The organism is Nocardioides caldifontis, from assembly GCF_008087345.1.
GTDB classification, from domain to species: domain Bacteria; phylum Actinomycetota; class Actinomycetes; order Propionibacteriales; family Nocardioidaceae; genus Marmoricola_A; species Marmoricola_A caldifontis.
The window spans coordinates 1-57,465 of record NZ_VHIB01000013.1 but is presented as its reverse complement, the minus strand read 5'-3'; the positions used below and the strand labels follow the sequence as shown (position 1 = coordinate 57,465).

Annotated in this window: 49 protein-coding genes and 1 pseudogene (1 of these 50 only partly in view); 34 read left to right on the top strand and 16 right to left on the bottom strand. The window is 70.0% G+C overall.

Annotation, left to right across the window (positions count from 1 at the left end; genetic code table 11):
* The 7 genes from FIP57_RS19355 to FIP57_RS19325 all read left to right on the top strand — a co-directional run.
* Positions 1 to 119 carry the final stretch of an ABC transporter substrate-binding protein gene (locus FIP57_RS19355; protein ID WP_203231350.1) on the top strand. Its footprint begins 1,471 nt before the window's first position, so only the last 119 of its 1,590 coding nucleotides appear in the window; its start codon lies beyond the left edge, outside the window; it ends in the stop codon at positions 117 to 119.
* A gap of 82 nt (positions 120 to 201) precedes the next feature.
* Complete coding sequence (locus FIP57_RS19350) at positions 202 to 1,155, top strand: ABC transporter permease (RefSeq protein ID WP_148575202.1); 954 nt, start codon at positions 202 to 204, stop codon at positions 1,153 to 1,155.
* A complete protein-coding gene (locus FIP57_RS19345; RefSeq protein ID WP_148575201.1) occupies positions 1,152 to 1,997 on the top strand; it encodes an ABC transporter permease in 846 nt (281 codons plus the stop codon). Before FIP57_RS19350 ends, FIP57_RS19345 begins: the two co-directional genes overlap by 4 nt.
* Entirely contained in the window at positions 1,997 to 3,802 is a 1,806-nt protein-coding gene (locus tag FIP57_RS19340) for an ABC transporter ATP-binding protein (RefSeq protein WP_148575200.1), read from the top strand. The genes FIP57_RS19345 and FIP57_RS19340 overlap by 1 nt, the downstream gene beginning before the upstream one ends.
* Positions 3,803 to 3,807: 5 nt before the next feature.
* Positions 3,808 to 4,911 carry a serine hydrolase domain-containing protein gene (locus FIP57_RS19335; protein WP_162529879.1) on the top strand — a complete coding sequence of 368 codons (1,104 nt, stop codon included), beginning with the start codon at positions 3,808 to 3,810 and terminating at the stop codon, positions 4,909 to 4,911.
* A 38-nt stretch (positions 4,912 to 4,949) separates the two neighbouring features.
* The gene (locus tag FIP57_RS19330) at positions 4,950 to 5,741 is read left to right on the top strand and encodes a helix-turn-helix domain-containing protein (RefSeq protein ID WP_148575198.1); all 792 of its coding nucleotides are present in this window, start codon (positions 4,950 to 4,952) and stop codon (positions 5,739 to 5,741) included.
* 4 nt (positions 5,742 to 5,745) lie between these two features.
* Entirely contained in the window at positions 5,746 to 6,129 is a 384-nt protein-coding gene (locus FIP57_RS19325) for a VOC family protein (RefSeq protein WP_148575197.1), read from the top strand.
* A 7-nt stretch (positions 6,130 to 6,136) separates the two neighbouring features.
* Here the strand turns inward: FIP57_RS19325 and FIP57_RS19320 are convergent, their stop codons facing one another.
* Positions 6,137 to 6,649 (bottom strand): hypothetical protein, encoded by a 513-nt coding sequence (locus FIP57_RS19320; protein ID WP_148575196.1) that lies wholly within the window; start codon positions 6,647 to 6,649, stop codon positions 6,137 to 6,139.
* Between the two features lie 136 nt (positions 6,650 to 6,785).
* Between FIP57_RS19320 and FIP57_RS19315 the strand changes: the two genes are divergently transcribed.
* Both FIP57_RS19315 and FIP57_RS19310 read left to right on the top strand, forming a co-directional pair.
* Entirely contained in the window at positions 6,786 to 7,949 is a 1,164-nt protein-coding gene (locus tag FIP57_RS19315; protein ID WP_148575195.1) for a sensor histidine kinase, read from the top strand.
* On the top strand, positions 7,946 to 8,596 hold the full coding sequence (locus tag FIP57_RS19310) for a response regulator (RefSeq protein WP_338039940.1): 651 nt from the start codon (positions 7,946 to 7,948) through the stop codon (positions 8,594 to 8,596). Before FIP57_RS19315 ends, FIP57_RS19310 begins: the two co-directional genes overlap by 4 nt.
* An 18-nt stretch (positions 8,597 to 8,614) precedes the next feature.
* Here FIP57_RS19310 and FIP57_RS19305 read toward each other — a convergent pair whose 3' ends face one another.
* Positions 8,615 to 8,899 carry a YiaA/YiaB family inner membrane protein gene (locus tag FIP57_RS19305; RefSeq protein ID WP_148575194.1) on the bottom strand — a complete coding sequence of 95 codons (285 nt, stop codon included), beginning with the start codon at positions 8,897 to 8,899 and terminating at the stop codon, positions 8,615 to 8,617.
* A 170-nt stretch (positions 8,900 to 9,069) separates the two neighbouring features.
* Here FIP57_RS19305 and FIP57_RS19300 point away from each other — a divergent pair, with 170 nt between their 5' ends.
* The 4 genes from FIP57_RS19300 (at position 9,070) to FIP57_RS19285 (ending at position 16,240) form a co-directional block, all read left to right on the top strand.
* Positions 9,070 to 9,456: a YtxH domain-containing protein gene (locus FIP57_RS19300; RefSeq protein ID WP_148575193.1), complete on the top strand. Its 387-nt coding sequence runs from the start codon at positions 9,070 to 9,072 to the stop codon at positions 9,454 to 9,456.
* Between the two features lie 105 nt (positions 9,457 to 9,561).
* A complete protein-coding gene (locus FIP57_RS19295) occupies positions 9,562 to 13,467 on the top strand; it encodes a UPF0182 family protein (RefSeq protein WP_162529878.1) in 3,906 nt (1,301 codons plus the stop codon).
* Entirely contained in the window at positions 13,464 to 14,669 is a 1,206-nt protein-coding gene (locus FIP57_RS19290; protein ID WP_148575191.1) for a hypothetical protein, read from the top strand. Before FIP57_RS19295 ends, FIP57_RS19290 begins: the two co-directional genes overlap by 4 nt.
* A complete protein-coding gene (locus FIP57_RS19285; RefSeq protein ID WP_148575190.1) occupies positions 14,669 to 16,240 on the top strand; it encodes a sensor histidine kinase in 1,572 nt (523 codons plus the stop codon). The genes FIP57_RS19290 and FIP57_RS19285 overlap by 1 nt, the downstream gene beginning before the upstream one ends.
* Here FIP57_RS19285 and FIP57_RS19280 read toward each other — a convergent pair.
* The 4 genes from FIP57_RS19280 to FIP57_RS19265 form a co-directional block, all read right to left on the bottom strand.
* Complete coding sequence (locus tag FIP57_RS19280; RefSeq protein WP_148575189.1) at positions 16,199 to 17,008, bottom strand: response regulator; 810 nt, start codon at positions 17,006 to 17,008, stop codon at positions 16,199 to 16,201. The genes FIP57_RS19285 and FIP57_RS19280 overlap by 42 nt on opposite strands.
* Positions 17,009 to 17,171: 163 nt before the next feature.
* Positions 17,172 to 17,873, bottom strand: coding sequence for a response regulator transcription factor (locus tag FIP57_RS19275; protein WP_148575188.1), 702 nt, complete (start codon positions 17,871 to 17,873; stop codon positions 17,172 to 17,174).
* A gap of 89 nt (positions 17,874 to 17,962) precedes the next feature.
* On the bottom strand, positions 17,963 to 18,655 hold the full coding sequence (locus tag FIP57_RS19270; RefSeq protein WP_148575187.1) for a hypothetical protein: 693 nt from the start codon (positions 18,653 to 18,655) through the stop codon (positions 17,963 to 17,965).
* A gap of 156 nt (positions 18,656 to 18,811) precedes the next feature.
* Positions 18,812 to 19,858: an aminoglycoside phosphotransferase gene (locus tag FIP57_RS19265; RefSeq protein ID WP_148575186.1), complete on the bottom strand. Its 1,047-nt coding sequence runs from the start codon at positions 19,856 to 19,858 to the stop codon at positions 18,812 to 18,814.
* Between the two features lie 257 nt (positions 19,859 to 20,115).
* Between FIP57_RS19265 and FIP57_RS19260 the strand changes: the two genes are divergently transcribed.
* From FIP57_RS19260 to FIP57_RS19220, 9 genes are all read left to right on the top strand, one after another.
* The gene (locus tag FIP57_RS19260; RefSeq protein WP_148575185.1) at positions 20,116 to 21,201 is read left to right on the top strand and encodes an extracellular solute-binding protein; all 1,086 of its coding nucleotides are present in this window, start codon (positions 20,116 to 20,118) and stop codon (positions 21,199 to 21,201) included.
* Positions 21,202 to 21,315: 114 nt separating this feature from the next.
* On the top strand, positions 21,316 to 22,128 hold the full coding sequence (locus FIP57_RS19255; RefSeq protein WP_148575184.1) for an ABC transporter permease: 813 nt from the start codon (positions 21,316 to 21,318) through the stop codon (positions 22,126 to 22,128).
* Entirely contained in the window at positions 22,125 to 22,940 is an 816-nt protein-coding gene (locus FIP57_RS19250) for an ABC transporter permease (RefSeq protein ID WP_148575183.1), read from the top strand. The genes FIP57_RS19255 and FIP57_RS19250 overlap by 4 nt, the downstream gene beginning before the upstream one ends.
* An 8-nt stretch (positions 22,941 to 22,948) precedes the next feature.
* Positions 22,949 to 24,028, top strand: coding sequence for an ABC transporter ATP-binding protein (locus tag FIP57_RS19245; protein ID WP_162529877.1), 1,080 nt, complete (start codon positions 22,949 to 22,951; stop codon positions 24,026 to 24,028).
* 27 nt (positions 24,029 to 24,055) lie between these two features.
* Positions 24,056 to 25,225: an FAD-dependent monooxygenase gene (locus tag FIP57_RS19240; RefSeq protein ID WP_148575181.1), complete on the top strand. Its 1,170-nt coding sequence runs from the start codon at positions 24,056 to 24,058 to the stop codon at positions 25,223 to 25,225.
* Positions 25,222 to 26,886: an amidohydrolase gene (locus tag FIP57_RS19235; RefSeq protein ID WP_148575180.1), complete on the top strand. Its 1,665-nt coding sequence runs from the start codon at positions 25,222 to 25,224 to the stop codon at positions 26,884 to 26,886. The genes FIP57_RS19240 and FIP57_RS19235 overlap by 4 nt, the downstream gene beginning before the upstream one ends.
* A complete protein-coding gene (locus FIP57_RS19230) occupies positions 26,879 to 27,481 on the top strand; it encodes a helix-turn-helix domain-containing protein (protein ID WP_148575179.1) in 603 nt (200 codons plus the stop codon). Before FIP57_RS19235 ends, FIP57_RS19230 begins: the two co-directional genes overlap by 8 nt.
* 38 nt (positions 27,482 to 27,519) lie before the next feature.
* Entirely contained in the window at positions 27,520 to 29,115 is a 1,596-nt protein-coding gene (locus tag FIP57_RS19225; protein ID WP_162529876.1) for a thiamine pyrophosphate-binding protein, read from the top strand.
* Between the two features lie 70 nt (positions 29,116 to 29,185).
* Positions 29,186 to 29,989, top strand: coding sequence for a helix-hairpin-helix domain-containing protein (locus FIP57_RS19220; protein WP_148575177.1), 804 nt, complete (start codon positions 29,186 to 29,188; stop codon positions 29,987 to 29,989).
* A 4-nt stretch (positions 29,990 to 29,993) separates the two neighbouring features.
* Here FIP57_RS19220 and FIP57_RS19215 read toward each other — a convergent pair whose 3' ends face one another.
* The 6 genes from FIP57_RS19215 to FIP57_RS19190 form a co-directional block, all read right to left on the bottom strand.
* Positions 29,994 to 33,404: an error-prone DNA polymerase gene (locus FIP57_RS19215; protein ID WP_148575176.1), complete on the bottom strand. Its 3,411-nt coding sequence runs from the start codon at positions 33,402 to 33,404 to the stop codon at positions 29,994 to 29,996.
* A 27-nt stretch (positions 33,405 to 33,431) separates the two neighbouring features.
* On the bottom strand, positions 33,432 to 35,003 hold the full coding sequence (locus FIP57_RS19210; protein ID WP_148575278.1) for a Y-family DNA polymerase: 1,572 nt from the start codon (positions 35,001 to 35,003) through the stop codon (positions 33,432 to 33,434).
* 16 nt (positions 35,004 to 35,019) lie between these two features.
* Positions 35,020 to 35,682, bottom strand: coding sequence for a hypothetical protein (locus tag FIP57_RS19205; protein WP_148575175.1), 663 nt, complete (start codon positions 35,680 to 35,682; stop codon positions 35,020 to 35,022).
* An 86-nt stretch (positions 35,683 to 35,768) separates the two neighbouring features.
* Positions 35,769 to 36,533, bottom strand: a complete 765-nt coding sequence (locus FIP57_RS19200; protein WP_148575174.1) for a MerR family transcriptional regulator — start codon at positions 36,531 to 36,533, stop codon at positions 35,769 to 35,771.
* Positions 36,534 to 36,579: 46 nt separating this feature from the next.
* Complete coding sequence (locus FIP57_RS19195; protein WP_148575173.1) at positions 36,580 to 37,344, bottom strand: ABC transporter permease; 765 nt, start codon at positions 37,342 to 37,344, stop codon at positions 36,580 to 36,582.
* A gap of 9 nt (positions 37,345 to 37,353) precedes the next feature.
* The gene (locus FIP57_RS19190; protein WP_148575172.1) at positions 37,354 to 38,133 is read right to left on the bottom strand and encodes an ABC transporter ATP-binding protein; all 780 of its coding nucleotides are present in this window, start codon (positions 38,131 to 38,133) and stop codon (positions 37,354 to 37,356) included.
* Between the two features lie 615 nt (positions 38,134 to 38,748).
* On the opposite strand from FIP57_RS19190, the gene FIP57_RS19185 reads away from it, so the two are divergent.
* From FIP57_RS19185 to FIP57_RS19170, 4 genes are read left to right on the top strand one after another with little or no spacing between them, the layout of a single operon-like run.
* Entirely contained in the window at positions 38,749 to 40,206 is a 1,458-nt protein-coding gene (locus tag FIP57_RS19185; RefSeq protein WP_148575171.1) for a type I restriction-modification system subunit M, read from the top strand.
* On the top strand, positions 40,203 to 41,339 hold the full coding sequence (locus FIP57_RS19180) for a restriction endonuclease subunit S (RefSeq protein WP_148575170.1): 1,137 nt from the start codon (positions 40,203 to 40,205) through the stop codon (positions 41,337 to 41,339). The genes FIP57_RS19185 and FIP57_RS19180 overlap by 4 nt, the downstream gene beginning before the upstream one ends.
* 21 nt (positions 41,340 to 41,360) lie before the next feature.
* On the top strand, positions 41,361 to 42,422 hold the full coding sequence (locus FIP57_RS19175; RefSeq protein WP_238993600.1) for a PDDEXK family nuclease: 1,062 nt from the start codon (positions 41,361 to 41,363) through the stop codon (positions 42,420 to 42,422).
* 10 nt (positions 42,423 to 42,432) lie between these two features.
* Positions 42,433 to 45,798 (top strand): DEAD/DEAH box helicase family protein, encoded by a 3,366-nt coding sequence (locus FIP57_RS19170; protein ID WP_148575168.1) that lies wholly within the window; start codon positions 42,433 to 42,435, stop codon positions 45,796 to 45,798.
* A gap of 155 nt (positions 45,799 to 45,953) precedes the next feature.
* Here the strand turns inward: FIP57_RS19170 and FIP57_RS19165 are convergent, their stop codons facing one another.
* Positions 45,954 to 46,373: a hypothetical protein gene (locus FIP57_RS19165; RefSeq protein WP_148575167.1), complete on the bottom strand. Its 420-nt coding sequence runs from the start codon at positions 46,371 to 46,373 to the stop codon at positions 45,954 to 45,956.
* 414 nt (positions 46,374 to 46,787) lie between these two features.
* Between FIP57_RS19165 and FIP57_RS19160 the strand changes: the two genes are divergently transcribed.
* Entirely contained in the window at positions 46,788 to 47,051 is a 264-nt protein-coding gene (locus tag FIP57_RS19160; RefSeq protein WP_148575166.1) for a hypothetical protein, read from the top strand.
* A 196-nt stretch (positions 47,052 to 47,247) separates the two neighbouring features.
* Here the strand turns inward: FIP57_RS19160 and FIP57_RS19155 are convergent, their stop codons facing one another.
* Positions 47,248 to 47,532 (bottom strand): tyrosine-type recombinase/integrase, encoded by a 285-nt coding sequence (locus tag FIP57_RS19155; RefSeq protein WP_148575165.1) that lies wholly within the window; start codon positions 47,530 to 47,532, stop codon positions 47,248 to 47,250.
* A 63-nt stretch (positions 47,533 to 47,595) separates the two neighbouring features.
* On the opposite strand from FIP57_RS19155, the gene FIP57_RS24555 reads away from it, so the two are divergent.
* The 4 genes and pseudogenes from FIP57_RS24555 to FIP57_RS19135 form a co-directional block, all read left to right on the top strand.
* A complete protein-coding gene (locus tag FIP57_RS24555) occupies positions 47,596 to 47,928 on the top strand; it encodes a transposase (RefSeq protein ID WP_148575164.1) in 333 nt (110 codons plus the stop codon).
* Positions 47,925 to 48,605 (top strand): IS3 family transposase, encoded by a 681-nt coding sequence (locus tag FIP57_RS24550; RefSeq protein WP_162529875.1) that lies wholly within the window; start codon positions 47,925 to 47,927, stop codon positions 48,603 to 48,605. The genes FIP57_RS24555 and FIP57_RS24550 overlap by 4 nt, the downstream gene beginning before the upstream one ends.
* Before the next feature lie 36 nt (positions 48,606 to 48,641).
* A complete protein-coding gene (locus tag FIP57_RS19140) occupies positions 48,642 to 50,054 on the top strand; it encodes an IS30 family transposase (protein ID WP_420846714.1) in 1,413 nt (470 codons plus the stop codon).
* A gap of 4 nt (positions 50,055 to 50,058) precedes the next feature.
* Positions 50,059 to 50,340, top strand: a pseudogene (locus FIP57_RS19135) (integrase core domain-containing protein); the annotation flags it as partial.
* On the opposite strand, the gene FIP57_RS24545 reads toward FIP57_RS19135, so the two are convergent.
* Together FIP57_RS24545 and FIP57_RS19125 are read right to left on the bottom strand one after the other, a co-directional pair.
* On the bottom strand, positions 50,261 to 50,812 hold the full coding sequence (locus FIP57_RS24545) for a tyrosine-type recombinase/integrase (RefSeq protein WP_420846713.1): 552 nt from the start codon (positions 50,810 to 50,812) through the stop codon (positions 50,261 to 50,263). The pseudogene FIP57_RS19135 and the gene FIP57_RS24545 sit on opposite strands and share 80 nt — an antisense overlap.
* Positions 50,813 to 51,129: 317 nt before the next feature.
* The gene (locus FIP57_RS19125) at positions 51,130 to 52,413 is read right to left on the bottom strand and encodes a tyrosine-type recombinase/integrase (RefSeq protein WP_162529874.1); all 1,284 of its coding nucleotides are present in this window, start codon (positions 52,411 to 52,413) and stop codon (positions 51,130 to 51,132) included.
* Positions 52,414 to 54,064: 1,651 nt separating this feature from the next.
* Between FIP57_RS19125 and FIP57_RS19120 the strand changes: the two genes are divergently transcribed.
* From FIP57_RS19120 to FIP57_RS19110, 3 genes are all read left to right on the top strand, one after another.
* Positions 54,065 to 54,553: a hypothetical protein gene (locus tag FIP57_RS19120; RefSeq protein WP_148575160.1), complete on the top strand. Its 489-nt coding sequence runs from the start codon at positions 54,065 to 54,067 to the stop codon at positions 54,551 to 54,553.
* A gap of 64 nt (positions 54,554 to 54,617) precedes the next feature.
* Positions 54,618 to 55,322, top strand: coding sequence for a hypothetical protein (locus FIP57_RS19115; RefSeq protein ID WP_148575159.1), 705 nt, complete (start codon positions 54,618 to 54,620; stop codon positions 55,320 to 55,322).
* Positions 55,323 to 55,717: 395 nt separating this feature from the next.
* A complete protein-coding gene (locus FIP57_RS19110) occupies positions 55,718 to 57,247 on the top strand; it encodes a reverse transcriptase domain-containing protein (RefSeq protein ID WP_162529873.1) in 1,530 nt (509 codons plus the stop codon).
* The last annotated feature ends 218 nt before the right edge of the window (positions 57,248 to 57,465 follow it).

The window sequence follows — 57,465 nt, the reverse complement described above, 5'->3', positions numbered from 1 at the left end:
GGCTCATCATCTGGGGCTTCCGGCAGCAGGTCGACGCCTACGCCTCGAACGTGCAGGGGCTCGAGCCGAGCAAGTACCTCCCGCTCGGGCAGTACAAGTTCCACAAGGTCTCGGTCTGACATGACCGAGGTGGCGACCCTCCATGATCCGCTCGAGGAGGTCGCACCTCCTCGGGGCCGTGGTGGCGCAACAGCCTGGGCCATGTGGCTGCTGCGTCGCCTCGGCCTCGCCGTCCTGACGCTCTGGCTCGTCTCGGTCCTCGTCTTCCTCGCCACCGCGGCGCTCGGAGACCCGGTCCGGGCCATCCTCGGCCGGGACTACGACACCAACGTCGGCCGCCGCGAGCAGCTCGAGGCCCAGCTCGGTGTCGGCGACTCGATCGTGACGCGGTACTTCGACTGGCTCGGCGGGCTGCTCACCGGTGACCTCGGCACCTCGCTGGCGAACCAGCAGCCGGTGTGGGGGCAGATCTCCGACACGGTGGTCAACACGCTGGTGCTGGTGCTGCTCGCGGCGCTGGTGATGATCCCGTTGGCGTTCGGCATCGCGATGATCTCCGCGCACTTCCGCCGCCGCCGTCCGGACACGGTGATCCAGACGATCCTGCTGGCGCTCGCCGGCGTGCCGGAGTTCGTGACCGGCATCCTCCTCGTCGCGCTCTTCTCGACGTCGGTGTTCAACATCTTCCCGGCGGTCACCCTGGTGTCGCCGGGCACGAGGCCCTGGGACAGCCCCGAGGGGATGGTCCTCCCGGTCGCCACCCTGGTCGTGGCGGTGACGCCGTACGTCTCCCGCATCGTCCGCGCGACGCTGCTCGAGGTGCTCGACAGCGACTACGTCGAGCTGGCCCGGCTCAAGGGGATCCCCGAGCCCGTGGTGATGCGCAAGCACGCGCTGCTCAACGCGATCGTCCCCGGCATCCAGGTGGTCGCGCTGCAGCTCGCCTGGCTCGCCGGTGGCGTCGTGCTCGTGGAGACGCTGTTCTCCTACCCGGGCGTCGGCCGGCAGCTGGTCGACTCGGTCCGCAACCACGACGTGCCGATGGTGCAGGCGCTGAGCATGATCATCGCGGGGGTCTACATCGTGGTGAACCTCGTCGCCGACGTCCTTTCGATCCTGCTGACCCCCCGAGCGAGGACGGCGATCAGCTCATGAGTGCCACTGCCAGCGCCCCGGCCGCCCCGTCGTTCCTCCGGCGGGCGATGAACCAGAAGCGGTTCGCGTTCGGCTTCGTCGTCACGCTGCTGGTGGTCGCGTTCGCGATCTTCGCCCCGTTCTTCTCTCCGTACGGCGAGCAGGAGACCGCTGGGTCGCCGTACTCCAAGGCGGGGCTCTTCGGGACCGACTACCTCGGGCAGGACGTCCTCAGCCGCCTGATGCACGGCGGCCAGGGCGTGCTGGTCATCTCGGTCCTCGCCACCCTGCTCGGCATGGTCCTCGGCATCCTCATCGGGGTCGTCGCGGCCTACGCCGGCGGCTGGTGGGACGAGGTGCTGATGCGGTTCAACGACGTGCTGCTCGCCTTCCCGCAGATCCTGCTGGCGCTCGTGGTGCTGACCGCCCTGCAGAACCCGTCCGCCTGGGTGATCGTGGTGCTCGTCGGCGCCTCGCACGCGCCACGCGTGGCCCGCGTGGCCCGCGGTGTCGCCCTCGGCATCGTCTCCCGCGACTTCGTGGTCGCAGCCGAGGCGCTGGGTGAGAAGCGGTCGCGGGTGATCCTCGCCGAGGTGCTGCCGAACATGGTCGGTCCGCTCCTCGCCGAGGCCGGGCTCCGGCTGACCTACTCGATCGGGCTCGTGGCCGCGCTGGGGTTCCTCGGCTTCGCCGCCGATCCCGGCGCCGCCAACTGGGGGCAGATGATGAACGAGAACCGGCTCGGCCTCGCCACCCAGCCGTGGGCGGTGCTGGCGCCGGTGCTGATGATCGCGATCTTCACCATCGCCACCAACCTGATGGCCGACGGCCTCGCGCAGATCAGCCAGAGGGGTGAGGACTGATGACCGCCACACGACCCGACGCCAAGCAGCAGGAGACCCCGCGCGGGGGGCTCGTCGTCGAGGACCTCGGCGTGATGCTCACCGGGCGCCCCGTCGACGTCGTCGACGACATCGACCTGGTGCTCCACCCCGGCGAGGTCGTCGGTCTGGTGGGGGAGTCGGGGTCGGGCAAGACCACGGTCGGCACCTCGCTGCTCGGCTACGCGAGGGCGGGCGCGCTGATCTCGGCTGGGAAGGTGCTCCTCGAGGGGCGCGACGTCCTGAAGATGCCGTGGAAGGAGGTCCGCCAGATCCGCGGCGAGGAGATCGCCTACGTCCCGCAGGATCCCGCCTCCGCGCTCAACCCGAGCATCCGCATCGGCAAGCAGCTCGTCGAGCTCCAGGAGCTGCGCGGTGTCGGCACGGCGGAGTCGCGGCTCCAGGCGGCCCGCGAGGGGCTCGCCGAGGTGGGGCTCCCCAACGACGACGAGTTCCTCAGGCGGTACGCCCACCAGCTCTCCGGCGGCCAGGTGCAGCGGGTGGCGCTGGCGATGGCGTTCCTGCCGAAGCCCAAGGTGCTCGTCCTCGACGAGCCCACGACGGGGCTCGACGTGACGACGCAGAAGATGGTGCTCGACACGATGGCGGCGCTCTGCCGCAGCCACGGCGTCAGCGCCCTCTACGTCACCCACGACCTCGCGGTGGTCGCCAACATCGCCGACCGCGTCGCCGTGATGTACGCCGGCCAGGTCGTCGAGCTCGGCCCGAAGGACACGATCTTCGCGAACCCCTCGCACCCCTACACGCGCGCGCTGCTCGACTCGATCCCGCACCTCAGCCACGCTCGCGCCCTCCGCGGGATCCCCGGCCGCACGCCCGCGCCGGGCGCGCGGCCGGAGGGGTGCCGGTTCAACGACCGGTGCGCCTACGCCCAGGACAAGTGCCGCCAGCAGGTGCCGCCCCTGCTCACCGTCGCGCCCGACCACGAGGTGCGCTGCGTCCGCGTCGACGAGATCGGAGCCTGGGACATCAACCTCGGGACCGTCCCTGACGCCGACCCCGACAAGGCGCGCGACGTCATCCTGTCGGTCGAGGGGCTCGACGTCTTCTACGGCCGCAAGCACATCGTCCACGACGTCACGTTCGACGTGGCGAAGGGCGAGGTCGTCGCCCTCGTGGGCGAGTCCGGCAGCGGCAAGACGACGATCTCCCGATCGGTGGGCGGGCTGCACAAGGAGTGGACCGGCACGATCGCGTTCGAGGGCCGGTCGCTCGCGACGAGCGCCCGCAAGCGCAGCGCCGAGGACCGCCGCCGCGTGCAGTACATCTTCCAGAACCCCTACCTGTCGCTGAACCCGCGGCTGACGATCGAGCAGATCATCAAGCGGCCGATGGAGCTCTTCGGGCTCGCGAAGGGCAAGGACGCGACCGACCGCGTCGTCGAGCTCATGGAGCAGGTGGCGCTCGGCTCCGGGATGCTGCACTACCAGGCCAGCCGGCTCTCCGGTGGCGAGCGGCAGCGCGTCGCCATCGCGCGCGCGCTGGCCGCCGAGCCCGACGTGATGATCTGCGACGAGATCACCTCGGCGCTCGACGTCTCCGTGCAGGGCTCGATCGTCTCGCTGCTCGAGGGGCTCCGACAGCAGCGCGGGATCAGCATGCTGTTCGTGACCCACAACCTCGCCCTGGTCCGCTCGATCGCGGCCCGGGTGCAGATCCTCCAGGCCGGACGGGTCGTCGAGTCCGGCTCGGTCGTCGAGGTGATGGACGACCCCCGCGAGGAGTACACCCGCAAGCTGCTCTCCAACAGCCCGAGGATCGACTGACACCCGTGCCCGAGCGCCCCCTGCTCGCCACGCTCGGCTTCACCGACCCCCAGCACGAGCCGGGGTGGCGCCACGTGGTGGTCCCTGCCGAGGACCCGCGCCCCCTGGCGTCGGAGCCCCGCGCGCTGACGGTCGAGGTGGCCGGTGCGGGGCGCTCCCGAGGCCTCGCCGAGTGGTCGCAGGAGACCTGGACGACGTCGTTGCTCGTCCTCGGGGGCGGCCGGGTCGTCCAGGAGTGGTACGCCGACGGGCTCGGCCCCGACACGCTCTTCCTCGGCGCGTCGATGACCAAGTCGGTGCTCGCGCACGTCGTCGGCCGGGCGGTCCGCGACGGCGCGCTGGGGCTGGCGGACGCGGTCGTCGCCCACGTCCCGGAGCTGGCCAGCACGGGGTACGACGGCACGACGCTCCTCGACCTGCTGACGATGACCACGGGCGTCGACTGGGTGGAGGACCACCGCGACCCCGACAGCCTCGCTTCCCGGTTGCTGGGCTGCTTCTTCGCGGGGGGCGACTCGCGGGCGCTCCTCGCCGCGGTCCGACCGGGGGTGGCGCCCGGGACCCGGTTCTCCTACTGCACCGCGGACTCGCAGGTGCTCGACTGGGTCCGGGAGCGCGCGACCGGCCTGTCGTACGCCGACGACGTCGCCCGGCTCTGGGCCTCGCTCGGCTGCACCGGGGACGCCGCAGTCGCCGTCGACGGCAGGGGAGCGGCCCTGGCCGGCGGTGCCCTGGCCGCATCCGCCCGGGACTGGGCCAAGGTCGCGGCGCTCGCCGTGGACGGCACCACCGCCCGCGGCGAGCGGCTGCTGTCCGCCGACTGGGTCGCCGCCGCTGCTCGCCCCGCCTACCCGTTCCTCGCGGTCGGCCGGCTGCCCAGCACGATCACCACGCACGCCGGGTTCGGCTACCACTGGTGGCCGATGGACGACGCCGGCCACCGGGTCACCGCGGACGGCAGCCGCGGGCAGCTCGCGGCGGCGGACCGCCGTACGGGCGCGGTGGTGGTGAAGACGTCGCTGTGGCCCTACGAGGACGCCTGGGTCGACCGCCAGGCACGCGACCTCAGCTACCTCGGGCTGCACGCCCTCCTCGACGCCGTCGGCTGAGCCTCGCCGCGACCACCTCGAGGTCATACGGTGGTGGCGTGCACGTGGCTCCGGTGCTGTCGCCGTACGTCTCCTCGCTGGTGGTGTACGACGTCGACCTGGGCGGCCCGGGCATCCACCGCGGGCTGCCCGGCACGGCCCTGACACTCGTGCTGCCGGTGGGCGAGCCCCTGACGGTCGGCTGGGCCGGCGAGGCGGGCTCGGTGACGACGGCGTGGTCCTCGGTGTCGGGGCTGCACGCCGCACCTGCCGAGATCCACCACGACGGCGTCCAGCGCGGCGTGCAGCTCGGGCTCACGGTGCGGGGCGCGCGTGCGCTGCTCGGGGTGCCGGCCGCCGCGGTGAGCGGCGAGCTGCTCACGGTCGACGACGTGGTGCCGGCACTGCGCGACCTGCCGGAACGGCTGCAGTCCACTCCGCTGCCGTCGGCCGGTCGGGTCGTCGAGGCCGCACTGGTGGCGGCCGTGGCCCGCCACGGGGAGCCACGGCTGCGCGCCGAGGTGGGGCGGGCCCTCGCGGGGCTCATCCGCGGCGAGGCGGTCGAAGAGGTCGCGGCCGAGGTCGGGTTCAGCCGCCGCCGGTTGCGCGACCTCGTGACGGCGGAGTGCGGCCTGGCGCCGAAGGTCTACCAGCGCGTGGCGCGGTTCGAGCGGTCGCGCCGGTGGCTCGGCCGGCGCCCGCTCGCGGAGGTCGCCGCCCGGTGCGGGTACGCCGACCAGGCGCACCTCACCCGCGAGTGGACGAGCCTTGCCGGGTGCACCCCGACGACGTGGCTGCGGGAGGAGTTCCCATTCCTTCAAGACCGCACGGAGCCCGACGAGCCACGCTGACGGCATGACGAGTGCAAGCGATGTGAAGCTCTGGCCGGCGATGTCGTTCCGCGACTGCGACGCGATGATGTCCTGGCTCTCCGCGATCGGGTTCACCGAGCACGCCACCTACCGCGACGAGCGGGGGGAGGTCGTGCACGCCGAGTGGCTCTGGCCGTACGGCGGTGGGATCATGTTCGGCGCCGACACGAACGGGATCGTCCACAACGCCGGCGGCTCCGCTGCGTACCTGATCTGCGACGACCCCGACGCCCACTTCGACAAGGCGGTGGCCGCCGGAGCCGCGGTCGTCCGGGAGATGGCGGACCAGGACTACGGCGGCCGCGGCGGGAGCGTCACGGACCCCGAGGGGAACCAGTGGTCGTTCGGCAGCTACCAGCCGTCCTGAGGACGGCTCACGGCAGCAGGGTGATGGTCAGGGTCTGGCCGTCGTCGCCGACGGTGACCTCTCCGGACGCACCGGCATGCTCGCCCGTGCCGCCGGTCACGGCGAGGACGTCCCCGGTCGGCGCGACGGGGCCGACCGGCTTGTGGGTGCCGCCGCCGACGAGCGTGATCGTGCCGCCTTCGACGACGACCACCATCGAGCAGAGGTGCCCCTCGTACTCGTTGTCGAGGGTGACGCAGTCGCCCTGGAGCCGGCCGGCGACCTCGCCGTCGGCCAGGAGCGTGGTCGCGGCCAGGTTCCGGTCCCCGGTCGAGTCGCCCTTCTTGCCGACGTCGACCATCTCCTGCTCGGACCGGGCCGGGTCCATCGTCAGCTCGAGGACCGTGGCCTCGGCGGTCGGTGAGGGGGAGTTGCTGGTGACGGGGGCCGCGGCCTCGCCCTCCTGGGTGGAGCACGCGGAGACAGCGACGGCGAGACCGAAGGCGGTGGCACCGACTGCGGTGCGGGAGAGAGTGTTCATGGGACCAACGCTCGCTGTGGCGCCGGGGTTCGCACATCCGGCGCAGGAGCGGCTCACCGCCGCCCTCGCGGGCGACCGCCCGTGTCGTCCTCAGGAATGACGGCACGGGGCCCGGCACAGGGCTAGCGTGCCGGATGTGCGCGCGCTCGCTCTTCTCCGCCGGCACTCGGACGCCGCCCTCGGTGCGGGTGTAGCCGCGGTGTACGTCGCGGAGGTCTTCGTCCGCGGCGAGCGCATGGTCCCGCTGCTGACCCTCACGCCGCTGGTGGTCTTCATCCTCTGGGTCCGTCGTCGGGTGGCGCTCCTGGCCCTCGCAGCGTGCGTGGCCACCTGGGTCGTCAGCGAGGAGATCGACCCGACGTTCAACGAGGAGGGCGGGCTCGCCTGGTTGGCCACGTGGTTGGTCGCGCACTACGCGCTGGGGCGGTGGAGCGACGGTCTCGTCGCCTGGTCTGCTCCGGCCGTCGCCGTGGCCGCGGGGGTCACGCTCGGGTGGGACGACGTCGTCGTGTCGGGCACGGCCGACCTCGCGTACTTCGTCAGCATCTCGCTGCTGCCCTGGGCCGTCGGGCTCTTCGTCCGGCTCCGGCAGCACCACGTCACGGCCCTGCAGGAGGAGAATGCCCGGCTCGAGCGGGAGCAGGTCGAGGCGGCCCGGCGGGCCGTCGCCGAGGAGCGATCCCGCATCGCCCGGGAGCTCCACGACGTGGTCTCGCACGCCATCGCGGTCACGGTGCTCCAGTCACGGGGAGCGCGGCGCAAGCTCGGGCAGGACGACGCGGCCGTCCGGGCCGCGCTCGACGCGATCGAGCAGACGAACGCCGCGGCACTGGGGGACATGCGGCGGTTGCTGGCGGTGCTCCGCGACACCGAGGGGCTCGACGGTGCGGCGGCGCTGCACGAGCCGACGCCCTCGCTGGCTCGGATCAGCCAGCTGGTGGACGAGGTCCGCGCGTCGGGGGTCCAGGTCGAGCTGGCGCTGGACGGTGAGCCGGGCGACGTGCCGCCAGGCGTCGACCTGTCGGCGTACCGGATCGTGCAGGAGGCGTTGACGAACGTGCTCAAGCACGCCGGCCAGCAGGCGACCGCCGTGGTCCGTCTCGTCTTCGGCCCGCAGGAGCTGCTCGTCAGCGTGCAGGACAACGGCAACGCCAGCGGGCAGGGGCGGAGCTCGGGCCACGGGCTGCTCGGCATCCGGGAGCGGGTCGCGGTCGTCGGTGGCGAGGTGACCGCCGCGCCGGTGGACGGCGGTGGGTTCGAGGTCCGGGCCCGACTTCCCTACGTGCTCGAGGTCCCGTGACCGCGATCCGGGTCGTCCTCGCCGACGACCAGCCACTCGTGAGGACCGGGCTGCGCATGATCCTCTCCGAGGAGGAGGGCATCGAGGTCGTCGGAGAGGCGGCCGATGGGGAAGAGGCCGTCGAGCTGTGCCGTGTCGAGGAGCCCGACGTCGTGCTCATGGACGTGCGGATGCCGGGGACCGACGGTCTCGAGGCGACGCGGATCGTCACGGCGGCCGAGCGACCGCCGCGCGTGCTGGTCCTGACCACCTTCGACCTCGACGAGGTCGTGTACGACGCACTCCGCGCCGGTGCGTCCGCATTCCTGCTCAAGGACGCACCGGAGGAGCGGCTCGTCACCGCGATCCGAGTGGTGGCGGAGGGCGGGTCGATGTTCGCACCGAGCGTGACACGGCGGCTGATCGAGGAGTTCTCCCGCCGCCGGCCGACGACACCGTTGCCGGCTTCGGGATTGACCGAGCGCGAGACCGAGGTGCTGCGGCTGATCGCGCGCGGCCTTTCGAACGCGGAGATCGGCGCGCAGCTCTACGTCACCGAGAACACCGTGAAGACCCACGTGGCGCGGATCCTGACCAAGCTCGGCGTGCGTGACCGGGTCCAAGCGGTCGTGCACGCCTACGAGTCCGGGCTGGTGCACTCGGGCTGACCGAGTCGGTCGTGCCGGTCACGCGGCCTTGAACGGGTCGTGCTCGGCGAGGAGCCGCTCCACGCGGGCCTCGTCGAGCCGGGCCACCACCTGGGTCTGCTCCTGGTTGTCGCGCACGACCTTCGCGAGCGTGAACGAGGAGCTGACGAGGAACAGCGCGCCCATGGCGAGGAAGGCGCGCTGCCACGGGTCGACCGGCAGGTAGCAGATGCCGAGGACGACGGCGAGCAGCGCGATGCCGAACGACAGGGCGGCCTGGGCGTAGAAGGCGGTCGTGGTGCGAGAGGTGCCTGGAGTGCTCATGGCTCCACCCTCGTCGCTGCGGAGCCGCCAGGGATCCGGGCGGGTGCTCAACCTGGTGAGTACCGCTACTCACCAGGCTCCGGGACCGGACCGCCCCGGGGGACGACCCCACCTGTGGCTTCCTGCCAGCAGGGATGTGCCGAGGTCCCGCCCGTTTCTACGCTCGCGACATGAGACGAACGACATTCCTCCGACTGACAGCCGCCTCCCTCCTGACCGCCTCGGTCCTCACCGGCTGCGGCGTGTCCCTCGCCGACGAGGCCGACCCCGAGCGGATCGAGTACCAGCGCGAGCTGCGCGAAGACGCGCGCGAGGAGCATGAAGACGCGCGCGAGGAGCGTGAAGACGCACGTGACGAGCACAGGGACGAACGGGAAGACGCACGCGAGGACGCCCGCGACAGGCGCGAGGACGTCCGTGAAGACGCACGCGACCGACGGGCGGACGAGCGCGACGAGAACGAGCGCGACGAGAACGAGAACGAGCGGGACGAGGACGACGACGAGGGCGACGAGAACGAGCCCGACGAGGGCGGGGCGGGCGACGGCGAGGCCTGATGCGCGCACGCAGGACGCCACTGGCGTGCCGTACCTCGGAAAGGGCTCCGAAAGGGGCTCGGAAAGCACTCCTCGATGCGGGTTCCAGGACGGTACGGTCACCGGGTGGAGAGGGAGCTCTCCGTGGCCGAGGTCGCCGACGCTCTCGGGACGAGCGCACAGACGGTCCGGACCCTGTTGCGGAAGGGCGAGCTCGGCGGCGAGCGGAGGCCGTGGGGTGCTCGCTCGGTCTGGGTCGTGCCCGAGTCCGCGCTCGACGCCTTCCTGGCTGAGTTCGGCCGGCTCGACGGGCGACGTCGCGACGCCCGCCCCGCTCCCAGCTCGCCACCCGTCCTCGTGCCCGTCCCCGGCCTTCCGCACCCTGGTCCGCAGCTGAACGACCCGCTCCCGGTCCCGAAACCTGATCCGTTCGACGAGCCCTCCGGCTGGGTCCTTTCGCAGATGCTGGCCGGACCCTCCGCGAGCGAGTCCGTCGACGAGGACGCACGGACGCGCATCGACGGCGAGGCGCCGACGGCCCGCGAACGTCCTCGCCGCAGGCTCCCGTGGTTCTTGCGGGTGCGGGGGCGCGCCACGGTCGTGGTGCTCGTCGTCGGGGTGCCGTTGCTGGCGGCGTACTTCTACGCCCGCCTCGTGCCCGGGGCACTCTGGTTCCAGGAGCTGGGGCAGCTGCAGCTCTTCCGCCGAGTGCTGGAGGCGCAGGTCGAGCTCCACCTGCGGGTGCTCGTCGCGGTCAGCGTGGTCGTCGGGGTCAACCTGGCTGTCGCCTGTCGGGGCAGCGCGCTCACCCGCCGACCAGGCGGCGTGCTCGGGATCGCCGCTGCCGCGCTCGTGGTGGGCACCCTCTTCGCCTCGGCCACGGCCGGAGCGCTCCAGCGCTACCTGCTCTGGCAGCACCGCCAGCCCTTCGGCGAGGTGGACCCGATCCACGGGAAGGACGTCGGGTTCTTCGTGTTCTCGCTGCCGTTCCTCCTCACGCTGTCGGTCTGGCTGCTGACGCTGCTCGCGATCACGTTCGCCCTCGTCACCCTCGTCCACCGGGTGCGCGGCGCCGTCGGCTTCCGCCCCCTGCGGGCCCGGACCGGCGCCCACGCACACCTCGCGGTGCTCGCGGCCGCGTTCCTCGTGGTCCTGGCCTGGCGCTTCCGGCTCGAGCAGTACCGGCTCGAGCTCCGGCAACCCGGACCGACCCGCACCGAGTCGTTCGCAGGGGCGGGGTACGTCGAGGTCCACGTCACCTCGCCCCTCCTGACCGGCGGGATCGTGGCCGTGCTCGTGCTCGCCGTGATCTGCCTGCTCTCACCGCTGGTCGCGAGGACGCGGCTGGCCCGGCTCGGGCGGCTGGTCGTGGGCGGCGGCGTCGTCGGTGCGGCGGCGGCGGGTGTGCTCGCGCTCACGCTGGTGCCGCACCTGGTCCAGCGCTACGTCGTCGACCCCGACCCCCTTCTGTCGGAGGAGCCGTACCTCGAGTGGTCCATCGCGGGAACCCGGGCGGCGCTGGGGCTCGACGAGGTGGACGTCCAGCGCTACGACCCCGGCAGCGAGTTCGACGCGGCCGACTTCGCCGAGTCGCGGCAGCGGTTCGAGCGGCTTCCCGCCTGGGACGGCTACGTCATCGGGGCCCGCATGCGGCAGCTCGTGACGGAACCGCCGTACTTCAGCCCCGCGGACCCGGTCCCCGACGTCGTGCAGACCCGCAAGGGTCCAGAGCTGACCCTCGTCAGCGCCCGCGAGCTGGACCTCGCCCGCGTGCCGGACCAGGGGAACGAGTGGGTGAGCGACCGGCTCTCCTACACCCACGGCCTGGGGCTGGTCCGCTTCTCGAGCAACGACGTGGGCGCCCACCGGCAGCCGCGGCTGATGGACTCCGGTCTCGACGTGCCGGAGCCGCGCCTGTACTTCGGTGACCTGCCGAGCCCGGCGCCCGAGGACCCTGTCGGACGGGAGGTCCGGCTGCTCACGCCCACGCTGGACGAGGCCGTCGCGGACTCGCAGTGGGTGGTGGCGAACACGCGGCGGCCCGAGGTCGACATCCCCACCACGGCGGGCGGTGACGACGAGCCCTACCACTACGACGGCGACGGGGGCATCGCGCTGTCGAGCTGGCCCCGCCGGGCGATCTTCGCGCTGGCCCTGGGGAGCATCGACCTGCTGCTCTCGGACGAGATCACCACCGAGTCGCGGCTGCTGCTCCACCGTGACGTGCACGACCGGCTGGAGACGCTCGCACCGTTCATCCACTGGGACGCCGAGGCCGTCCCGCTCACCGCAGACGATCGGGTCCTCTTCGTCGTCGACGGCTACACCACCAGCGACCACTACCCGTACGCCGAGCGCGTGGCACTGGGCGACGCCAGGGTCAGCTACGCCCGAGCATCGGTGCTCGCCACGGTGGACGCGTTCACCGGGGCTGTCGAGCTCTACGTGACCGACGAGGACGAGCCCGTCCTGCGGGCGTGGCGCGAGGTCTTCCCCGATCTGTTCACGCCGTTCGAAGCGCTCCCCGACGAGCTGGACGGCCGGCTGCGGTACCCGGCGGAGCTCTTCCACGCCCAGTCCACTGCCTATGAGCGGTTCCACACCACGCGCCCCGACGTCTTCGTCAGTGGCGCCGACACCTGGGCCCGCCCGCTGGCGCTCTCCGGGCCGATCGAGGTCGCGGGCGACATCGACTTCGACGAGTCCGACGAGGACGACCTGCGGCTCACGATGCCGCCGATCTACATCTGGGTGCCGCCGCCGGACGAGGAGGACCCGCGGCTGGTGCTGACGACGTACTACTCGCCGCAACGCGGGCAGAACCTCGTCGGGACCCTCAACGGCTGGGTGGACGGCAGCGGTCGGGCCCGGCTGGTCGCACGGGCGCTGCCGCGGGAGCCGGTGACGCTGGGACCTGCCCAGGTGAGCCGGCTCGTGTTCGCCACCCCCCGGGTCAGCAACCTGCTGGGGCTGCGCAACCTCGAGATCCGCGACCTCGACAAGTCCTCGATCGACGCGGTGATGCTGGGTCGACCGCGGGTCATGTTCCTCCCGGGCGGGATCGTCCAGGTCCAGAGCCTCTACGAGGGGTCGCGGGGGCCGGGTGCCGCGCGGCTGCTGGGCGTGACCGCGTTCGTCAACGGTCGAGCCGGGTTGGGGCCGGACGTGCCGTCGGCCGTGCGCCAGGCGTTGAACGAACCGCCGTACGTCGAGGTGCTGCGACCCGACGAGCCGCTCGTCGTCGGTCGGCCGGCGGAGATCGCGTTCCGGGTCGACAACGCGCGGCGCGAGACCGTGACGATCACCTCGGCGCACCACCGGGTGAGATCGACGCTCCGGCTCGAGTCGGGCCGCGGCACGGTGACCTGGGTGCCCACCCGGGCCGGCACCGCTCGGGTCCGGGTCACGGTGGCCGGTCTCGACGGGACCAGCACCTCGGCGTTCGCCGCGATCGAGGTCCAGGGGCCGCCGCCACGGCTCCGGCTCGTCGACCGGCCGCAGACGGCCGAAGTGGGTCGTCCGCTGCGGGTGCGGTTCGACGTGGCGAACGGCGTGCACGAGATCGCCGAGGTCGTCACCCGCTCCGGCATCGCGTTCACCCGGCACTTCGAGATCCAGGACGGTCGCGGGGTCGTGGAGTGGGTCCCGGAGAGCACGGGGACGGCCCGGCTCGTCCTGGAGGTGCGCGGGACCGACGGCTGGGTGGTCCGTCGAGGGCTCACCGTCGAGGTCGGGCCGCGCAGGGTGGTGACGCCGCCGACGCTGACCGTGACCAGCTCGCCCCGGCGCGGGACCGTGGGGGAGCCGGTCGCCGTGCAGTTCTTCGCCGAGGGCTGCCGGGCGGGGACTGCGGCGCTGAGCGACGACGGGGGCGAGCTCCTCCAGGAGTGGAGGTTCGCCTGCACGGGGGATCCGGCCGAGATCACCTGGACCCCGACGACCGCTGGTGAGGTCGTGCTGACCGTCGTCGCCCGCGGGGACGCCGGAGTGACCCAGACCTCGGTCACGGTGCGCGTGCGGGAGCCCTCGTGACCGGCGCCGCGCCCCGGACCACGACCGCGCCGACGTGGCGGCGTCCTGTCGTGGTGGCCGTGCTCTGCTCGCTCCTCGGCGTGGCCGTCCACGTCGCCGGCGGTGCACTCCCCGTGCAGATCGAGGCTGTCTGCCTGGGCATCGGTGTCGTGGGGGCTGCCTTCATGCTCGCCTGGGCCGCGGACGCCGGGGAAGCGGTCTTCTCCGGCGGCCTGGTGCTGGCGGTCGTGGCCCTGGTGACGGTCCTGCCGGAGTTCGTCATCGAGATCCGGTTCGCCTTCATCCAGGCCGCCGAGCTCGTCACCGCCAACCTGACCGGCGCCACCCGGCTCCTGCTGGCCGGAGCCCTGGCCCTGCCGCTGGTCGTGCTGCTGACGGCACAGGCGCGCGAGGGGGTGGCGACCCGCGTGCGGCTCGCCGAGAACCGCCGGCTCGAGCTCGGCATCCTGCTCCTCACCTCGATCTTCGCCATCCAGATCACCGTGCGCGGCAACCTCTCGGTCGTCGACTCGGCCGTCCTGGTCGCGCTCTACGTGGTGTACGCGCGTCGGGTGCAGGGCACGCACGGCGAGCAGCCGGCCGTCGTGGGGGTTGCCTCCGCCCTCGTCGCCCTCCCGGAGCAGCGCCGACGGCTCGCTGTCCTCGGCATGATCCTCGGCCCGGGCGCGGTGGTCCTCCTCATCGCCAACCCGTTCGCGGACGCGTTGCTCACGACCGGGGCGTCCCTCGGCGTCGATCCGTACCTGCTGATCCAGTCGGTGGTTCCCGCGGCCACCGAGTCACCGGAGTTCGTCGTGGTCGCGGTCCTGATCGCCAACCACCGTCCCGCGCAAGGGATGGCGCTGTTCCTCGCCTCGTCGGTGAGCCAGTGGACCCTGGGCATGGGCGCGCTGCCGCTGGCCTACTTCGCAGGCGGGGGAGGGCCGGTCATGCCGCTGGCTCCGCGCGAGCAGCTCGAGCTGTCGTTCACGATCGCGATGACCCTGTTCGCCGTCGCGGCGCTGGCGACGCTCGAGCCGAAACGGGTGGACGTGGTGCTCGTGACGGTGCTGTTCGTCCTTCAGCTGCTGCACCCGGTGGCGCTGCTCCGGCTCGCGGCCACCTTCATCCTGCTCGTGTTCGCGATCGACCTGCTGCTGTCCCGGCGCCGAACGGTGCGCCCGATGCTCCGGGCGGTGTGGGGCCGACAGGAGGGACCCTGATGAGACCCCCGCCCTTCCTCCGCCGGGCAGCGGTTCCCGAAGGTCTCCGGCAAGCCGCCGCCCTCGAGATGGCCGCTGCGTTCATCGTCGGCGCCGGCTGGTTCGCGGCCGTCACGGTCCTGCTCGCGAAGCCGCTGCCGGAGTCCGCGGCGACCGCGGTGGCAGTCATCACGCTCGACGTCGTGGTCGTGCTCCTGACCGCCCGGTACTGGGACATCCCCTACGCGGTCACCGTCGGCGTCGCCAGCGTGGTGGCACTGGACTGGTACTTCATCCCTCCGACCCATGCCCTCGAGCTGCCCGACGCCCGGAACTCCCTGGCGCTGGTCACGTACCTGCTGATGGCCTCGCTCCTGGGGGAGCTGGCGGTGCGCGCCCGCCGGACCGCGGTGGAGGCCGAAAGTGCCCGCGCCGGTCTCGCGGAGGAACAGGCGGCGCTCCGACGGGTCGCCACGATCGTCGCGCGGCAACCGCCGCCGGAGGCGGTGTTCGCGGCGGTGACCGAGGAGATCGGCAGGCAGCTGGGTGCCGACGTGGCCACGTTGAGCAGGTTCAACCCGGACGGCACTGCGAGCGTCGTGGCGAGCTGGAGCGCTTCCGGACCGAGCCTCGAGGTCGGGTGGCGGTACCCGCTCGAAGGGCTGAACGTCACCGGCGAGGTCTTCCGCACCGGACGCGGTGCGAGGGTGGACAGCTTCCAGGGCGCCGCCGGGTCGTGGGCCGCCACGCTGCGTCAGCTCGGCGTGCGCTCCGCGGCCGGGTGCCCGATCACCGTCGACGGGTCCGTCTGGGGAGCGGTGGTCGTCGCGTCCCGATCGACCGAGCCGGTCGACGAAGCGGTCGAGACCCGGTTGAGCGACTTCACGGACCTGATCGCCACGGCGATCGACAACGCGCAGGCCCGGGTGGACCTCCTCGCCTCACGCACCCGGCTGGTCGCCGCGGCCGACGAGGCCAGGCGCCGCATCGAGCGGGACCTGCACGACGGGGTCCAGCAGCGGCTGGTGTCGCTGGCGCTGGGGGTGCGGCTCGTCCGGGACGACGCCGCGGACGGCGCCGACGTGGTGCCGCGGCTCGACGAGATCTCCACGGCACTCACCGGCACCCTGGACGAGCTCCGGGAGCTCTCCCGCGGGATCCACCCGGCGATCCTGACCGAGGGCGGGCTCAGGCCCGCCCTCGCCGTCCTCGCCCGCCGCTCCGCCGTCCCCGTCGAGCTCGAGGTGGGGGACATCGGCAGGCTTCCCAGCCCCGTCGAGGTCGGTGTCTACTACGTGACCTCCGAGGCACTCACGAACGTGGCCAAGCACGCACGCGCGTCCGTGGTCCGGGTGACGCTGCGGCTGGCCGGCTCCGTCCTGGAGCTGAGGATCGACGACGACGGCGTCGGGGGCGCCGACCGCGACGGCGGCTCCGGGCTCACCGGGCTCGAGGACCGGGTCCAGGCGCTGGGCGGTCGGCTGGAGCTGACGAGCCCACCGGGCGCCGGCACCACGCTCGTGGCCACCTTTCCCGTCCTGGTCGCGGACTCAGCCGCGCCCGGCGAGGACCGCGCGGAGGGCCGGGCCTGAGAGCCGGTCCTTCGCCACGAAGCCCGCGGCAGGGCTCGCCGCGACCAGGTCGGCGAGGTCCTCCTCGGAGTGCGTCGACATCAGCACGGTCGTCACCGGCGGCCCCTGGTCGTCCCGCGCCAGGTGCCGCGCGAGGTCGAAGCCGCTCTCCGGGCCCAGGTGGACGTCGACCAGCGCCACGTCGGGTCGTCGCAGGGCCACGCTGGACACCGCCTCGGCGCTGCTGCGGGCCGTACCGACGACGTCGAAGTCGTGGCGGGCGAGGAGCTGACGGGCCTGGTCGAGGAAGGTGGGGTTGTCGTCGACGATCAAGATCGTGGTGCGCACGGCTCCATGGTGCAGGGCAGGACGCCGTCCGGCATTGCGGCTAACCCGAACTCGGTCACGCGCCCAGCGCGCCCCGCTCCTCGCTGCCCGGAGGGTCGTCGCGACCGGGACCACGCCGGCCCAGAACGGCCCGCCGACGGGCAGCAGCAGGAGGAGCAGGAGCTGTGCGGCGCCCGAGGTCCAGCCGTCGACGGTGCCGACTGTCGTCTCCAGCGCGTCGAGCACGCCGCGCACCGGGGCGGCCACCGAGGACGGCCAGAGGTCCGGGCCGAACCCGGCCCGTGCCGCGATCGAGCCGAGCAGGCGGGTCACGGCCTCCCCGGCGAGCTGCTGCTCGACGACCCGCACCAGCAGCACGATCGTGCCGGCGAGCGTGGTGCCGCGCTCCCGGGGGCGGATCGATGTCCAGGCCGGGGGTCGTGCTGCTGCAGCTGCCACCATGACGGTTCCTCGCGAAGACGTGCGGTTCGGACCGTCCCAGGGTTGCGAGGAAGGCCGGTCCTCCGCGTCGCGGACAGCCGGGAACCGTGGTTCCCGCGAGCGACCCCTCGCCGCTACCTGCTGGCAGGAAGGGGCCGCGCCCCGGTCGGGTAGAGACGCGGGCTCAGCGTGCGTCGAGGTAGGCGACGACCGCCCTCACGCGGCGGTGGTCCGCGACGTCCTCCTGCAGGTCGAGCTTGTGCATGATGCTCTTGACGTGCTTCTCGACCGTGCCGGGAGTGACCCACAGCTGCTGGCTGATGCCCATGTTGGAGCGTCCCTCGGCCATCAGTGCGAGCACCTCGAGCTCGCGAGGGCTCAGCGCTGCAAGAGGGTCGTCCCGGCGCTGCTGACTGATGAGGTCCTGGACCAGCGACGGGTCGACGACCGAGCCGCCTCGGGTCACCCGGCGCACCGAGTCCAGGAAGTCGTCGACGTCGACGACCCGGCTCTTGAGCAGGTAGCCGATCCCCTTGCCGTCCGCCAGCAGCTCCATCGCGTGCGCCACCTCGACGTGAGCCGAGAGGACGAGCACCGCCACCTCGGGCAGCTCGCGGCGGATCGTGGTGGCTGCTTCGATCCCCTCGAGGCTGTGGGTCGGGGGCATCCGGATGTCGGTCACCACGACGTCCGGGACCTCGAACCGCACGAGCTGCAGGAGGCTCGTTGCGTCACCGGTCTCGCCGACCACGGTGAAGCCACCTCGCTGGAGCAGGGTGACCAGTCCGGCACGCAGCAGGACGTCGTCCTCGGCCACGACGACGCGCGAGCCGCCCGCCTGGTCGGTGTCCAGACGGGCGGCGGTGCTCGGGACGGGCTGCGTCATCGCCACGATTATGCGCCCCGAAGGAGCTCTTGCGCCTCCGTGCCGGTCGGTGGAGCGGTCCGGTTCCCGGAAGGTACGTCGTCTGGGGTTCACTCGCCCCCGCCGTACTCGCCGAGCATGAGCCGGTTGGCGCGAGCGACCCGGGCCCGCGCCTTGACGAGGGCGGCGCGTGAGCGCTTGGTGAGGGTCTTCGACGCAAGAGCGGTACTGATCTGGCGGAGCTCGGCCGGGAACTGGCCCAGCACGTCGGACATGCCGTCCGCGTAGTCGTCGCCCTTGGCCGGGGGCAGTCCGACCACCTTGCCGATCATGCGGTTGCGGCTGACGTGGGTGCGCTGCAGGGCGCGCCCCAGGCGGCCCACGACCCGCGGCCCCTTCTGGCTCGCGAGCTGGGGGACCAGGGCGGAGGTGACGCGGTGGTCGAGCCCGAGCACCGCGAGCACGGCGCCGGGGCCGGGCGGCTCGTCGCTCTCCGGGTCCGCCGGTGGCTTGCCGATCTGTCGGACCGCGGCGCGCTGGGCCTCGACCACCTGCCTGCTCAGGACCGTCAGCGCGCGGACCGCCTTCGCGCGTCGGCCCGCGCGGAGCCGCGCGGCTGCCTTCGTCAGCGTCGCCTGGGCCTTGCTGAGCGGGCTCGACGAGACCGCGAGTGCCGTCGACGAGCCGGCGACACCGGATGAGGGTCCAGGGGTGGACGTGACGGCTGCGGTGGCAGGGCCCGCCGCCAACGCCAGCGCCGTCACGGCGACCACGAGGGGGAGGGAGAGGCTGCGGTGGATCATGTCCGGCTCCGTTCTGGTGGGGTGCCCGGGATGGGGTGGACCACGCCACTGTCGTCCGGGACTCGGGGTCGCGGCTTCGCCGCTAGCCACCAACTCGGCCTACTGGTCAGCAGGAAGGACGGGCCCCCGACGCCTTTGGGCGGTCGGGTGCGCTCCTCAGAGCTGTGCGACCAGGCGCAGCGCCTCGTCGCACCAGCCGACGAGGTGGGTGAGGATCAGCCCGCGCTGCTGGTAGAGGTGTGCCGAGTCGACCACCTCGTGGTAGGCGCGGTGCTCGTCGCGGTGGGCCTGTTCGAGCATCAGCGGCAGGAGCCAGGAGTACTTCACGCACGACGCCACGACCCCCAGCCGCACCTCGTGGTCCCGCCCGCGCCACCCCGCTTCGCGCACCCCCGCCAGGTACGCCGCGAAGCACGCGTCGTCGAGGTCGCTGATCTCGGCGGCGGGCCAGAACAGGTCGAAGGCGGCGTCCGGCACGTGGTTGCCGAGGTCCTCGCCGACGGCTCCGTCGCCGACGAAGGCCCAGTCGAGCAGGACGACCTCGCCGCTCGTACGACGGATCTCGTTGCTCGCCCAGACGTCGAGGTGGCTGCGGGTCCGGGGGAGCCGCTCCATGACGTCGAGCAGCGCGTCGCGGTGCGCGAGCAGGCGGCGCCACCCCTCGCGGAGCCCGTCGGGCCAGGTGTCCCGGACCAGCGGCCGGCGCCACGCGTCGTCGTCCTCGACGAGGCCGACCGACGGGCGGGTCTGGCCTGCGGAGTACGCGCGCAGGAAGCCGGCGAAACTCCACGCCGCGCGCAGCGGCCCCTGCGCCTGCCACCGCCCCAGCCCCGCGGCGACCGCCTCGTGGTCGGCGAGCGTGAACGCCGTGCCTGGTGTTCCGGGGACGTCCTCCAGCCACAGGGTCGCGCCGTCGTCGTGCTCGACCACCTCGCATGCCGGCATGTCGAGCCCGGTGCCGTCGAGGCTCCGGCGCAGCTGCTCGTCCTGGTAGGCCTCGACCTCGCGGCGCCAGTAGTTCCAGTGACGCGGGTCGTCCGAAGCCGCCCACCGGTCGGTCCGCTCCGGAGCTGCCGAGGCGGCGCGCAGCACCTTGCGGATCGACGAGGTGCCGTCCGTCCTCCTCACGCGGTCGACCGACGCGGTCACCGCGTTGTGGGGGTTGTGGCGGAGCGGCTCGAGCTGCAGGTCTTCCGTGGTCATCACCCCATGCTGCGAGGCGCCCCGCTGTTCCCGCACATGACTTTTACAGGGCTGTCTCCACATCCGGACGGCCCCTGTCAGAACCGTTGACACCACCTGGCGGATGCACTCTAATGAGCGGGCGTCTTAAGTGACGATGAAGATCAAGCGCAATTCTTCAGCGTGGACGGTTTGCGTGATCCGATCTCTGCACCGCTGGTGCAGAACAGCAGGCCAATCAGGAAGTCTCGGTCCCATCGGGAGAACAGGAAGACCTCATGACCCACCCCCCACGGAAGCTGCTGGCTGCGGCTGCGTGCGCCCTCGCACTGACCGCGAGTGCGTGCGGCAGCGACACCGACAGCGGCAGCGGTAGCGATGGCTCGGTGAAGCTCACGATCGCCAGCTGGGGCGACCCGTTCACCTCGGCGACGCGCGAGCACCTGGTCAAGCCCTTCACGGAGGAGACCGGCTACGAGGTGGACATCGTCGACGCGCCGGGCAAGTTCGTCGCCAACCTCGAAGCGCAGACCCAGGCGAACAACGTGGAGTGGGACCTCCTGGACTCCACCTCCGGGCCCGACGCCTACATCGCCCACGACCGGGGCCTGATCGCCACGATGCCCGACGACGTGAAGGAGCGGCTCCTGGAGGAGCTGCCCGAGGACGCCGTGACCGACTTCGGCATCAGCTGGTCGGTGCTGGGGTACGTCGGCGCCTGCAACGCCGAGGCCGTCGACACGTGCCCGACCGACACAGCCGGGCTGTTCGACACCGAGGAGTTCCCGGGCAGCCGCACCTCGATCTCCACCTCGCCGCTGGTGAACCTCTCGATGGCCGAGATCGCGAACGGTGTGACGATCGACGAGCTGCCCACTCACGAGATCGACCTCGACCGTGCCTTCGAGACGCTCACGGAGTTCCAGGACGCCTCGGGTGCTTGGTGGTCCTCCGGTGACCAGAACCTCCAGGTCTTCGAGAGCGGCGAGGCCGAGCTCGGGATCAGCTACAGCGGCCGCGCCTACGGCCTCATCGACAGTGGAACCCCCGTCGAGGTGATCTGGCAGGACGGCCTCTACAACCCCGGCTTCTGGAACGTCACCGAGGGCTCCGACAATCCGGACGAGGCCTGGGAGTTCGTCGAGTGGATCGCCTCCCACCCCGAGAACGCGGCCGCCTGGGCCGAGGCTCTCGGCTACTCCGTGCCGAACCCCGAGTCCTTCGACTTCATCGACGAGAAGACGGCGAAGACCCTCGCGGACTTCCCCGAGAACCGCGAGAAGCTCGGCCTCATGAACTACGCCTGGTACGTGGAGAACTACGAAGAGGTCAACAAGCGCTGGCAGGAATTCCTGCGCGGCTGAGACTGAAGGGCTTCTCACGTGACCACGCTGCAGCAACCGCCTCACGAGCGTGCGGCCACCCCGACGCGGACTCGTCGATGGACACCGCACCTGGCGAACGGGCCTGCCATTCTCATGGTCGCGCCGGTCGCGGTCGTCGGAGCGCTGTTCATCGTCTACCCGCTGGTGAAGCTGACGATGGATGCGTTCACCCAGGGTGACGGCGGCTTCAGCAACTTCGCCGCGGTCTTCGAATCGGCAGCGATCCGCAACTCGCTGGTCAACACCATCGTCATGTCCCTCGTGGTGACGGTCCTGTGCGTGGTCATGGGCGCGAGCATCTCGTGGTCGATCGCTCGAGCGAGGAGCGCCGCCTTCAAGGCCCTCTTGTGGGCGGCGCTCCTGCTTCCGTTCTGGATGGGGGTGGTGGTCAAGGCCTACGCCTGGAGCATCATCTTCGCCAAGAACGGCATCCTGAACTCGGTCCTCGACCAGGCGGGCGTCATCGACGAGCCCATGACCCTGCTGTACACCCGCCTCGCGGTCGTCGTCGGGATGACCTACACGATGCTGCCGTACGCCGTGCTGGCGATGAACCCGACGATGAGCAGGTTCGAGCCCGAGTTCTTGAACTCCGCGCGGAGCCTCGGCTCGTCGAGGACCGCGGCGATGGTGCGGGTCTGGTTGCCGATCGTGGCGCCCGGGCTGATCGCGGCGGCCGCGATCGTCTTCGCGATCAGCATCGGCTTCTACGTCACGCCGGTCCTTCTCGGCGGCGCGGAGACACCGTTCATGGCCACGATGATCGGTGACGACATCTTCGCCTTCTTCAACTACCCACGTGCGGCGGCTTCGTCCGTGCTCCTCCTCGTGCTCGCCCTGGTCGTCCTCGGGACCGCGCTCAAGGCCGTGGGCTCGAAGGCGCTGAAGGGTGGGATCGCGGGATGAGCACCTACGTCAACCACCCGGCCCGTGCGCTCGACCGGACCACGAGCATCCTCGGGCGACTCCTGCTGGGCTTCTCCCTGCTCTTCCTGCTGCTTCCGGCGATCCTCATCGTCGTGCTCTCCTTCGGGACCGACCCCCGCGTCCGGTTCCCACCGGAGGGCTGGGGGCTCGACCGCTACGTCGACGTCTTCACCTCCGGCAGCTGGGGCGGCCCCCTGCTGCTCTCCCTCGAGGTCGCGCTCTACGCCGCCGTCGGGACTCTCGTCGTCGCCCTGCCGCTGGTGTTCGCGGCCAATCGCAGCCGGCTACCCGGACGGTCGCTGCTCGAAGGGGTCGCGATCGCTCCGGTCGTCATCCCGATCTCGGCCTACGCGGTCGGCATGTACGCCGTCTTCGCCGAGCTCGACCTGATCGGGACCCAGCGTGGCGTGGTGCTCGCCCACATCACGCACGCGCTTCCGCTGGTCGTGATCGTGCTGAGCACGTCGCTCGAGCAGATCCGCACCGAGCTCGAGCTCGCCGCGATGACGATGGGCGCGACCCGGCTCCGTGCGTGGGGCGGCATCACCCTGCGACTGCTGCTGCCGGCGGTCGTCTCCGGATTCCTCTTCGGCTTCATCAGCAGCTTCGACGAAGCGGTGCTCATCACCTTCCTCGGCGGCTCGGGGCTCGTCACCCTCCCGAAGTACATCTTCGACTCGGTCCAGTACTCCGTGGACCCGGCGATCACCGCCATCGCCACGCTCCTCATGTTCGCCGTCACGTTCCTCATGCTGCTGAGCAGCACTCTCCGCCGCAAGGAAGGCCGATGAGTACAGTCATGACCGCACAGCGACCCATCCGGGGGGCCACGACGGACTCCGTGCTCGAGATCCGTCAGCTCTCGAAATCGTTCGGCGACGTCGAAGTGCTGAAGGCGATCGACCTGACGGTCCAGCGGGGCGAGTTCCTCACCCTCCTCGGCCCCTCGGGCTCGGGGAAGACCACCTTGCTCCGGATCATCGCCGGCTTCGAGGCCGCCAGCGGAGGACAGCTGCTGCTCGACGGCACCGACATCGGTGTGCTGGAGCCGTCCGAGCGGCGCCTGGGGATGGTGTTCCAGAACTACGCGCTCTTCCCGCACATGACGGTCGCCGACAACATCGCCTACGGACTCAAGCAGCGCAAGTACGCACGGGCCCGGCTCCGGTCCCGCGTCGACGAGATGCTGCAGGTCGTCGGTCTGACGCAGCACGCCGGCAAGCGCCCGAGCCAGCTCTCCGGCGGGCAGCAGCAGCGCGTCGCGCTCGCGCGAGCTCTCGCCTACGAGCCGGAGATCCTGCTGATGGACGAACCCCTCGGCGCCCTGGACCGCAGCCTGCGGCTGCAGATGGAGCAGGAGATCAAGCAGGTCCACCGCGAGACGGGGACGACCGTCATCTACGTGACCCACGACCAGGAGGAGGCGCTCGTCCTCTCCGACCGTGTGGCGATCATGAACCACGGTGTCTTCGCAGGTCTCGACACGCCGATGAACCTGTTCACCCGACCGGAGAACTCGTTCGTCGCGACCTTCTTCTCCGACTCGAACATCCTCGACGGGACCGTGTCGGGCGGCGTGCTGGAGCTCCTCGGTCAGCGGGTGCCGGTCGACACGACACTTGCGGGACCGGTGAAGGTCGCGGTCCGGCCGGCCCAGGTCAGCATCGTCGGAGACGGTGCGTCCACCGAGGCGGTCCGCCTGCGCGGCACCGTCCGCGAGGTCGACCTGCTCGGCGAGCTGGAGCAGGTCGAGGTCGACTGCGAGGGGGGGCACGCACTGACGGTGCGCCGCCCGGTCAGCTCCTCCCCGCCTGTGGACCTCGGCTCGGCCGTCGACGTCGAGATCGCCCCGTCCCGCATGACTCTCATGGCCGACTGAACAGAAGAAACAGAAACAGGAGCTTTCATGTCCAAGGTGCTCATCGCCGGAGCCGGCATCGCCGGGCTCGCTGCTGCGGCCTCGTTCCGATCGCACGGCTGGGAGGTGGACATCTTCGAGCGGACGCCGGAGCCGCGCGAGATCGGGGCCGGGATCTACGTCAAGGAGAACAGCTTCGAGGTGCTCGACCGCCTCGGCCTCAGTGACGTCATCCTCAAGAAGGGGCGGCGCATCTCGAACGCTCGCATCATCGACGAGGAGAAGAACCTCGTGGCGAACCGCGACGTGTCGGGTGAACGTCTCGTCGTCCTGCTCCGCGCCGACCTCCAGCAGGCGCTGCGGCAGAAGGCCGACGAGCTCGGGGCGGTGCTGCACACCGACGCGAAGGTCGTCGGTGCCGGCCGCGACGCGACGCTCCACTTCGCCGACGGCTCCAGCCGCAGCGCAGACCTCGTGGTCGGCGCGGACGGCCTGCACTCGCGAGTCCGCGACAGCTTGGACCTCGCCCGGGTGAAGTACTCGCTCGGGGACGGCGCCACCCGGACACTGGTGCCGCGGTTCGCCGACGAGCCGGACGTCAGCACGGAGCACTGGTCGGGCAACCTCCGCGTGGGCGTCGCACCCTGCTCGGACGAGTACACCTACATGTTCATCATCGGGCCGGAGAAGGACAAGCGGGCCACCCGCCTCCCCCTGGACGTCAACTACTGGAGCCGTGCCTTCCCGCACCTCGCCCACTACTTCGAGCAGGTGACCCCGGAGCTGTCGGTGCACCACCGCCACTCGGTCGTGGTGTGCGACTCGTGGGTGAGCGGCCGCGTGGCCATCATCGGCGACGCCGCTCACGCGCAGCCGCCGAACCTCGGGCAGGGTGCCGGAGTGTCGATCGCGGCGGCATGGGAGCTCGCTGAAACGGTGTCGGCCTTCGACGACGTCCGTGACGCCCTGCCGATCTGGGAGCAGACCGCACGTCCGCGCATCGACATGGTGCAGCGGCTGACGACGGCCTACGACGTCATGCAGTACCGCTGGCCCAAGCCGCTGACGCCGCTGCGCAGCCGGCTCTTCTCGGCCGTCGCGAAGTCGCCGACCCTGGGCAAGCGGTGGGAGTTCTACTGGCGTGGTGGTGCTCCGGAGCCCTACCAGCCGAGCGACGTCGAGCGCCTCGGGCTCTCGCCGAGGGTCCTGGATCGGTGAGCGTCTACGGCGTTGTCGGTGCGCGCGTGCGGACGATGGCCGCGGGCGCGCCCGACGCGACGGCGCTCGCGGTCGAGGACGGCGTCCTCGTAGCGGTCGGCACCGACGAAGAGGTCCGGGAAGTCGTCGGGGCTCGTGGGCCGATCTTCGACGTCGGTGGACGGACCGTCCTGCCCGGGTTCATCGACACCCACACGCACGTGGAGATGACCGCGCTGTCGCGGCACGTGTGGACAGACGTGCGTGGCTTGTCGCGGGACGCGGTGCTGGAGCTGGTTGCCGCCGAGGTGCGCAGGAAGCCGCCCGGCGGCTGGGTCATCGGCCAGGCGACGTTCGGCCAGGACCTCCCCACCAAGGCGGAGCTCGACGCTGTCGCGCCGGAGCACTGCGTGGCGCTCCGGTGGTCCATGCACAAGTTCGTCGTGAACGAGCAGGTGCTCCGAGCCGCCGGCATCGACGCGTCGTTCGTCGCGCCGCCGGGCATGCGGGCCCAGCGCGACCAGCACGGCGCGCTCAACGGGGTGCTGGAAGAGGCATGGGACCTCCTGACCGCCCCCGCGCCTTCCCGAGCCGAGCTGTCGGCCGCGTTGGAGGAGACACTGGGCAGCCTGTTCCTCGCCAACGGGGTGACGACCGTCCACGAGATCGGCTACTCCCGTGAGGGCATCGACGTGCTGCAGGAGCTCGCCGGGTCAGGGCGCGCGCCGCGCTTGGGCGTGCTGCTGACCCTGGCGCCCGGCCACCAGCCGCTTGCGGACCTCTCGCGCGACGCGGTGCGGGCGGGAGGTGCGGCCGGCGCCGACCGTTTTTGGTACCACGGCTACAAGATCTTCATGGACGGCGGCCGCGACGGGGCCTTCCGCGGCAACCAGCTGGATCTTCCGGCCGAACGCTGGGGGTTGCTGACCCGGTTGTACCCGACGCTGGTGAACGAGCTCTACAGGGCGACCGACGCACGGGTCCAGGTGTACGTCCACGCGATCGGGGACCTCTCCCAGGAGCTCGCGGTGTCCGCTGTCGAGCGGATCTCGGCGCTGTTCCCCGACCTGGACCACCGGATCCGCATCGAGCACTTCTTCAACGAGAGCTACGGCACCGACCTCCTCGACCGGCTCGTCGCAGCCGGAGGTCTGGCAGCACCCAACCCCGGCTTCGTGATCGCCGAGCCCGACGACCCCGCACGGCGGCTCCCTGAGGGAGCGAGCAAGTACGCCCTGCGCACCCTCCTCGAGCGTCAGCACCGTCTGCCCGGCAACTCGGACACCGCGGGAGCCCAGCCGTTCACGACCAATCCCTGGTTCACGATGCGTTGCATGCTCGAGCTGACGAACAAGAACGGCGTCGCTGTGAACCCCTCCGAGCGGATCGACCTCGAGGCGGCGCTGCGCGCCTTCACGGTGGACGCGGCCTACTCGACGTTCGCCGACCAGGTACGCGGAAGCCTCGAAGCCGGCAAGCTGGCCGACTTCATCGTGATCGATCGCGATCCGTTCGAGATCGAGGTCTCCGAGCTGACGTCGATCACTACGCTGGCGACCATCGTGGGCGGCGACGTCCTCCACGGCTCGCTCGAGGGCACCCACCCGCGCGCGACCTCGAACCCCCCGCTGACTTCGGTGCTGGCCGGGCCGAACACACGAGCAGAGGACCGCAGTGAGTAGTGACCAAGCCACCGCCGACAGGAGCCCGAAGAGCGAGCTCGACCGGGTCCTGGGCCAGCGGCTGCGTGAGCTGCGCAAGGGCAAGCACCTGTCGCTGAAGACGGTCGCCGAGAAGGCGGCGGTCTCCGAGAGCTTCCTCTCCCAGGTCGAGCGCGGGCTGGTGAGCCCCTCGGTCGCCTCGTTGCGCCGCATCTGCGAGGCTCTCGACGAGACGATGGGCGCCCTGTTCCTCAGCACCTCGGACCAGGCACCACAGCGCCTCGTCCGCGTCGCGGACCGGCGGATGAGCTTCCGCCCTGACGGCAGTGCCCACTACCTGCTCACGCCGCCGCTGGCCAGGAAGCTCCAGGTCAACCAGAGCGTGGTGGCCCCCGGATACTCCTCGGGCGAGGAGCCTTACACGCACGGCGGCGAGGAGGAGTGCGTCCACGTGGTGCAAGGCTCCCTGACGTTGGACTGGGCGACGGAGACCTACCACCTCTGCGCAGGGGACGCGGTGCTCATCGACCCGCGCATCGGTCATCGGTTCCACAACGAGTCGTCGGAGCCGGCAGTCGTGCTCTGGATGATCTCCCCGGCGCTGGGCGACATCTGATCTCGCGAGCGAGACCGGATCGGAAGAAAGGAACGGACGTGACCCGCCCGACGGCCACGCGAGGCGGCAACGCCGTCGTACGCGCCCTGCGTGAGCGCGAGGTCGACCTCGTGTTCGGGATCCCAGGCACCCACAACCTGGAGATCTACCGTGCGCTCCGGTCGCACGGGATCCGCCATGTCGCACCGCGTCACGAGCAGGGTGGCGGCTACGCCGCGGACGCCTACTCGCGTGTCACCAACAGACCTGGCGTCGTCATCACGACCACGGGTCCGGGCCTCACCAACGCGACGACCGCGGCCGCCACGTCGTACGCCGACTCCGTCCCGGTGCTCCTGATCTCCCCGGGCTTGCCGCGCGGCATGGTGGGCCGGGACCTGGGCTGGCTGCACGAGGTCAAGGACCAGAGTGGCCACCTCGACGCCATGGTGGAGCGCAGCATCCGTGTCGAGTCCGCGGAGGAGGCCTACGCCGCGATCCACGAGACCTTCGACCACTGGCAGACCAACCGTCCCCGTCCGGTGCACCTCGAGGTGCCGGTCGACGTCCTCGACGGCGGGTACGACGACACCGCACTGACCCGGCCCGAGCCGGTCCACCGTCCGGTGCCGACTCCCGAGCGCCAGCTGGTAGGGGCGGCGGCTGACGCGCTCGCCCAGGCTTCCTCGGTGGTCCTGGTCGTCGGGGGCGGGTGTCGCCAGGCCTCGGAGCAGGTGCTGGCCGTCGCGGAGCGCCTCGACGCACCGGTGGTCACCACCGTCAACGGGAAGGGTGTGGTCCCCGAGACCCATCCGTTGTCGTTGGGTGCCTGCATCCGTCTCCCCGAGACCCACCGGATCCTCGCCGGAGCCGACGCGCTCCTGGTCGTCGGCTCCGTGCTGGGGTCCAGCGAGCTGTGGGGCCATCGCGTCGAGGCTTCGGGTGTGGTGGTCCGCGTGGACATCGACGAGCGTCAGCTGCACAAGAACCTGACGGCGACCCACCCGCTGCACGGCGGCGCGGCGGAGACGCTCGCTCTGCTGCTCGACGAGCTTCCCGACTCGGTCCAGAACCGTTCGGGCCGCCAGGTCACGACGTTCCGCGAGGCCGTCCGGCGGGGGATCGAGCGCGACGGGTCCACCTTCATCGGCTTCCACGACGCGCTCGCTGCGGCGTTGCCCGAGACCACGATCTTCGCCGGGGACAGCGCTCAGGTCTCCTACTTCGGCACGGCGAGCCTGTGGCCTGCGGTGCGACCCGGGCAGTTCCTCTACCCCGCCGGGTACGGCACGTTGGGCTACGGCATCCCCGCTGCCATCGGTGCCGCCCTGGGCGCCCCCGAGACACCAGTGGTCGTCGTGGCGGGCGACGGCGGGACCATGTTCACGATCCAGGAGTTCGCGACGGCCGTCGACCTCGGTCTGGGGCTGCCGGTCGTCGTCATGAACAACGGCGGCTTCCAGGAGATCCGCGAGGGGATGGAGGAGAGGGGCATCGACCCCCTCGCGGTCGACGTCCGCAGTCCCGACTTCCCGATGCTCGCCACGGCGCTCGGTGGCGAGGGCGTGCGGGTGCACACTCCCGAGGAGCTCGCGAAGGCCGTGACCCAGGCGCTGGGCCGCTCAGTCCCCACCCTTATCGAAGTCCCCATCTGAGCGTCGCTCGGGAGATCGGGCGACCACGGCTGAGCCCCGGCGGCTGTCCAGCGGCGGTACGTTGGCGCGCATGATGATCCGGCCCGACGTCCTGGTCGCCATCAAGGCGGGCGAGGTCGACCTGGCGTTCCGGCGGTGGGACCGACCGCGCGTGAAGGTCGGGACCCGACTTCGCACCCGGGTCGGCCTGCTCGAGGTGACCGGCGTCGAGCAGGTCACCCTCTCGAGGATCACCGCCGGCGACGCCCGCCGCGCCGGTGCCGCGTCGCTGGCGGAGCTGCTCGAGCTGCTCGCGCCCAAGGCGGACAGGCCGGTCTGGCGCGTCGGTCTGCGGTACGCCGGCCGCGACCCCCGCGAGGAGCTGCGCGAGTCGGTTCCCTCGGTGGAGGAGATCGCCACGATCGTGGCTCGCCTGGACCGGCTGGACCGCGCGTCGTCGATCGGCCCGTGGACCCGCGCCACCCTGGCGATCATCGACCGCCGCCCGACCGTACGTGCACCGGAGCTCGCGGCCGAGCTCGGCCGCGACACCCCGAGCTTCAAGCGCGACGTCCGCAAGCTCAAGGAGCTCGGGCTCACCGAGTCCCTCGACATCGGCTACCGGCTCTCCCCGCGCGGTGCCGCCGTCCTCGACGCGGTGACGGGCGAGGTGCGCGAGCGGGAGGTGCGCGACGGGACCCCGTTGCCGCGCATCGGCGCTCCGGCCACCCGCGCCCTCCGCGCGCAGGACATCTGGACGCTGGAGCAGGTGCGGGAGCTCTCGGAGGACGAGCTCGTGGCGATGCACGGCGTGGGGCCGGTCGCGGTCCGACTCCTGGGCGAGGCGCTCGCCGAGCGCGGCTGGTCGTGGAGCGGCACGAACCGACACCCCTGAGCGCTCACCGGAAGTCGCGCGACGACGCCCGCGCCTGCAGCACTGCCCCCGCGCCTGGCACGACGACGTCGATGGCCTCCACCCGGTCGGCGACGAGGTTCGTGACCCCCTCGTTGCGCTCCAGCCGTCCACGGACGACGACCGCGACGCGGTTGCGGGCGGCCTGCCGGTGCGCCTTCATGACGCCGATCGAGCAGACCACGTTGAGCATTCCGGTCTCGTCCTCGAGGTTCAGGAAGGTGACCCCCATGGCGGTCCCCGGCCTCTGCCGGTGGGTGACCAACCCGCCGACGTGGACGCGACGACCGGGCTCGGTGGTGGCGAGGTCGGCGATCGACAGGACGCCTGCCCGACGCAGCTCGTCGCGCAGGTGCTCGACCGGGTGCTGCTCGGGCGAGACGCCGGTGGCCCACAGGTCGGCCAGCGTGATCTCCGGCTCGCTCATGCCCGGGAGGGCCGGGGCCGCGGGGGCCGGCGTGGTGCCGGGCAGGTGCTCGCGGCTCTCGGCGAAGCCGGCTTGCCACAGCGCCTCACGGCGGTCGAGCCCCCAGCCGTCGAAGGCGCCGGCCGTCGCCAGTGCCTCGAGCTGGGCAGGGGTCAGGTCGGCACGGCGGGAAAGGTCGGTGACGCCGGTGAACGGAGCCTCGTCGCGCGCCGCGACGATCCTCCGCGCCACCTCCGGTCCGATGCCGCGCACCGAGTCGAGCCCGAGCCGGACCGCGAGCGCCCCGTCGCGCCGGTGCGCCGGCACGGGGTCGGGGGTGCCGGGCACCCACTCGGTGCGCTCGAAGCGGGGCTGACGGCACAGGGCGAGACCGGTGGGGACGACGGGGACCGGGGCGACGGGTTCGAGGTCGGCCTGGGCGGCGGACCGGGTCACGTCGGGGCGGCGCACCTCGACCCCGTGGCGCCGGGCGTCGCCGACCAGCGACTGGGGGGAGTAGAACCCCATCGGCTGGTTGCGCAGCAGCCCCGCCAGGAACGCCGCCGGGTAGTGGAGCTTGAACCACGAGGAGGCGTAGACGAGCAGCGCGAACGACAGTGCGTGCGACTCGGCGAAGCCGAAGTTCGCGAAGGACAGGATCTTGACGTAGATCGAGTCGGCCAGCTCCCCGGTGATCCCGCGGCGCCGCATGCCGTCGTACAGCTTGTGCTTGACGGACTCGATGCGCTCGATGCCGCGCTTGGAGCCCATGGCCCGGCGCAGCAGGTCGGCATCGTCCCGGCTGCAGTCGCCGAGGGTCACCGCCATCGCCATCAGCTGCTCCTGGAACAGCGGGACGCCCTTGGTGCGCTCGAGGACGGGCACCAGCTCGGGGTGGTCGTAGGTGACCGGCTCCTGGCCGGTGGCCCGGCGCACGTACGGGTGGACGGCGCCGCCCTGGATCGGGCCGGGGCGGATGAGCGCGATCTCGATGGCGAGGTCGTAGAACTCGCGCGGCCGCAGCCGCGGCAGCGTCCCGATCTGCGCCCGGCTCTCGACCTGGAAGACCCCGATGGAGTCGGCCCGGCACAGCATGTCGTAGACCGCCGGCTCCTCCTTGGGCATCGTCGCGAGGTCCCACGTCTCGCTGAGGTGCTCGTCCACGAGCTTCATCATGTGGTCGAGTGCGCCGAGCATGCCGAGCCCGAGCAGGTCGAACTTGACCAGCCCCATCGACTCGCAGCCGTCCTTGTCCCACTGCAGCACGGTCCGCTTCTCCATCCGTGCCCGCTCGATGGGACAGACCTCGCCGATGGGCCGCTCGGTGAGGACCATGCCTCCGGAGTGGATGCCGAGGTGGCGCGGCGCCCCCATCAGCTCCTCGGCCAGCGCGGCCACCGGCGCCGGGATGTCGTGCGCCGTCCGGTCGCCCTGGTCGCCGGTCACCACCTCCTTCCAGCCGTCGACCTGCTTCGACCAGGCGTCCTGCTGACCGGGGGAGAACCCCAGCGCCTTCGCCGCGTCGCGGACGGCCATCCGCGGTCGGTAGCCGATGACGTTGGCGACCTGGGCGGCGTTGCGCCGGCCGTAGGTGTCGTAGACCCACTGGATGACCTCCTCGCGCCGGTCGGAGTCGAAGTCGACGTCGATGTCGGGCTCCTCGTCGCGGTGGGCGGAGATGAACCGCTCGAACGGCAGCCGGTAGAAGACCGCGTCGACCGCGGTGATGCCGAGGGCGTAGCAGACCGCCGAGCTCGCCGCGGAACCCCTGCCCTGGCAGAGGATCCCGCGCTCGCGGGCGAACGCGACGATGTCGTGCACGATGACGAAGTAGCCGGCGAAGTCCTTCTCGGCGATCACCCGCAGCTCGTGCTCGAGCCGCTCGCGTGCCTCGTGCTCGTGCGGCACGCCCGCGTACCGCTCGGCGAAGCCACGCTCCGCGAGAACCCTCAGCCACGAGTCGGCGGTGTGCCCCTCGGGGATCTGCCGCTTCGGCAGCGCGGGGGAGGCCTTGCGCAGGTCGAAGGCGAGCTCGTCGGCGAGGGAGACGCTGCGGCCGACGGCCCTGCGTCCGACGTCGTCGGGGTACGCCGCCAGCGCGGCAGCAACCTCCTCCCCGCTGCGAAGGTGGCCGGAGCCCGAGAGGTCGAGCCAGCCGTCGAGCTCGGCCAGGCTGCGCCGCGCCCGCACCGCCGCCATCGCCGAGGCGACCCGGTGCCGCTGCGGGGTGGCGTGGTGGACGTTGCCGGCCGCGACGACGTCCAGGCCGTGCACTGCGGCGAGCCGTGCGAGAGCGATGTTGGTCGCGTCCGCGCCGGGGCGGGGTGAGAGCTCGACGAGGACGTGCTCAAGCCCGAACACCGAGGTGAGCCGGTCGAGCGCCTCGGCCGCCGCGCGTTCGCCCCCGGTCGCGAGGGCCTGCTGGACCGAGCCCTTCCGGCAGCCGGTCAGCACCACCCAGTGACCGCGGCCGCGCTCGCCCAGCTCGTCGAGGTCGTAGTCCGGGCGCCCCTTCTCGTCCCCACGCAGGTGGGCGTCTGTCATCGCGGCGGCCAGCCGGTGGTACCCCTCGACCCCGCGCGCCAGCACCAGCAGGTGGCTGCCCTCGGGGTCGGGCACGCCGTTCTGGGGGCGGGTGAGGCCGAGGGAGAGCTCGGCGCCGAAGACGGTCGGGAGGTCGTACGCCGCGGCCGCCTCGGCCAGCATCGGGGCGCCGTAGAAGCCGTCGTGGTCGGTGATGCCCAGGGCGTGCAGTCCGAGGCGCACGGCCTCCTCGACGAGCTCGGCGGGTGAGCTCGCGCCGTCGAGGAAGCTGAAGTGGCTGTGGCAGTGCAGCTCGGCGTACGGCGTCACCTCGGTCGGACGCTCGATCGGACGGGCGGTCGTCGAAGCACGCTTGCGCCGCGACACCGGTGCGTCGTCGGCTCCCGGCAGGCCGCTGAGCCGTCGTTCGAGCTCGGCCCACTTCATCGTGGGGTTGTTCCAACCCATCAGCCCTCCCCTCGAGCTCCGTGCAGCTCAGTCATAGGCGGCCTCCAGGAACCAACCGGCAGGAGAGCGGAGCAGCAACCAGGCGCGGCCGTCGGCTCCGACCATCTGGAACCGGGACGACCGTCCGACCCCGCCTGACCACCAGCTCTCGTCGGTGGGCCATGGGCCCGCCCAGGCCTTCACCGGCTGCCACGGGAGCTCGCCGCCCGCGACCCGACCGGTCACCCGGAACCGCCGCGGCTCCCCGGTCACGACGCCACGCTCGGTGACGTCCACGGCCTGGTCCCGGTCGTCCACGACCTCGGCGTCCTGGGGAGCGGCGAGCACCCGGACCGGTGCCGGGCCCGGCACCTTGCCCGGCCACGGACGGTCGAGCGGTCGGAGGTCGACCGCACGCTCGCCCCACGGCACGAGCGTCTGCCTGGCCGAGGGGCTGCGACCGCCTTGCAGCACAGGGCGGAGCACGGCCTCGAACCCGAGCATCCCCTGCACCCGCGCCACGCCCCGCTCGACCAGGTCGTCGGACGCCGTGCCCCACAACGCCTCGCCGTGCGCGGCGGCCGGCTCGACCACCTCCGGCACGAACCGGACCAGCTCGATCGGTGCGCGCACCGCGCCGGACTCCTTGCGCGAGCGGAGCGAACCTCCGACGTCGGCGGACTGGAGCTGCCAGTGCACGCGGTCGACGAGGTCGCGGGCGGCGAAGTGGCGCGGGTGCAGCCAGAGCCGTGACGAGCAGACGACGCCGTCGGACTCGGCCTCGACGCGGACGCCGGTGGCGACGAGCTGGTGGTGGGCGAGCTGCGAGACGAACCGCTCGGCGGTGGTGCGCACGCTGAACGTGATCGCCTCCACGGAGTCCAAGGGCGGTTCGAAGGGCACCTGGACGTCGAGCTCGGGCGGCGGGGTGCGGGCGGCGAACAGGGAGCGGTCCTCGCCGCGGGCGCGGCGGCGCACGGCGGCTCCGTAGGTGCCCAGCCGGTGCTCGACCGCCTCGCCAGGGAGGTCGGCGAGGTCGCCGAGCGAGCGGAGCCCGAGGCGCTGCAGGAGGCTGACCAGCTCCCGGCCGCGTGGGCCGTCGTCGCGGAGCACGTCGACGGGGATGCCGCGGAGGAAGGCAGGGGAACCGCCGGGAGGGACCACCACCCACGACTGCGCGTCGGCGGTGCGGGCCGCCTGCTCGGCGGTGAAGAGGTCGTCGGCGACACCCAGCCGCACGTCCCAGACACCGCTCTCGACCAGGGTCTGGGAGACCGTGGCGGCGGCGTAGGTCTCGTTGCCGTACCAGCGGTCCGGTGCCCGGACGGCGAGCAGCCCCGGGCGGAGGGCGGCGACCCCGGGACGCAGCTCCTCGACGGTCGCGAGGACGGGCTCGAACGCGCGGGCGTCGCGGTCCGGGTTCGCGGGGAGGAGAAGCAGCTCGGGGCACTTTCCCTGGGCGTCGCGCCGCCGCTGTCCGCGTCGCACGCCCTCGGAACGAGCCGGGCCGTTGCACACCTCGACGACGTTGGCGTGCAGCACGGCGGCGGGGGAGCGCGGCGGCGCCCCGGCTTCCTCGAGCGCAGCGACCACCGACCAGTCGGGGCACCACACCACCATCACGCGCACCGGAGGCTCATCCGGTCGCGAGCCGGAGGTGTTGCTGCGGGCGGTCGACGCGGTGGACACCCGGCCAGCTCAGCTCGACGCGTTGCAGCGCGCGTCCGCGTCGGTGCACGACGACAGCCGCCTGCCGTTGCTCCAGGTGGCCGGTGCCGGCCGAGGGGCCGCTCCAGGCGGACCGTTCGGTGCTCAGCCGGGCCTCCACCCGAGGCCACGGACCCTGCACCACCAGCACCGCCGAGCGGGTGCGCAGCCGGGACTCGAGGAGCCCCGCCGCCCGCTCGGAGACGGTGGCGGGCGGGCGCAGGACCACCAGGCGGAGGACGTCGACCAGCGCCGCTGTCACCTCCAGCCAGTGCTCGCCCGGGTCGGGCACCAGCACGGTGCGGCTCAGCTCGACGCCGAGCTCGGCCGCCGCCTCGGCCCCGAAGTCGGGGCACCCGGCGAAACCGACCCACTCGCCGGCCTGGGACGCACCCGCAGCCACCGCCAGTGCGAGCGACGCGGAGTCAACGGCGTAGGTGGCCCCGGCGTGGAGGGGGACGACCTCCGCAAGGGCGGGCAGGGTGGGGACGCGTTCGGCCGCTGGCCTACGCTCCATGGCAGCCATCCGTTCGCGCAGCTGCTCGACCACCGGCCGCTCCGGGTCGAGCTCGGCGAAGCGGGTGGTGGACATGGCTCTAGGATCGAACATATGTTCGAACGCGTCAAGCCGGGTTCAGGCCCCGACGGCGTCCGGGGACCAGCGCGGAGCGTGGACTCTCAGGAGGTCGCTCGGACGCGGCGGATGTTGGTCCAGCCGGTCCAGCCACGGTGCTCGAGCCGGCGCAGGATGCGGCGGGCGCCGGGGACCGAGTCGAGGAAGACCCCGTCGAGCAAGGCGGCGAGGTCGTCCGGCAGTGCGCCGTGAGCGAGGGCGTCGTCGGGGACGGCCTCGAACTCCGCGGCCATGCGGTCCGCGACGGCGTCGAGCCGGGGGTCCTCGGCGTCCCAACGGATCACGTCCGTGAGGTCCCGGTAGAGCTCGCGGACCCGCGGGTCCTCCAGCTGCTGGCGCTTCGTCTCCATGAAGAACGGCATCCGCTCGGGCAGCTGGGCGGCCACCAGGATCCAGGCGTCGCGCTCGGCTTCGACCATCTCCTCCGACACGCCGGCCGCGCGCAGCCCCTCGAGGTAGCCGACCGCTTCGGGCGGGAGCGCGAGGCTGTCACCGGCGGCGAGCATGGCGATGCGACGGCGGTGCCGCTCCCGCTCCCTGATCTCGTCCTGCAGCCGCTGGTCGATCTGACCGATCGCGTCGGAGAAGGCGTTGGCATCGGCTGCGAGCAGCTCCCGGACGCGTGAGAGCGGCACGCCGGCGTCGGCGAGCGTGCGGATCCTGATGAGCTCGACGACCGCGGCGGCGTCGTAGCGACGGTAGCCGGAGTGGTCTCGCTGTGGTTCGGGGAGCAGTCCTGTCGCGTGGTAGTGCCGGACCGCGCGCACCGTCGCCCCGGCGTACGCCGCGAGCTGGCTGATCGTCAGCATGCTCCTCCTTCGTCGACCCCGATCGTGCCAACCCCGGTGTGCGGGGCTAGGCGAGCTTGCGCCGGTACACCGTCATGGCGAGGCCGTATGAGGCGGTGAGGAGGCCGATGCACCAGGCAGCTGCGAGCCACCCGTCGTGGCCGAGCGGCTGCTCGGCGTACAGGTTCCGGAGCGTGTCCACGACCGGGGTGACCGGCTGGTGCTCGGCGAAGGCGCGAACCGGGCCGGGCATGCCGGCGGTCGGCACGAACGCCGAGCTGAGGAAGGGCAGGAACAGCAACGGATAGGCGAAGCCGCCGGCGCCGTCGGCGGACCTCGCAGCGAGGCCTGCGATGACCGCCAGCCAGGTCAGCGCCAAGGTGAACAGCACGAGGACGCCGGCGACGCCGAGCCAGGCGAGCACGCCCGCGCCTGACCGGAAGCCCATCGCCAGCGCGACGAGCACGACCAGCACGAGCGAGAGCAGGTTGGCCACCAGCGAGGTCAGCACATGGCCCCACAGGGTGGCTGAGCGTGCGATCGGCATCGACTGGAACCGCTCGAAGATCCCGCTCTGCTGGTCGAGGAACAGCCGGTACGACGTGTAGGCGACGCCGGAGGCGACCGTGATGAGCAGGATCCCGGGCAGCAGGTAGTTCACGTAGCCGCCGTCCTGACCGGTCTCGATCGCGCTGCCGAACACGTAGACGAAGAGCAGCAGCATGACCACGGGTGTGACGGCCGTCGTGACGATGGTGTCGGGGCTGCGCAGGACGTGGCGCAAGGAGCGCCCGGTCAGGGTGACGGTGTCGGTGACGAGGTGGTTGTTCATCGGCTCTCCTCAGGCCTGCTCGTGGGCCGGGGCGGCGTCGTCGCCGACGAGGGCGAGGAACACCTCCTCGAGGCTCGGCTGCTTCTCGACGTACTCGATCTTCGCGGGCGGGAGCAGCGCCTTGAGCTCGGCGAGCGTGCCGTTCACGACGATCCGCCCGCGGTGCAGGATGGCGATCCGGTCGGCCAGCTGCTCGGCTTCCTCGAGGTACTGCGTGGTGAGCAGCACGGTGGTGCCACCCTGGGCGAGCTCCCGGACGGCGTCCCACACCTCGAGGCGAGCCTGCGGGTCGAGTCCCGTCGTCGGCTCGTCCAGGAGGATGACGGGAGGGTCGCCGATGAGGCTCATCGCGATGTCCAGGCGTCGACGCATGCCGCCCGAGTAGGTCGCCACGCGTCGCCTACCGGCGTCGGTGAGCGAGAACCGTGCGAGAAGCTCGTCCGCGATCTGCCCCGGGTCTTCGAGGTGACGGAGCCTGGCGACCAGGACGAGGTTCTCCCGACCCGTCAGGATCTCGTCGACGGCGGCGAATTGGCCGGTGAGGCTGATCGCCTCCCTCACGCGCGCGGGTTCCCCGGTGACATCGAATCCGTGGACGGCCGCGGTGCCGGTGTCGGCTCTCAGCAGCGTGGACAGGATCCGGACGAGAGTGGTCTTGCCCGCCCCGTTGGAGCCGAGCAGGGCGAGGATCGTGCCTGGAGCGACGTCGAGGTCGACGCCGCGGAGCACTGGGTTCCCGCCGTAGGACTTGGTGATCCCGTCGATCTGGATGGCTGGTGTCGGTGGCATGCGACGACTGTGCAACCCTGACGCAGCGTCAAGGTCAAGCGAGACGAGCCCTCAGGACGCCGATCGGCCCCCGACGCCGGAAGACTGCTCTTCCAGGTCGGGGGCCGACCACGGGTCACGGGGTTCAGCCCCGGGCCACCGTCAGATGTCGTAGTACAGGCGGATACACGACCTCCACCAATCTCGCTGACGCGTTTCCGCAGGTCAGAGCCGGTATGACGACGATACGCCTCGCAGTACTAGGCGTCCAGTAGGCGTTGATAGGGCGCTCAGATGGGGGGATCTGGGGGGGACGCGGCGCGCGGCACACGCATGCGCCGCGTCTCAGCGTCGGGCGCCCAAGACGCTGTCGCGTCTTGCCGCCGGAAGTTTGCGTGTCTCGTGCCTGGACTGGCGCTCTGCTGGGTCCCCGCACGACCGCAGCCGAGCTTGGCGGGGAACTGGACGACGGCCTCTGGAGCCAGCACCAGGCCCCGGAGCTTGGGCCGTTGATTAGTGTCGACGCGCGTTCTGTCGGATGTTCCCGAGAGCCTCCTCGGCTGGCCGGAAGGACCGTCCAGCAGGAGGTACGCCATCTTGGCCCCCGAACGCCCGCGGCTCACTAGGGTAAAGCCCGTGATCACCGGAGAACTGAAGAGCAAGATCGACCGCGTCTGGGACGCGTTCTGGTCCGGCGGCATCTCCAACCCGCTCGAGGTCATCGAGCAGATCACCTACCTGCTGTTCATCCGCCGCCTCGACGACCTGCAGACCCTGGCCGAGAACAAGGCCCGCCGCACCGGCGGCGCCATCGTGAACCCGGTCTTCCTCCCCGGGCAGGAGCACCTGCGCTGGAGCCGGTTCAAGAACGACGACCCCGCCGTCATGCACCGGGTCGTGGCCGATGAGGTCTTCCCGTTCCTCCGCAAGGCCGGTGGCGACGAGTCGACCTACAGCGACCACATGAAGGACGCCCGGTTCACCATCCCGACCCCGGCGCTGCTGAGCAAGGTCGTCGACATGCTCGACGACATCCCCATGGCCGACCGCGACACCAATGGCGACCTGTACGAGTACCTGCTCTCCAAGATCGCCGCCGCCGGCGTCAACGGCCAGTTCCGCACCCCGCGCCACATCATCGAGCTGATGGTCAAGATGACCGCCCCGCACCCGACCGACGAGATCTGCGACCCCGCCTGCGGCACCGCGGGGTTCCTGGTCGCGGCCAGCGAGTACATCCGCGACACCCATCCGCAGGCGCTGACCGACGCCACCCAGCGGCAGCACTTCCACCGGTCGATGTTCCATGGCTACGACTTCGACTCCACCATGCTCCGCATCGGCAGCATGAACATGTTGCTTCACGGCATCGAAGCCCCAGACATCCGCTACCGGGACTCCCTCTCCGAGGGAGCCAGCGAGGACGCGGAGAAGTACACGCTCATCCTGGCCAACCCGCCCTTCGCGGGGTCGCTGGACTACGAGTCCACCGCCAAGGACCTACAGCGGCTCGTCAAGACCAAGAAGACCGAGCTGCTCTTCCTGGCCCTCTTCCTCAAGCTCCTCAAGCCCGGCGGTCGGGCCGCGGTCATCGTCCCGGACGGTGTGCTGTTCGGGTCGTCCAAGGCCCACAAGGACCTGCGGAAGATCCTCGTCGAGGACCAGAAGCTCGACGCCGTCGTCAAGCTCCCCTCCGGTGTCTTCAAGCCGTACGCCGGCGTCTCGACCGCCATCCTGTTCTTCACCAAGACCAACTCCGGCGGCACCGACAACGTCTGGTTCTACGACGTCCAGGCCGACGGATTCTCCCTCGACGACAAGCGCAACCCGGTCGAGGCCAACGACCTCCCCGACGTCCTCACCCGGTGGCAGAACCTCGCCGCCGAGGCTGACCGGACACGCACCGAACAGTCCTTCCTCGTCCCCAAGGCCGACATCGCCGCCCAGGGCTACGACCTCTCCCTCAACCGCTACAAGGAGGTCCAGTACGACGACGTCGAGCACCGCCCGCCGCTGGAGATCATCGCGGACATCGAGTCGCTTGAAGACGAGATCGCCAAGGGGCTCGCCGAACTGAAGGCGATGCTGGCGTGAAGACAGTCGAGCTTGGCTCCGTCGCCACGATCGACCGCAAGGGAGTGGATCCCAGCTCGGTCCCACCGGAGACCCTCTACCTCGGCCTCGAGCACATCGAACGTGGCGGGCGCATCATTGGCCGCGACACTGTCGGCGGAGCGGAACTCGCAAGCACGAAGTTCGCGTTCACGGAGGAGCACGTCCTCTTCGGGAAGCTGCGTCCGAACCTCGGCAAGATCAGCCGGCCTGATTTCGCCGGGGTGTGCAGCACCGACATCCTCCCGATTCGCCCGGGCCCGGATCTCGACCGGAACTACCTCGCCCACTACCTCGCGCAGCCGAGCATGGTCGACTTCGCCGCGTCCCGAACATCTGGCGCGAACCTGCCTCGGCTCAGCCCGACCGTGTTGGCGACGTTTCCGATTCCCCTCCCGCCCCTCCCCGAGCAGCGCCGCATCGCCGCAATCCTCGACCACGCCGACGCCCTCCGCGCCAAGCGCCGCCAGGTCCTCGCCCACCTCGACTCCCTCGTGGATGCAGTGTTCCACCAGATGTTCGACATGGAGCGCGATCGGCTGCCGTTTGCTTCAACCTGTCACCGCGTAACTGTCGGCGTGGTGATCAAGCCCGCGAGCCACTACGTCGAGTCGGGTGTGCCGGCGCTGCGGACGCTGAACGTGAAACCAGGCAGGATCGTTTTGGAAGACCTCGTCTACTTCTCCGAAGCGTCCAACAACGGGCCATTAGCGAAGTCTCGACTGCGCGCCGGTGACCTGGTCATCGCCCGCACAGGCAAGGCCGGCACCACTGCGATCGTTCCACCGGAACTTGATGGCGCGAATGCCATCGACCTCATCGTGGCCACTCCGAACACGGATGTAGCTCTGCCGGTCTATCTCGAAGCACTTCTGAACTCCGAAACGGGCAAGCGAATGGTTAGCGGAGAGGCCCGGGGACAGATCCAGCAACACTTCAACGTGGGATCGTTGAAGGCTGCGTCGGTCGCTGTGCCCGAGCTGTCCTTGCAGCGAGAGTTCGCCGATCGGGTGGAGCTCACCAACCGCCAGCGGGCCGCTCAACGTGAGGCCGCCAGGCGTGATGACACTCTCTTTGCCTCCCTCCAGTCCCGCGCCTTCCGAGGGGAGCTGTGATCGGTGCCGGTTGAGATGAGGATGTGGCGGATCGACGGCGACGAGCCGAAGCCGCTGGCGACATCCGTGCTCCCCGCTGAGAAGGACCTGCACGAGTTCCTCAAGCGCGATCCATCGCTGCTCGGCGACCGCCTGCTGGTCATCGGCAGCGAGGTGATCACGCCGTACGGTCCACGCCTGGACCTCCTGGCGATCGACGCCGAGGGCGATCTCAACCTGCTGGAACTCAAGCGCGACAAGACCCCACGCGAGGTTGTCGCCCAAGTGCTCGATTACGGCTCGTGGGCCTCAACGCTGTCCCGCGACGACATCATCGACATCGCTACCAAGCACCTCGACCAGCCGTTCGAGGCCGCGTTCGAAGACGTCTTCGGCAGCGCCCCGCCCGACGAGCTCAACGGCGACCTCAACCTCACCATCGTGGCTGCTGAGCTCGACGCCAGCTCGGAGCGCATCGTCAGCTACCTGCGCGACTTCGGCGTCCCGATCAACGCGGTCTTCTTCTCCTATCTCGAGGACGACGGGCGTCGCTACCTGGCGCGCTCCTGGCTGACCGCTTCGGATGACGAGACGCCGACCGCGACCACCGGAAGCAAGAAGAGCAAGCGCGCTGCCTGGAACGGCAAGGACTGGTACATCTCCTTCGGCGGTGGCGAGCGCGTGTGGGACGACGCGCTCAAGTTCGGCTTCGTAGCGGGCGGGGGCGGCAAGGTCTGGTCGCACGGCATGCGTTCCCTTCCCAAGGACGCCCGGGTCTGGGTCAACGTGCCGCCGATGCGCTACGTGGCGGTCGGCCGCGTCCTAGCGCCTGCGACCCGGTTCGAGAACGCCGAGGTGCGCATTGGCGGGACATGGACCCCCTTGGCAGCACAGACCCTTCAGGGCAACTACCCCAGTGACCCGGACACGGAGGATGACAAGGCCGAGTGGATTGTCCCCGTCGAGTGGATCGAAGCTCGACCGCTCGACGAGGGATTCTGGGAGAAGGGGTTGTTCGCGAGCACTCACAGCGCCTGCAAGCTCCGCCAGGAGTTCACATTGGGACGTCTGGCCGATCACTTCGGTATCGACAAGGACGAGTGACCGACCAGCCATGAGCAACTTTGGGTTCACCAAGGACACGCTGCCGACGGTGCACGCGGACTGCGCCCGGGCGGAGTCCTACCTGTCGTCCGACCCGCGGTCGGCGTGCTTCTACAGCCGCCGCGCGGTCGAGGAGCTCGTGCGTCACCTGTACGACGTCCTTCGCCTCCCGGAGCCGTACCAGTCTGACCTGGCGGCGCGGATCAACGCCGCGGAGTTCAAGGCCAAGACGGGGAACGGGATCAACCAGAAGCTGAACCTGATTCGCAAGCTGGGTAACACCGCCGTCCACGAGGCACGGCCGATCCCGGCCCAGGCCGGGCTGCAGGTGCTTCGGGAGCTGCATCACGTGATGGTGTGGGCCGCCTTCAATCACTCGGCAGACCCCGGAGCGGTGCCGACCAAGGCGCAGTTCGACCCCGCGTTGGCGGCGAAGGCGCAGCCGTTGTCGCAGGCGGATCTGGTGAAGCTCGCGGCGAAGTTCAAGGCCCAGGATGAAGCCCTGGCCAAGGCGCTGTCGGAGAAGGAAGAGCTCGCCGCCGCCAAGGACGCCGAGATCGCGCAGTTGCGCGAGCAGATCGCGGCGGCGCAGGCGGCGAAGACGAAGGTCGATGACCATGACTACTCCGAGGCCGAGACCCGCGATCTGTTCATCGACGTCCTCCTCGGCGAGGCCGGGTGGCCGCTGACCGATTCCCGGGACCGGGAGTACGAGGTCACCGGCATGCCCAACAACGAGGGCAAGGGGTTCGTCGACTACGTCCTGTGGGGTGCCGACGGGCTGCCGCTGGCGGTGGTCGAGGCCAAGCGCACCACCCGTTCCGCGCAGGTCGGTCAGCAGCAGACCAAGCTGTACGCCGACTGCCTCGAGACGCAGTACGGCCGGCGGCCGGTGATCTTCTACACCAACGGCTACCAGCACTGGATCTGGGACGACGCCGCCGGATACCCGCCCCGGGAGATCCAGGGGTTCTACACCCGCGACGAGCTCGAGCTGCTGATCCAGCGCCGCCAGACCCGCCTGCCGCTGGACCAGGTCGGCATCGACACCGACATCGCCGGCCGGCACTACCAGCAGCGCGCCATCCGGGCGGTCGACGAGGCGTTGATGAAGAAGCAGCGCGAAGCGCTGCTGGTGATGGCAACCGGATCGGGCAAGACCCGGATGACCATCGCGCTGGTCGACCAGCTGATGAAGGCCAACTGGGTCAAGCGCGTGCTATTCCTGGCCGACCGGACCGCCCTGGTCACCCAGGCCACCAACGCGTTCAAGACCCACCTGCCTACCGCGACCACGGTCAACCTCCTCACCGACAAGGTCGCCGACGGCCGGGTCTACGTCTCGACGTACCCGACGATGATGAACCTCATCAACGACACCGACTCCGGGCTGCGGAAGTTCGGCCCCGGGTACTTCGACCTCATCGTCATCGACGAGGCCCACCGCTCGGTCTACCAGAAGTACGGCGCGATCTTCGCCTGGTTCGACTCCCTCCTCCTCGGCCTCACCGCGACCCCGAAGGACGAGGTCGACCACAACACCTACCGGCTCTTCCACCTCGAGGACGGCGTCCCCACCGACGCTTACAGCCTGGACGAGGCCGTCAACGAGGGCTACCTCGTGCCCCCGGTCGGGGGCTCGGTCGGCACCAAGTTCCTCCGCCACGGCATCAAGTACGCCGACCTGTCGGAGGAGGAGAAGGACGAGTGGGACAGCCTCGACTGGGGCGAGGACGGCCCACCGGACGCCGTGGACTCCGAAGAGCTCAACCGATTCCTGTTCAACGAGGACACCGTCGACAAGGTCCTCGCCACGCTCATGGACAAGGGCTACAAGGTCGCCGGCGGTGACCGGCTCGCGAAGACCATCATCTTCGCCAAGAACCGCGACCACGCCCAGTTCATCGCCGACCGCTTCGACGCGAACTACCCCGACAAGGCCGGCCACTTCGCCCGCGTCATCACCCACGGCATGTCGTACGCCCAGAGCCTGATCGACGACTTCTCCCAACCCGAGAAGGACCCGCACATCGCGATCAGCGTCGACATGCTCGACACCGGCATCGACGTCCCCGAGGTCGCGAACCTGGTCTTCTTTAAGATGGTCCGGTCGAAGTCGAAGTTCTGGCAGATGATCGGCCGCGGCACCCGCCTGTGCCCGGACCTCTTCGGCCCCGGGGAGGACAAGAAAAACTTCCTGGTCTTCGACTTCTGCGGCAACCTGGAGTACTTCAGCCAGGACCTCCCCGGCACCGAGGGCTCGAACCAGAAGTCCCTGAACCAGCGCCTCTTCGAGACCCGCCTCGCCCTCGTCGGCGCACTCGACCACGCCGGGCAGGAGCCAGAGCTGCGGACATCGGCCGCCAAGGCACTGCACGAGTACGTCGCCGGCATGAACATCAACAACTTCCTCGTCCGCCCCCACCGGCGGTGGGTAGAGAAGTACGCCGACTGGAACGCGTGGGGCGCACTTACCCCGAAGGACGCCGGCGAGGTGCTCGAACACCTCGCCGGACTGCCCTCGACGGTCAAGGACGAGGAGGAGACCGCCAAACGGTTCGACGTCCTCATCCTCCGCCGCCAGCTCGCCCAACTCGAAGGCGACGCCGTCGCCGCCGAACGGCTCCGCGCCACGATCCAGGACATCGCCCACGGACTCCTCGCCAAGACCGCCATCCCCTCGGTCGCCGCGCAGGCCGAGCGGATCGAGGAAGTTGCCAGCGACGAGTGGTGGGTCGACGTCAACGTGCCGATGCTCGAGCTCGTCCGCCTCCGGCTCCGCGGCCTGGTCCAGTTCCTCGACAAGGCCCAGAAGAAGACCGTCTACACCGACTTCAAGGACGAACTCGGCGAAGAGGTCTACGTCGACCTCCCCGGCACCACCCCGGGCACCAACATGGAACGCTTCCGCGCCAAGGCCGCCGCCTACCTCCGAGAGCACGAGGACCACGTCGCACTCCACCGGCTGCGCCGCAACAAGCAGCTCACCCCCGACGACCTAGCGGCGCTGGAGGAGATGCTCCTGGCCAGCGGCGCCGGGGAGAAGGTTGACATCACTTGGGCCTCCGAGCAGCACGGCGGCCTCGGACTGTTCATCCGCAGCCTGGTCGGCCTGGACCGCACCGCGGCTGCGGAGGAGTTCGCCGCCTATCTCGACGAAGGCAAGGCAACCGTCGAGCAGATCCGGTTCATCAACCTGATCATCGACGAGCTCGCGTCCAACGGCGTCGTCGAGCCCGCCCGGTTGTACGAGTCCCCCTACACCGACCACGCGCCGACTGGCCCGGACTTCGTGTTCCCCGAGACCGACGTCGATGTCATCGTCGGCATCCTCAACGACGTTAAGGGACACGCCCTCCCGACCGACGCCGCCTGACACCCATCGTGGCTCGTAGATCACTGTTCGCTGCGAGGTGCGATCTGGGCATCGCACGACCGCCCTCCACGCGCCTGACCTGGAGGACGTTCCACGCTCGTGCAGTCGCTGCGCGTAGGCGGTTGCCGCCGCGAAGCGCAAACGGACGCCCTGCCCTATGAGACTTCGGGGTCGGGGCGGCACTGATCGAGGAATGCCAAGTCGTCGGCTTGATCGGGTGTTACTGAGCCGCGCTGGATGGCCGCAAGGCACTCGAACACGGCGGGGGGGAGCCGGTGTCGTTCAGCCAACACGGCGAGCGCCTCAACCTGGGCCGTCGCGGCGACAGGGTCGGTCTCGCCGATTCGGGCTGCCGCCAGAGCCAATGACCACAAACTGGCGTCGTCGGGGTCGATTCTCGGACGTCGGACGATGTCCATCGCCGCCCGCGCCCGCGCAGCCGGATCCGGCGCGGCTAGTGCGACGCCCGGGCTGAGCTCGATCGGCGATGACGATGCTTCTTTCCGCATGGCCGCCAGCGCGCGTTTCTGCCCCTCGGTCGGGCCGAGAACGCCGTGGCGCGAGTCGGTGAGCATGGCGCGGATGGTGCGCGCTCGCTGCTGGGCTGGGACTCGTATGCGTGGTGGATTCACGGGCTGAGTGTGTCGCGCGCCCACGACAGAATCCGCTCACCACCGCCATCCCCGGCCGGGCGATGGAAGTGGTAGACGGTGCCCCTGTCGGAGCCACGGCCTGGTTCGAGGCCGGCGGGCCATCTCGTCCCACATCGCGGCCCACGGAGCCGCGCCGGTCTGAGCGCTCTAGCTTACGACGGCGAGAAGGGCGGCTGGCGGCCAGAGGCCCCGCCGTGTCACACCGGGCCTCTCAGTGGTGACACCCCCGGCCCGGCGCTCTGAAGAACGTCTCCATCTGGCCGCCACGCGCGCTCCCGGCGACAGCATCGATCGCTCGTACCGGCTTGGACGTGGAGCTGAGGGTACAGAGAACACATGACGAGCGACCTGGATGCGAGTACAGCTGACCTCTATAACACCATCCGTCGGTTGTGGCAGGAGGCACAGTCCGGTGCTAACGAGGAACTCGCCCCGCCTCCAGGCTACGGCGAGTCGGTCGTTGCCATCCGGGATGAGGACATCGCCTCGGTTACGGGACTGGACCTAGCTGTGGTGCGGGAATACCTCGATCACGCGGACGGCACTCGGCTTGTGATTGGCCGGGATGGGGACGCCCGCGCCGTCAAGGCAGTCATCTAGTCGGCGTCATCCGACGGTTCGACAATGGCAGTCGGCGGTTGGTTGAACGCGGGCTGCTCGGTTCGGGGTCCGTCACGTTCCCAGCCGATGCGGTGGGTGCCGATTCGCCACGAACGCGGATCGGCCCCAACGACACCGACATGATCAGCTGAGAGCGCGAGATCAGAGGAGCTATTGCGGTGGTCGACTCGCTGCGTCACCGGATCAGATCTGGGCGCAGATTCGCAAGCCTCGGCATGCTGATCGTGGCCACCGCCTGACGCTGTCGACGCGCTGGCCGGCGGTCGTACTTCGCCGTGGTGGTCGGACGCTTGTGGCCGACGATCTGCGCCACCATGACCGGGTCGGTGGTCTCGAGAAGTGTGCTGATCACAAAACGGCGCATGTCGTGGGGCGCGATGTTTTCGAATCCCGCTTCTCTGGCGCGCCCGGACACCGTTTTCCAGATCTGATGGGCGCTGAGGTGCCCATGTTCGACCATCGGACGCCCAGTGAACCGTCCCGGGTCTGGTGGAGGCGCTGATCCCACGAAAGGGTGGCGCTCATGCCGGCACCGAAGAAGTATCCGGAGGAGTTGAGGGACCGGGCGATGCGTCTGGTCGAGGATCTGCTCGCCGATCCCGAGGTCGAGGTCTCGGTCACGGGTGCGTGCACGAAGGTCGCGGAGCAGCTGGGCGTCAACCGCGACACGTTGCGGGGTTGGATCAAGCAGGCGCAGATCGACTCGGGGTCCCGGCCGGGGGTCTCGACCGATGACCGTCGACGGATCATCGAGCTGGAGCGGGAGAACCGTGAGCTGCGGCGGGCGAACGCGATCTTGAAGACGGCCTCGGCTTTCTTCGCGGCGGAGCTCGACCGCCCATCGCCACGCTCGTGAGGTTCATCGACGAGCACCGCCACGACCACTTCGTCACCAGCTCGGGGGCGAGTGGTGGGGAGTTCGGGGTCGAGCCGATCTGCCGGGTGCTGACCGATCACGGCTGCCAGATCGCTCCGAGCACCTACTACGCCGCCAAGACCCGCCAGCCGTGCGCCCGGGCGGTTCGCGACGCGGAGCTGCTGGGCCAGATCCGGCGGGTCCATGTCGAGAACTACGGGGTCTACGGGGTCCGGAAAGTGTGGCGGCAACTGGCCAGGGAAGGCACCGAGGTCGCCCGGTGCACGGTGGAGCGGCTGATGCGCGCCGACGGGTTGGCCGGTGTCGTCCGCGGCGCACGGACCCGGACCACCCGGGCAGATCCGAGGGCGGCGCGGCCTGAGGACCTGGTCGAGCGCAAGTTCGTCGCGCAGCGGCCCAACCAGCTGTGGGTGGTGGACTTCACCTACGTCCCGACCTGGGTGGGGTTCGTCTACGTCGCGTTCTGCATCGACGTCTACTCCCGGATGATCACCGGCTGGCGCTCGAGCACGTCGATGAGCACCGAGCTGGTCCTCGACGCTCTGGAGATGGGCATTTGGCAACGCTCCCGGCAGGGCGGTCGCTCGAGGGGCTGGTGCACCACTCCGACGCCGGGTCCCAGGGCGGATTCAACCGGTCGTCGCAACACCTCGTGATCAAGGAGGTATGCGATGGGACGTGGCAGGAAGCAGATGCCGGAGGCGCCGGCGGGCGCCAGGCGGCAGTGGGCTGCGGATCGGGCGATGCGCGCGCCGATGCGTTCACCTGGGCGGCCTGAGCCGTCGCGGGCAGTGCAGCGGGAGTTCTGGCGGCTGATCGCGACGGGGATCACGACCGTCGAGGCGTCGGCGGGCGTGGGTGTGTCGTGGCCGGTCGGTGCGCGATGGTTTCGCCACGCTGGCGGGATGCCGCCGCTGAGCCTGGCCGACCCCACGAGCCGTTACCTGTCCTTCGCCGAGCGCGAGGAGATCGCGCTGCTCAACGCTCAGCGAATGGGTGTGCGGGAGATCGCCCGCGCGATCGGCCGCGACCCCGGGACCGTGTCTCGGGAACTGCGCCGCAACGCCGCGACGAGGGGCGGCAAGCCGGTCTACCGCGCCGTGGTGGCGCAGTGGAAGGCACAGCAGGCCGCCAAGCGCCCCAAGACAGCGAAGCTGGTGGGCAACGAGCGGTTATGTGAGTACGTGCAGGACCGGCTCGCCGGTAACGTCCGCCGCTCTGACGGCACGATCGTCCCGGGGCCTCAGACGAGGCCGTGGAAGGGATTGAACAAGCCCCATCGCCAAGACAGGCGCTGGTCGACGGCGTGGAGCCCGGAGCAGATCTCGCATCGTCTGGAAGTCGACTTCCCCGATGATGAGTCCATGCGCATCAGCCACGAGGCGATTTACCAGTCGCTGTTCATCGAGGGCCGTGGTGCGCTCAAGCGTGAACTCGTTGCCTGTTTGCGCACCGGACGGGCGTTGAGGGAGCCGAGGGCCCGGTCACGCAACAAGCCACAGGGGCACGTCACCGCCGATGTCGTGCTCCGCGAGCGTCCCGCCGAGGCCGACGACCGCGCCATCCCCGGGCACTGGGAAGGCGATCTGATCATCGGCACCGGCCGGTCCGCGATCGGGACGCTCGTCGAACGCAGCAGCCGCTCAACGCTCCTGGTGCATCTGCCCCGAGGAAAGGGCTGGGGCGAGAAGCCGTATGTGAAGAACGGGCCATCGCTCGGCGGCTACGGGGCCGTCGCGATGAACATCGCGCTCACGGCGTCGATCACCACGCTGCCACAGCAGCTGCGCAAGACCCTGACCTGGGACCGCGGCAAGGAGCTTTCGGGTCACGCGCAGTTCGCGTTGGAGACCGGGACGCGGGTGTTCTTCGCTGACCCGCACTCACCATGGCAGCGCCCGTCGAACGAGAACACCAACGGGCTGCTGCGCCAGTACTTCCCCAAAGGCACAGACCTGTCGCGCTGGTCGGCCGAAGACCTCGAGGCCGTCGCTCACGCCCTCAACAATCGCCCCCGCAAGATCCTCGACTGGAAGACTCCAGCTGAGGTCTTCGAGGAGCAACTACGCTCGCTCCAACAAGCCGGTGTTGCATCGACCAGTTGAACTCGCCCAGTACACCTCGATCCGCTACACCGAGCGGCTCGCCGAGGCCGGCGCGAAGCCCTCGATCGGGTCGGTCGGCGACTCCTACGACAACGCGATGGCCGAGTCGGTGATCGGGCTGTTCAAGACCGAATTGATCCGCCGCCAAGGCCCCTGGCGGGGTCCCGACGCGGTCGAGATCGCCACCCTCGAGTGGGTCGACTGGTTCAACAACCGACGCCTCTTCGAGGCGCTCGGAAACATCCCCCCGGCCGAGGCCGAAGCCAACCACTACCGCACGACCGAGCCGTCTGAGACCGTTCAGATGGTAGAACCCAGCCTCCACTGAACCCGGGGCGGTTCACAGTTCTTGAGAGTGGTACGAACAGCCCTCCCGGCGCGGATCCGCGGACCTCTAGCCATCGTTGAAGCGCCGTGACTGCTGTGGGGTGAAGCCACGCGTAGCGACCTACGCCGCTCTTGGTCACCGGTAGCCAGAAGCGGTCTTGGTCCAACTCAACATCCTCGATGCGGACGTGGTGCACCTCGTCGCGGCGGGCGCCGGAAGTCGCCAGTGCCAACAGCAGTGCCACGTCGCGGATGCGCGTGTTCACCCCTCCAGACCCGCGCTCGCACGCGCGGATGATGACCGCGACGTCCTCCTCACTCAGGTGGTGGCCTGCCGGTGGACGCTGCTCGCCTGCGGTTGTGGTGAAGGCGGCGGCCGACTTCCATTGCGTCCGGGTGAGGAGACCAGCTTGGTGGCAGCAGGCGAGCATGGTGCGCAAGGCGGAGGCGTCCTTCTGAACAGTGCTGTGCGCATAGCCCCTGGCTGCCTCCAGGGAACACATCTGGCTGGCCACGTGACCATCGACGACCAGTTCCCACGGGTAGGTGGTCGGGTCATACTCCCCGTTACTGGCCGCCGTTGTGATGCGATACAGGGACCCCAGCATCGCCCGCTGCGTTGACGAACGGTTGGGCCATGTGTTCCGGAATCTCGTGAGGGCCGCCGCGCGGCCCTCTAGGAGAGTCGCCTCCTCTTTCGTCACGGCGTGGAGACCCTCGCCCCCCGCGCGACCTACCGTGTCGTCCGTCATGCCGCCCCACCTTCGGCGCCGTGGCCGGTTCGCCTGGGGCTAGACCCGAGGGCAGGGTGAAGTGCATGGGTGTCCCCTCCGGGGCTTGGGTCACTGCCCGGGGTGATCCTGTCCAGTCCGGGCATGGCCAGCGTGGAAACGGCCGACCGCTGCATTTCTTCACCCCGCACGTCGTAGATGATCGTGCTGGCGAGCGACTTGTGGTTGAGCAAATGGCTGACCAGAACGGGGTCGAACTCGTTCAAGAGGTCGCTAGCGAAGTTGCGGCGGAAGTCGTGGCAGGTCAGATGCGGAATGCCGGCGTCCGCTGAGCGACGGGTGACCATGCCGTTGACTGCCTTCGGGTGCAGCCGGCGCTCCAGAAGGGGCCGCTTCTTGCGGCTGCTCATAAAGAGCGGGCCCGGCTGGCCCCCGCGAAGCGTGAGCCATCGGAGCAGATAGGGCTTGGCCTCGGGGTGGACAAACACCGTGTGGGGTCGAAGGTTCTTGGTCTTTCCCAGAAATAGCGTGTCCTGGTCCTGGTCCCAGTCGGCGAGATCAAGTCCAACCAACTCGCTGACTCGAATCCCCGTGGTTCGGAAGGTCGCAATGATGGCGGTGTTGCGGGCGCGTGCCCACGCGTTGCCCGTCGTCTCGGCAGCGGTGATGAGGCGCTCGAACTCGTCGACGGATAGGCGCCGCCGCCGGCGCGACCGTCCGTGGGCGACCGTGGTGAGCTCGTCGGTCAGCCGGTCGTGACGAAGTGCGCTGATCGTCCGGGCGCGATAGCAGTCGAGCAGTACCGCCCGGAGCGCGTGGACGTTGTTGTTGCGGCTTCCCTGGTTCGAGTAGCGCCGGCGAACGTGCCGATGGTAACTAGCCGCCTGCTCGGGTGTGATCTGATGCCACGGGTACTCGAGTACGTGGGTCCAACTCGCCTGGCCCGGATCGATACCACGGAAGAAGGCGTAGGCACGCCGCAGAGCGCTCTCGATCTGGTTTTTGCCCGCGTGCCGCTCTACGGTGCGCGTGATCGGGTGCTCCCATGTCGGGAGCCGGGTCAGCGCCTGCGGGTCTGGCTCGCACCACTCCACCTCCGAGCCGGATGAGTCGCTCGTGCGTTCGGTCAGTTCGGCATCGCGTTCGCGCCTACGCCTAGCGTCAGCGAGGAGAGCTTGGAAGGCGCCCACCGGCGGGCTGATCCCGTCACCTGTATCGGTTCCTAGGTCCGGCGCCGACTCCGGGCCGGGGTAGTCGGCCCGGTCCGTGCTGGGGATGGCGGGTGCGCCGAGGGCGCTCATGTACTGCACTGTAGATCCCTTCGCGCCGGAAAGATCCGGCTGATTTCGAAGGGCAAGGGAATACATCTTCCCGTGCCCTTCGCGCCCACGTTGAGCGAGAATCGGGACGGTCCGGAGCGTGATCAGGGGCGCAATACCCTCCCATTGATGGAGGGCGGGACAAGCTCTGACGAGACGGGCCGCAGGCCAGTCGTAGTCGCCGTGGTCGACCATGCTTCCCGTCTGGGGTTCCCGACCGTGCGCAAGCATGGATGATCTTTCGTGGGCAGGCGCGGGGGTACACCGCTGCCTGCCGCCGTTGGCCGACGCGGGGGCTGCCTGATGCCCGCCATCCAAAGTTGGGCTCGGCATTATCAAGCGCCGTGGCGTGAGCGAGCAGCCGACTCCCAGTTCGACTATTGGTTCCGTGTTGCAGCCCTGGCCTTGGGACGTCACGCGGCGAACGGGCATGCGCCGTTTGCCGCCGGCGAGATCGGGCGGCTGCTGGGCTCGGTGGATCTGGCGACCGGGGAGGTATGTCCACTCGAGAAGGGCTCGGTACAACGCGCGATCCGTGGAGCCGTCACCCGGGGATTCCTATCGAGGGAGTCCGGTTCGCGGTGCTTGGTCGTGCCGCGACACGCTGTTGTCGGCGGCCTCGGGTACGTCGGCGCCCCCTGCCCGCATCACGGGGAGCTGATCCAGCGCCCACCGCCCGTCCGGCAGCGGCGGCCGGACAGTCCGTCGGCCTAGGCGTCACACGCCCGCGTGGCGCCGCATGGGTGGGCGTTTGGCGCCCTCCGCGAGGGCGTCTCACGCCCACCTGCAGGGCGTCTGACCAGCGTAAACGGGTCGCCGCTCTGGAGTCTCTCTCAAGCCAGCTTCTTACGCCTGCCCCGTGAGTCCGTGAACCGGGCATTCTCGACTCGGATGAAAGTGCCGTGACGCACGAGCGTGCATGTGGCACGTGCGGGGCAGTCGCCCGTTTCCATCGACTAACGACGGCGGTGCCGCGCGCCCCACTCGGGGACGGATCCGAGCGGACCTGGGAGACGATCGGCGCGCGCTTTGACCCGTCGGACACCTAGCTCGCACGGCCATATCCCGCACTCGAGGGCGTGAGACTAACGCCGAGCCGTGAGGGCGATCTCGGGAGTTGTACCGTTCGTCGCGGTCGTACCAGTCGGCGCGCGGCGACGGGTTGTCGAAGGCGCAGGTGGAGCAGCCGGCCCGCAGGGTCAGGTGTGCCGGGTACTAACGCCGCTGGGGTTTGAGGAGTGTTGTGGCAGGTCATGAGCTGATCGGGTCGACCATGAGATCGCCCGAGCCGCGACCGTGCGGGCTGTGTGGGGACTTCCGGAAGCTCTCGAGATCGCACGTGCCACCTCAGGTCGCCGGGAACACCGGTCTCGTGGAGAGAGCCTCGGATCTTGTCGACGAGAACCGTGTGCGTCGCCCGGGTAGATGGTCTCCGGGTGGCATGTGGGTCCGTGGCCTGTGCGAGTCCTGCAACAACCTGGCTGGAGGTGCGTACGACCGCGCATACGCCGACTTCGCCAATCAGGTCGCACGACTAACGACTCCCGCAGCGTTGCGGATGGCGGTCATCCCAGGTGAGGCCCCCGGAGCGCGGTTCGCTCCGGGTCTCGTCGCCCGCTGCGTCTTGTTCGGGATGTTCGCCATCAACCCTCGCCTGCGGTTCCTGTTCCCCGCCCTCGCGCAGGACCTCCTGCATGAGCGGTCCGGTGAAGGTCCGGTGCGGTGGCCCGATCGGCTCGTCTTGAAGGTCGGTCGCACGCACCCGAGGTTTGAGCGGCACGGGCTGCTGGTGAGCGGGGTGTGGTCGATGCGGGTCCTCGTGGAGCGGGTCCGACACTCCAGCTTCGGCGACATCGTTTTCCACCCGTTCGTGTGGTGCCTGGTGCCCGCCGAGGACGCGGCCGACCCGCAACTCGGCTTGGAGGTCACTGAGCCGCTGGTCGACGCCAGCGATTGGGTTCACTACGGGCCAGACCGAACCTCGGTTGATCTGCGACACCTGACGAGGACGTTTCCTGCGCTGGCTCACCCGATGCACTCGAAGCAGGACGATTGGGTGGAGATGCTCGCCGACAGCAACACGGAAGGTGGGCCCGTCGTCCTGTTCGGACGTATCCCTTGACGACCTACGTCGCCGCAGCGCCGCCCCCGCCACCCGGCGCGGCTTGGCAACTACTCTCCACGTCATGAGCAACGCAGCCGGTGCGCAGGCAAGCCGAGAAGAGGAGATCGCACTTCTTGCGATGGAAGAGGTGCTCGGAGTGGACATCCGGCTCGCGGATGCCGGTGCCGGCAACAAGATGCCCGATGGCGCCTGGGTGTATCCCCACGACCCGGATCGGCGCGGCATTGTCGAGATCACGTCCCCGCCAGCGAAAGAGCTGATGAAGGAATGGGCGGCTGCGAAGCGGGAGGGGCGACCGCAGAGCGAGGAAGGGTGCCTCGACCCTCGCTTGGGAGAGCTCGCGCAGGTGTGCACCGAGATGCTCACGACGGAGTGGGTCAGGCAGAACCTCGACAAGCTGCTGGCTCAGCCGGCAGAGGAGCGGCACCTGTTCCTCTTCGCGCGCGGGCACGATGTGGGCCACTATTTCTACCGGCTTTCCGATTCATACGATGACCGTCCGGCCGAGCACGTTGAGGACCTCCTCCTCCCGGACGGGATTTCAGATATCTGGTTCCGTGGGCGGGCGCGGCGAGACCCGCAAGATCGGCAAGGGTCGACGGAGATCTGGCTGGCGAGATTCCAAGCCGGGGTCGGTTGGCACCGCTACGTGGTGAGCATGGAAGAGCAGCACCTGCCATCCCCAAACGCGGGCATCGTCGACGACCCGGTTCCTGAGGGCTGGCGGCGGCCGAAGGATCGATCGGTCATGCCCGCCGGCGGCTGAGGGCGCTTCGAGCTCCCGTTCGCCTCACGGCGCGCCGCGCTCGGAACGAGCGGGCAGCTGAATCGTTGTCAGGCCGTCCAGTACGCGAGGCGGGACCGGTGCAGCCAGGCATCGATCCGTTCGTCGGCCGGAAGTGGGCCGTGGCGAGAGGGTGCGTGCCGCGTTCTCTGTCGTAGTGCTCAGTTGTGCCTGGGTCGGGTGGCTGGCGAGGATCTGCGCGTCACGCAACGAGGACGCCGGCGTACGACGTTAGTGGTCAGCGCGTGTCGAACCGAGTGGGTCTTGGTGGCGCAGCCATCCGCGGTGAACCGCTCCTGGCGGGTCAGCCGAAGTCGACCGACGCGCTGAACTGGTCGTCCCGGTTGAGCAAGATTCCGTCTGACACCATGTCGGCCGTGGCAATCGACTGGGCGAAGGCGTTGGACCTGAGTCGCGCAGCGGCGAACCTTCGATTCGAGATGGGGTCCAACGACTGGCATTGGGACCCGTGGGACTGGCCCGAGCTCGACTTCATAGTCAAGAAGGAGCCGTCGCTGGCGGTCCAGCACTGTTCAGGGTCTGGCAGCCTTCAGTCAGCGTTGATTGAGGTACCTAAAGAGAACTGGGGGGCGCGGCCGGCTGTCGTCCTCGACCTGATGGACCGCCTGATCTATCAGGCACTCGTCGACCGGCTCAGCGTTCGGCTCATTGGCGGACTCGATCCGAACGTCTACGGATGGCGTCTACCCGCGCTGAACCCGAAGACCGGCGTCTACTCGCAGAACAAGAAGCAGTGGGAGGGCTACCGGAGGCACCTCCAGGAGCTCGTCTGGCGATATGACGTGGCGCTGCGGACCGACCTTGTCTCCTTCTTCGCCAGCCTGCCGGTTGGCCCGGTACAGGAGGCCATTCAGGACAAGACACCGAAGGGCGAGGTCACGAGCCGTCTATGCGACCTTATCGAGGGCTTCGACGACGTGTCCGGCCGCTCGGGCTTGCCGCAGAGATCGTTCGCGTCGGCGGCGATCGCGAATATGTACCTCACGCCCCTCGATGACGTACTCGCCAGCCACGCGACCGCGATTCCCATACTCTTCAAGAGCAGGACCACACGGATGAGCTTCACGCGATGGATGGACGACATTCTGTGGTTTGGGACGGAGCCTTCGGCGGCTCGCCAAGTCCAGATCGAGTTGCAGTCGGTGGCCCGGTCGCTCGGACTGAACTTGAACGACGCCAAGACAGAGGTTCTTGAGGGTCCACAACTCGATGTGATTCTCGACATCGAGCACAGCGCCGTTGATGACGCGATCGACAAACGCAGGGACTTCAAGCCGCTTGAGGAACTCATCGACCGCTTACTCGACCAAAGGGAACTCGCAGGGCGATCTTCGATCAAGTTCGCCGCACGACGAATGCGAGCTCACTCTCACCACTACCGAGCCGACGACATCGCCGCGACCGCCGAGCGGATGCCGCACGTCGCGGATTCTTGGGCAGAGCTGATGAAGGAGGTCTTCACGCAGTCCAGTCTGCAGGACTGGTTCCTCGACTATGCAACGAGTGACTGGGCCACCTACGAATGGTCGGTTGCGCGATTCGGCCACATGTTCCCGACGGCCAGGCGGCCGCGTCGAGCGCTTCGGGACTTCTGCTCGACTGCAGTTCGCGATTCGAACACGAGCGTTCCGCTTCTCGCCTTCGCGGCCCAGCGCCTGACAGCTTGGGACCCGCCGGAGGGCCGAGCTGCGTGTCGCGATGGGATCAAACGAGCAAGCACGCCACAGGCGCGGCGGATCCTCGCCCTCTCCGCGCTCGGGGCCGGAGAGACGCGGACGACTGTGAGGAAGTGGCTGCGACAGGACAAAGAGAACTACCCGACTCTCCGGATGCTCGAGTCGGAGGGATATTCCGCCCGCAAGGTAGCGAAGACCTTCGCGGGGTAGTCATGGCCTCGACGTCTGCGTGCGGTGACTGAACGTAAATGGCGTCTGGCCGTTGATACTCTTTCGTCGCCATATGCGGGTCGCCCGTTAGCCTCGAACTTTCTTTTGGCTGTGGGTTGAGTCGTTGAGTGCGACGTCCGGGTCGGATCTGCGGCCGGGGCATGGATGGCCGCCGGCGCTGTAGTCGCCGGGTTCTCCGAGGCCTTGATTGTGACGGC

Bases quoted from the DNA above. Each gene is read 5' to 3' on its own strand.
- FIP57_RS19350 (WP_148575202.1), top strand. From the start codon at position 202: ATGTGGCTGCTGCGTCGCCTCGGCCTCGCCGTCCTGACGCTCTGGCTC.
- FIP57_RS19345 (WP_148575201.1), top strand. From the start codon at position 1,152: ATGAGTGCCACTGCCAGCGCCCCGGCCGCCCCGTCGTTCCTCCGGCGG.
- FIP57_RS19340 (WP_148575200.1), top strand. From the start codon at position 1,997: ATGACCGCCACACGACCCGACGCCAAGCAGCAGGAGACCCCGCGCGGG.
- FIP57_RS19325 (WP_148575197.1), top strand. From the start codon at position 5,746: ATGACGAGTGCAAGCGATGTGAAGCTCTGGCCGGCGATGTCGTTCCGC.
- FIP57_RS19320 (WP_148575196.1), bottom strand. From the start codon at position 6,649: ATGAACACTCTCTCCCGCACCGCAGTCGGTGCCACCGCCTTCGGTCTC.
- FIP57_RS19305 (WP_148575194.1), bottom strand. From the start codon at position 8,899: ATGAGCACTCCAGGCACCTCTCGCACCACGACCGCCTTCTACGCCCAG.
- FIP57_RS19300 (WP_148575193.1), top strand. From the start codon at position 9,070: ATGAGACGAACGACATTCCTCCGACTGACAGCCGCCTCCCTCCTGACC.
- FIP57_RS19285 (WP_148575190.1), top strand. From the start codon at position 14,669: ATGAGACCCCCGCCCTTCCTCCGCCGGGCAGCGGTTCCCGAAGGTCTC.
- FIP57_RS19280 (WP_148575189.1), bottom strand. From the start codon at position 17,008: ATGGTGGCAGCTGCAGCAGCACGACCCCCGGCCTGGACATCGATCCGC.
- FIP57_RS19275 (WP_148575188.1), bottom strand. From the start codon at position 17,873: ATGACGCAGCCCGTCCCGAGCACCGCCGCCCGTCTGGACACCGACCAG.
- FIP57_RS19270 (WP_148575187.1), bottom strand. From the start codon at position 18,655: ATGATCCACCGCAGCCTCTCCCTCCCCCTCGTGGTCGCCGTGACGGCG.
- FIP57_RS19265 (WP_148575186.1), bottom strand. From the start codon at position 19,858: ATGACCACGGAAGACCTGCAGCTCGAGCCGCTCCGCCACAACCCCCAC.
- FIP57_RS19260 (WP_148575185.1), top strand. From the start codon at position 20,116: ATGACCCACCCCCCACGGAAGCTGCTGGCTGCGGCTGCGTGCGCCCTC.
- FIP57_RS19255 (WP_148575184.1), top strand. From the start codon at position 21,316: ATGGTCGCGCCGGTCGCGGTCGTCGGAGCGCTGTTCATCGTCTACCCG.
- FIP57_RS19250 (WP_148575183.1), top strand. From the start codon at position 22,125: ATGAGCACCTACGTCAACCACCCGGCCCGTGCGCTCGACCGGACCACG.
- FIP57_RS19245 (WP_162529877.1), top strand. From the start codon at position 22,949: ATGACCGCACAGCGACCCATCCGGGGGGCCACGACGGACTCCGTGCTC.
- FIP57_RS19240 (WP_148575181.1), top strand. From the start codon at position 24,056: ATGTCCAAGGTGCTCATCGCCGGAGCCGGCATCGCCGGGCTCGCTGCT.
- FIP57_RS19220 (WP_148575177.1), top strand. From the start codon at position 29,186: ATGATGATCCGGCCCGACGTCCTGGTCGCCATCAAGGCGGGCGAGGTC.
- FIP57_RS19215 (WP_148575176.1), bottom strand. From the start codon at position 33,404: ATGGGTTGGAACAACCCCACGATGAAGTGGGCCGAGCTCGAACGACGG.
- FIP57_RS19210 (WP_148575278.1), bottom strand. From the start codon at position 35,003: ATGGTGGTGTGGTGCCCCGACTGGTCGGTGGTCGCTGCGCTCGAGGAA.
- FIP57_RS19205 (WP_148575175.1), bottom strand. From the start codon at position 35,682: ATGTCCACCACCCGCTTCGCCGAGCTCGACCCGGAGCGGCCGGTGGTC.
- FIP57_RS19200 (WP_148575174.1), bottom strand. From the start codon at position 36,533: ATGCTGACGATCAGCCAGCTCGCGGCGTACGCCGGGGCGACGGTGCGC.
- FIP57_RS19195 (WP_148575173.1), bottom strand. From the start codon at position 37,344: ATGAACAACCACCTCGTCACCGACACCGTCACCCTGACCGGGCGCTCC.
- FIP57_RS19190 (WP_148575172.1), bottom strand. From the start codon at position 38,133: ATGCCACCGACACCAGCCATCCAGATCGACGGGATCACCAAGTCCTAC.
- FIP57_RS19175 (WP_238993600.1), top strand. From the start codon at position 41,361: ATGTGGCGGATCGACGGCGACGAGCCGAAGCCGCTGGCGACATCCGTG.
- FIP57_RS19170 (WP_148575168.1), top strand. From the start codon at position 42,433: ATGAGCAACTTTGGGTTCACCAAGGACACGCTGCCGACGGTGCACGCG.
- FIP57_RS19165 (WP_148575167.1), bottom strand. From the start codon at position 46,373: ATGCTCACCGACTCGCGCCACGGCGTTCTCGGCCCGACCGAGGGGCAG.
- FIP57_RS19160 (WP_148575166.1), top strand. From the start codon at position 46,788: ATGACGAGCGACCTGGATGCGAGTACAGCTGACCTCTATAACACCATC.
- FIP57_RS19155 (WP_148575165.1), bottom strand. From the start codon at position 47,532: ATGGTCGAACATGGGCACCTCAGCGCCCATCAGATCTGGAAAACGGTG.
- FIP57_RS24555 (WP_148575164.1), top strand. From the start codon at position 47,596: ATGCCGGCACCGAAGAAGTATCCGGAGGAGTTGAGGGACCGGGCGATG.
- FIP57_RS19140 (WP_420846714.1), top strand. From the start codon at position 48,642: ATGCCGGAGGCGCCGGCGGGCGCCAGGCGGCAGTGGGCTGCGGATCGG.
- FIP57_RS24545 (WP_420846713.1), bottom strand. From the start codon at position 50,812: ATGCTCGCCTGCTGCCACCAAGCTGGTCTCCTCACCCGGACGCAATGG.
- FIP57_RS19125 (WP_162529874.1), bottom strand. From the start codon at position 52,413: ATGAGCGCCCTCGGCGCACCCGCCATCCCCAGCACGGACCGGGCCGAC.
- FIP57_RS19120 (WP_148575160.1), top strand. From the start codon at position 54,065: ATGTTCGCCATCAACCCTCGCCTGCGGTTCCTGTTCCCCGCCCTCGCG.
- FIP57_RS19115 (WP_148575159.1), top strand. From the start codon at position 54,618: ATGAGCAACGCAGCCGGTGCGCAGGCAAGCCGAGAAGAGGAGATCGCA.